Below are 53,716 nucleotides of genomic sequence, written 5' to 3'. Positions count from 1 at the left end.
CACCCGGATTGATGCCGACCATCAACACCCATTTTTCCGGCCCGACATCGTTCACGCGCATCGGAAACAGATCCGGACATTCCCAGGCGCCGAACACCGCGTTGGCCGGTCCGAACGTGCTGAGATAGGTCCAGCTCTTGAGATCCGTGGACGAATACAGGATCACCCGGTGGATGTTCGACAGAGCCGCGACCATCACCCATTTATGGCCCGGCTCGTACCAGAACACCTTGGGATCGCGAAAAGCCGTGCTCTGATCGGCGTAAGGCGCAGGCGGCGCAGCGATCACCGGATTGCCTGGATACTGCGTCCAGCTCACGCCGCCATCGTTGGACGACGCGATCGAGACGCCTTGTTGTCCGGCAATCACGTGCTTCCCATTGGCGAGCGTCTGATCCGACAGGTAGTTGTTGGCGTAGATCGCCACCAGCGGCGCCTTGTGTCCGGCGCCGAGCCCGCTGCTGTTGTGGTCGTCCTTCACCGCGCTGCCGGAGAAGATCAGATTGCTGTATTGCCCGGCCGCGTTCTTCTCCGCGGGAATGGCGACGGGCAACTCGGTCCAGTGCAGCAGATCCTTTCCGCGCGCGTGGCCCCATGACTGGTTCTCCGCCACGGTTCCGATCGGGTTATACTGGTAGAACATCTGGAAAGCACCGTCGGCGAAGATCAGGCCGTTGGGGTCGTTCATCCAGTTCTTCGCCGGGGTATAGTGGAACGCCGGACGATAGGGTTCCTTGTAGGCTTCCGCGCGTGCCGTCGCGGTCGCAAGCAGGCTCAGGGACGCGAGCAGCGCGATCCTGGTTTTGGTCGGCATGATGATGTTTACCTCCTGGCCGCACCGCAACATCTAGGTGCATCGCGTTGCGCGGCCATCCCGAAGGTGAAACATCGTGACGGGTGCAGGCAAGAGCCAAACGCGGCCGGCGCATCGCTTTTCAGCGTCGCCAGCCGGAAGGCGGCATCGGTCGTCTATCCGCGGCGAAGCGACAGATTGTCGATCAAACGCGTATTGCCGAAACGCACGGCGAGCGACAGGAGCGCGCCGTTCTCAACGACGTCGAGTTCGTGCAGCGTCTCGGGATCAGCCACGCTCAGATAATCGATGACCGGATCACCACTTTCCGCGATCACCGAGGCCATGCAACGGCGCAGCGTTTCTGCGTCTCGCTCCCCGTCCTCGTATCGGTCACGCGCCGCCTCCAGCGCGCGAAACAGCGCCGTCGCACGACTTCGTGCCTGCGGATCGAGATAGATGTTGCGGCTCGACATGGCGAGACCGTCCGCTTCGCGCATGGTCGGAACCACCACCATGCGTACCGGCAGATCGAGATCGACGATCATGCGACGCAGCACGGCGCATTGCTGCGCGTCCTTCTGGCCGAAATAGATCGTTTCAGGCTGCACAAGATTGATCAGCTTGTTCACCACCGTGGCGACGCCGGCGAAATGGCCGGGACGCACGGCGCCTTCGAGCGGCAGAGCGATCGCACCGACATCGATGCGCGTGGCGAAACCGTCCGGATAGATCTCGCCCGGTTCCGGCACGAACGCCAGCGCCACGCCGGCCTCGCGCAGCAGGCGCAGGTCGCGCTCGAGATCGCGCGGATACCGGCTCAGATCCTCGTTGGGTCCGAACTGGGTCGGATTGACGAAGATGCTGACGGCGACGGCATCGTTGTCGTCGCGTGCCCGGCCGACCAGACTCAGATGGCCGTCATGCAGAAAGCCCATGGTCGGCACGAACCCGACCGTCCCAAGCGTCGCGCGTGCTGCGCGCAGCTCGGCACGCGTGCGCGCGACGATCATCCGCCGCCCCCGTTTCCGAGCGCGCGTTCGAGTTCCGCCTGATCCATCCTGGCACTGTTGGCGGCGGTCGGAAAGGCGCCTTCGCGCACCTCCGCGGCATAGGCGGCGATCGCGTCGCGGATCATCTCGCCGATCGGCGCATAGATTTTGGCGTGCCGTGGCGGCCTGCCCGGCGAAAGCCCGAGAATGTCGTGCCAGACCTGCACCTGACCGTCGCAGCCCGCCCCTGCGCCGATGCCGATCGTGGGAATGCGCAGCCGCGCCGACACCGCTTCCGCGAGCGGCGCCGGCACCAGTTCCAGCACCACGGCGAAGGCTCCCGCCTCCTGCAGCGCCAACGCGTCTTCCAGCAGACGACGCGCTTCCGTCGCCTCCTTCGCCTGCACGCGCACGCCCACCTGATGCATCGCCTGCGGCGTGAAGCCGAGATGCCCCATCACCGGCACGCCCAGCGTGGTGAGATGGCGCACCGTCGGCGCGAGGGCCGCGCCACCCTCCAGCTTCACCGCCTGCACCCCGGCGCGTTGCATCAGCGCGCGCGCGGCACCGACGGCATCGTCCGGACTTGCGTAGGTGAGGAACGGCAGATCGCCGACCACGAGCGCGCCGGGAGCGCCGCGCACCACCGCCTCGGCATGGCGCACCATGTCCTCGATCGTGACCGGCAGGGTGCTGTCGCGTCCCAGCACCACCATGCCGAGACTGTCGCCGACCAGCAGGAAACGGACCCCCGCAGCCTCCGCCAACGCGGCGGACGGGTGATCATAGGCGGTGAGCATGACGATGCGCTCGCCTGCCTGCTTCATCGCGCCGATATCGCGCACTGTGAACCGCATCAACCGGCCCGCCCTTCCCGACAACGCACAGGGCCGGGTTCTACGCCCTGGACGCGCCGGCTCCAAGCCGGGCCACCCTCGCCTGCCAGACGCACAGCAGAGGCGTGACCAACAGCTCCATGACGAGGCCGAACAGCATGGGCGCCGGCGGGATACCGTCCTCCAGCATGCCGAACAGTCGCGCCAAACCGCCGACGAACACGATCGCCGTCAGCATGCGAAACGCCGCGCGCTGCTGCTCGATGCGCGGGATCAGGCTCCAGAACGCCAGGCCGATCCCGAGCAGGAGCCCGGACAGATAGCGCATATGGCTGTCGAGCGACGGGTTGGACCCGGCATGGGACAGCCCCACCATCCCAGGTCCCGATAGCACCCCGGCGAGCCCCGCCGCGACCGGGACAAGCCCCAGCACGGCGACGGCGATCTGCAGGGCCCGGCGCGATCTCATGCCGGCTGGTCGAGCCCCAGCATCAGCGCGATGTTCTGCACGGCCGCGCCGGACGCGCCCTTGCCCAGATTGTCCAGCCGCGCCACCAGCAGAGCCTGGCCATGCTCCTCGTTGTCGAACACCGCCAGTTCCATCGCATCGGTGTTCGCCAGAGCGTCAGCGGTCAGCGAGCCCGGATTGCCGGCCGGCAGGACGCGGATGCGGTCGCTGCCGGCATACCAGTCGGCCAGAGCCTCGCGCATGGCCGCCCCGGTCGCATCCCCGCCCAGCTGCGACAGATGCAGCGGGATCGACACCAGCATGCCCTGCGGGAAATGCCCGACCGAGGGGACGAAGATCGGGCGGACGGTCAGCCCCGCCTGGGCGCGGATCTCCGGCACATGTTTGTGCTCCAGCCCGAGCCCGTAAAGAAAGAACGGCGGTCCTCCGGCGCGCTCATGCGCCTCGATCATCGCCTTGCCGCCACCGGAATATCCGCTCACGGCGTTGATGGTGAACGGCATGTCGCCCGGCAGCAGCCCGGCCTCGATCAGAGGACGCAGTAGCGCGATCGCCCCGGTGGGATAACAGCCCGGATTGGAGACGCGACGCGCCTGGGCGATCGCATCCGGCTGGGCGCGGGTCATCTCCGGGAAGCCGTAGACCCAGTCGGGATCGGTGCGGAACGCGGTCGACGCGTCGAGCAGACGCGGCGGCGTGTCCAGCTCGACGGCGAGGGCGGCCGTCTCGCGCGCGGCATCGTCCGGCAGGCACATCACCACCAGATCGACCGCGCCCATCATCGCGCGTCGGGCCTCGGGATCCTTGCGCAGCGCGGGATCGATGGATCGGATCTCGACCGGGAGCGCGGCCAGCCGGCGCCTGATGCCGAGCCCCGTGGTGCCCGCTTCCCCGTCGATGAAGACCGTCGCTGCCGTCAAACCGCTGCTCCTGTGATGGTTGAGCCGCGGAATGTGCCCCGGAATGACCATGGGGGCAAAATCGCGGCCGATCAGCGTCCGGATACAGAAAACCCGGCGATCGAATCGACCGCCGGGCTTCCCGGAAAACAGACCAGAGCCGTTTCCCCGGATCGCTCCGGGGAAACGCGCCGCGGTTCGATCAGCGCTTGGAGAACTGGAACGAACGACGCGCCTTCGCCTTGCCGTACTTCTTGCGCTCGACCACGCGGCTGTCGCGGGTGAGGAAGCCGGCGGCCTTCAGGATCGAACGCAGGCCCGGCTCGTAATAGGTCAGCGCGCGGGAGATCCCGTGGCGCAGCGCACCGGCCTGACCGGACAGACCGCCGCCGTTCACCGTGCAATACACGTCGAACTGGTTGTAGCGGTCGGCCACCAGGAACGGCTGGGCCAGCAGCATGCGCAGCACGGGGCGCGCGAAATAGGTGCCGACCTTGCGGTTGTTGACGATGATCTCGCCCTTGCCCGGCTTGATCCACACGCGGGCGACCGCGTTCTTGCGGCGGCCGGTGGCGTAGGAACGGCCCTGGGCGTCGCGCTTCGGCTGACGGACGACGGCTTCCTCGGAAGCGACGACGACGCCGGCGCTGGTGGCCAGGTCCTTGAGGTCGGCGAGCGAGCCGGTGCGGGTATTGGTCTCGGACATGATCAGGCTCCCACGCTCTTCGCGCCGTTGAAGACGGAGTTCTTGCGGTTCAGGGCGGCGACGTCGAGCTTCTGCGGCTGCTGGCCGTCATGCGGATGCGCGGTGCCCGCATACACATACAGGTGCTTCATCTGGGCGCGCTGCAGCGGACCGCGGGTGATCATGCGCTCCACGGCCTTGGAGATCACGTGGCCCGGGTTCTTGCCCTCGAGGCGCTGCGCGATGGTACGCTGCTTGATGCCGCCGGCATAGCCGGTGTGGTAGTGGAACAGCTTCTGGCCGGCCTTGTTGCCGGTCAGACGGACCTTCTCGGCGTTGATCACGACGACGTTGTCGCCGCAATCGACGTGCGGGGTGAACTGCGGCTTGTGCTTGCCGCGCAGGCGCTGGGCGATGATGGTGGCGAGGCGGCCGAGAACGAGGCCGTCGGCATCGATCAGGATCCAGCCCTTCGTCACCTCCGCGGGCTTCAGCGAGAGGGTCGTCTTCATGGTGATTCCATTCCTATGGAGCACGTCCGGGCGAGCCCGGGCGCGACAGAGAGCGGGCTTATGATGCGACGCCCAAAACCCGTCAAGCACTTCCTTTTGATCCAGCTCTGAACACGATCTTTGCCATCGGTATCATGATACCGCGCCCCAATCATCCCCGTGCCCTATGCATTCAGTGGCGCCGGGTCATGCCCGGCCCCGCCCATGGAGCCGCGAACAGGTGTCGGACACGTCTTTCTCCTATGGCGGAACCGTCGCGATCGTGACCGGAGGCGCCGGCGGCATCGGCGCCGCTCTGGCCACCCGCCTGCTCGCATCCGGCGCAGCGGCCACGGTGCTCGTCGACCGCGACGCCGAACGGCTCGAATCGCAGCGCCGCACGCTGCATGCATCCCACCCCGAGCGCGTGCTGGCCCTACACGCCGACGTCACCGTCGAAGCCGAGATCGCCGCCGCCATCCGAACCGCGGCGGAACGGTTCGGCAAAGTCGACCTGCTGTTCAACAATGCCGGCGCCGGACTGCCCGGCCGTTTCGACACGCTCGACAACGACGATTGGCACCGCGCCTTCGCTCTCAACTTCTTCGGCCCGCTGTTCGGCATCCGGGCCGTGCTGCCGATCATGAGGGCTCAGGGGCACGGGCATATCGTCAACATCATCTCCGGCATCGCGCTGACGCCGATGGCCGAGCAATCCATGTATGCCGCCACCAAGGCCGCCCTCAATGCGCTCAGCCTCGCTCTCCGCTACGAGCTTTGGGACGACGCCATACGCGTTTCCTCGGCAACCCCGGGCACCACGGCCACCGGCATCTGGGCTGCGAACGGCATCGAAGCCCCGGACGATGCACAGACGCCCGAAGCCGCCGCCGGCGCGATCCTGGCCGGCGTGGCGCGCAACGAGCGCATCGTGTTCGGCGACGCACGCGACGCGGAAGGAGCCTCCGGCGCGTTCGATCCCGCCCGGGCCGAAGGCTATGACGATTATCTGCTCGCGGTCGCCCGGCGACGGCGCAAAGGCGAAGTCGCGTTCTAGCCACGCAGGGCGGGCTGCGCTTTCGGCCGTTCGGCGGCATGATGCGCCATGCTCGATCCCACCTCCTCCCCCGTCCACGTCATCGGCGCCTCCGGCCGCTCGGGACAGGCTCTGTCGCGCCGACTGATCGAGGCCGGGATCGCGGTGGTGCCCGTGGTGCGCAACACCGAACGCTGGATCGCCACCGGCCTGGCGCCGACACCCCGCATCGCCGATCTGAGCGACCCCGCCGCCCTCCGCGCTGCTCTCGCGGGCGCGAAACGGATCGTATCGACCGCCCATGCCCGCCATGCCGGCGCCGTGCTCGCCGCGGCGCCGGTCGATGCACGATTCGTGTTTCTCGGCAGCACCCGTAAATTCACCCGCTGGCCGGATCACCACGGCAACGGCGTGCTGGCCGGCGAGGACGCGTTCCTCCGCTCCGGCTGCAGCGGCGTGATGCTGCATCCGACCATGATCTACGGCGCCGAGGGCGAGGATAACGTCCAGCGTCTGGCCGCGCTGCTGCGACGCCTGCCCCTGGTGCCGCTGCCAGGAGGCGGCCGCGCGCTGGTGCAGCCGATCCACCAATCCGATCTGACCCGGGCGATCCTGGCCGCGCTCGACACGGACTGGGACGGGCCGAGCACGCTGGTCGCGTGCGGACCGGAGGCGATGCCCTATCGGGTTTTCGTGCGGGAAGTGACGCGGGCGGCCGGCCTGCGGGAGCGGCCGGTGCTGCCTTTGCCGGCATGGCTGCTCGGCGCCGTCGCCCGTCCGGCGGGCCTGCTGCCCGGCCTGCCCAGGATCGGTCCGGACGAGATCCGGCGCCTCCTGGAAGACAAGGCGTTCGACGCGTCGCCGTTGCGGGAGCGGCTCGGCATCACGCCGATGCCGCTCCGCGACGGCCTTCGCCTGACCTTCGGCGCGCCCACAAGATAGGCAAGCGCCGAAGAAACAGGCCGATCGCTCTTTACTCGGTCGGGACCGAAGCGATCGTCTTCAGGATCTGCGACGCGATCTGGTACGGGCAGCCCTGCGAGTTGGGACGACGGTCCTCCAGATAGCCGCGATAACCGTTCTTCACGAAGGAATGCGGCACGCGGATCGACGCGCCGCGATCAGCCACGCCGTAGGAGAACTGGTGGATCGACTGGGTCTCGTGGTGCCCGGTCAGACGCAGATGGTTGTCCGGACCGTAGACCGCGATGTGATCGTCGCGATTGGCCTCGAACGCCGCCATCAGCTTCTCGAAATACGCCTTGCCGCCCACTTCGCGCATGTAGGTGGTGGAGAAGTTGGCGTGCATGCCCGAGCCGTTCCAGTCGGTCTGGCCCAGCGGCTTGCAGTGATACTCGATGTCGATGCCGTATTTCTCAGTCAGGCGCTGCAACAGATAGCGCGCCACCCACATCTCGTCGGCCGCCTTACGCGAGCCCTTGCCGAAGATCTGGAACTCCCACTGGCCCTTCGCCACCTCGGCGTTGATGCCCTCATGGTTGATGCCGGCATCGAGACAGAGATCGAGATGCTCTTCCACGATCTTGCGGGCGATATCGCCCACGTTGGAATAGCCGACGCCAGTGTAGTACGGGCCTTGGGGCGCCGGGTAGCCCTTCTCCGGGAAGCCGAGCGGGCGGCCATCCTTGTAGAAAAAGTATTCCTGCTCGAAGCCGAACCAGGCGCCGGGATCGTCCAGAATGGTGGCGCGACTGTTGGACGGGTGCGGCGTCTCGCCGTCCGGCATCATCACTTCGCACATCACCAGCACGCCGTTCTTGCGGGTGCTGTCCGGGAACACGGAAACCGGCTTCAACACGCAGTCGGAAGAGCGGCCCTCGGCCTGTTTTGTCGACGAGCCGTCGAAGCCCCAGAGCGGCAACTGTTCCAGCAGCGGAAAACTGTCGAAATCCTTGATCTGCGTCTTGCCACGCAGGTTCGGCACCGGCGTGTAGCCATCGAGCCAGAGATACTCGAGCTTGTACTTGGTCATACCTTCCTCTCTGCAGAGCCGGGCGCGAAACACCTCCGCGGCGCCGAACGACGGCAACGGATGCCGTTCGTATAACCGGCCCGCATGCAATTTTCGAGCCACCCGAAACGAATTTGCGACGGCGCGATGAAACCCTCCGCCGTTGCATGTGCCCGGCGCACGGCTGCCTTCCGATGCCTCCCGCGCATGGCTGGAGATTTCTGCACGGGGTGGTCGCGTCGCGCCGCTTTTCCCAAGCTCTGTCCGTGCAAAGGGAGAAACGTCGCGATGAACGACACTGCGCATCTCATGGCCATCATTGAGGACAAGATGGCGCAGGCGAAAACCAGCCTGCAGAACAACGACCCGGAACGGGCGGACGATCTGATGGCCCAGGTGCGGATCTATTCCGCATCCCTCGGGCTCCGGGACGCTCCGACGGCCTCGTCGGGACACCCCGTCGCCGGAGCAAGCCCGTTCGGACCGCATTGACGACTACGGCCCGCCGGACCCCATGAGGTTCGGCGGGCCGTCTCCGTGCGCCCCCACATGCGCCGGACGCCGCATCCGGCGACGAAGGCGGGCACATGGCACCGCATCTGCAGGACACCATCGCGCCGATGCGCGACCATACGGATAACGGGAACCACGTGATGATCATCTCCGCACCCTCCGATTATCGCGAAGCGGCGCGCCGGGCCCTCCCCCGGTTCCTGTTCGACTATATTGACGGCGGCGCGGTGACCGAAGCGACCATGCGCGCCAATGTCACGGCCTTGCAGGAGATCAATTTCCGCCAGCGCGTGCTGACCGGCGTCGGCACGCCCGACCTGTCCGCGAGCGTGCTCGGCGAGACATGGTCTCTGCCGATGATCCTCGGACCGGTCGGCGCCACCGGCATGTACAGCCGACGCGGCGAGGTGGCCGCGGCGCGCGCGGCGACGAAGGCCGGCATTCCCTACACCCTCTCCACGGTGTCGGTCTGCTCGATCGACGAAGTCGCCAAGGGCGCACGCGGCGAACTCTGGTCGCAGCTCTACGTGCTGAAAGACCGCGGCTACATGCGCGACGCGCTGGAACGCTCCTGGCGCGCCGGCATGAAGACCCTGGTGTTCACCGTCGACATGCCCCTGCCCGGCTCCCGCTATCGCGATCGCCGTTCCGGCATGTCCGGGCCGTTCAGCCAGGTCCGGCAATATCTCCAGGCCGTGCGCCATCCGCGCTGGGCGCTGACGGTGGGGCTGCTCGGCCGGCCGCTCTCCTTCGGCAACATCGAAGCCTATACCGGCCGCCACATGAGCATGACCGACTACATGGGCTTTCTCGGCTCCAACTTCGATCCGTCGATCCGGTGGAGCGACCTGCAATGGATCCGGGAAAGCTGGAAAGGCCGCCTGATCATCAAAGGCCTGCTCGACCCGGAAGACGCACGTGACGCGGTGCGCATGGGCGCGGACGGGATCGTGGTCTCCAATCATGGCGGCCGCCAGCTCGACGGGGCGATCCCGACCGCCAGGGCCCTGCCCTCGATCGTCGATGCGGTGGGCGACAGGCTGACCGTTCTGGCCGATTCCGGCGTTCGCTCCGGTCTGGACGTCGCCCGCATGCTGGCGCTGGGCGCGCAGAGCGTCGTTCTCGGACGCGCCTATATCTACGCCCTCGCCGCCGGTGGACAGAACGGCGTCGCAAACCTGCTGAGACTGCTGGCGGCCGATCTCAAGGTCACGATGGCGCTGATCGGCGCCAATTCCATCGCCGAGATCACCGGCGACAAACTGGATCGCGCCGCGCGCGATCTCATCCCGGCCGGGTCGAACGAGACCAGGCCGCTCCGGGTCGCCTGAACGACACGCAGGCGGCGGCAACCCCGTCGCCTGCGCACGCCAGCCGGTCTAGGCTCGCGTCGAACGAGTAAGGAGCCGGCTGCGATGGCCATCGTCCGACAGGTGATCACGGCGCTGAACCGCGACGGCACCGACATGCTGGGCACACGCAACGTCGCCATCAAGCTGGTGGACGAAAGCATCGTTTCCGGCTCGCTGCTGACGGTGGAAAGCAATCATTTCTGCATCCTGAAATCCCGCGGCGCCGTGCTTCAGGTCTACGAGACCGGACAATACCCGCTGACGACTCCCGACAAGCCGATCGTCGGCTCGCTGGTGCAGGGCTTCTTCGGCGGCGCCTCGCCCTGGGTCTACGAGGTGATCTACGTCAACCGCTCCAAACTGCTGGTGCGTTCCAGCGGCGTCGCCACCAGCGCCGAGATGGCCGAGGTCTCGTATCAGGCAGATTACTACATCCACATCGACACGCGCGAAGCGGCGCTCGACCTGATCACCCACATGCCGTTCACCGGCCGCGTGATCGACACCAACGAGATCGCCGACTACGCCGGGCCCGCGATCGAGCAGGCGATCAACCAAGTGATCCAGGTCACCAAGCTAGAACACATCAACGAGCGTATCCACGAGCTGCGCGAGTCGGTGAAGGCGCACCTGACCGAGTTCCTGCAGGTGTTCGGCATCCTGTTGAACGATCTGAAGATCCTGATCCTGCCACGCGACCAGCGCATGCGCGAACTGATCGCGCTCCAGGCGATCGGCCTCTCGCCGCTCGAGGCGGTGCGGCATTATCTCGCCTTGCGCATGGCCGACCGGGGCCTGCTCAGCGCGCCTAATGCCGCGATCGGCGCGCCGTTCCAGATCGGCGCCGGCGCGCAGTTCGATGGGCTCGGCGCCGCATCGCCGCCATCGCCGGAAACCATGCCCGTGTCGGACACGCCAAACCGGGCGTCCCCGACCTTCCCGTCCGGAGGATGGGGCTCGCCCGCGTGAACCCGGCGCTCGGCGACGCCCTCTCCACCTTGCGCGAGCGGATCAACCGGTTCGAACTCGACTGGCGCCGCACCAGGATGCCGCCGCCGACCCGCGCCCAGCCGCTGCCGGACCCGGAAGCCGCGAGAATCGCGCGAACGCTGGAGGAATGTGGCCGCAGGCTCGACCGGATCGGCGGCCAGTTGCGCTCCCGGCCCAACAACGCGTCGGGAAACGATGCCCTGCAAACCCATCTGGATTTCCTGGTCGCCCTGACCGAGCAGGAATCCGGCCTGGCTGCGGCGGATGATCTGCTGATCAGCATCCGGCACCTGGAAGCACTGATCGCTCCTTCGCAAGAGTAAGGAGTCTTCTTTTTCTAAAGAAAAAGAAGCAAAAAGACTTTCATCCGTTTGTTTCGGAGAAAACGAGACTATCTATATCTAAACAATCAAAAGTTCTTTGGTTCTTTCTTTTAAGAAAGAACAATCCGTCATCTACCTCGATCGCCTCAGCCCTTCCGGCGACGCTCGTTGAACGAGGGTCCGACCGGACAGTGCCCGACCTTGACCGGTTGCAGATCGACGAAGTTCGACTGCCAGCACTCGTCGAAAACCGAACAATAACAGCCCCGAAAACTGATCTGATCGATCGAGCCGATAAAGCGGTCGGTCAAACCATGATCGCCATCCTGACGGTGGACGGTCATGAGTTCGAGCGCCTCACCCGGACGAAACACCGTGCGGCTGATGAAGGAGCGATAATAAACCGGATAACCCTGCTTCCGGCGTTCCACAGGGTCGACAGGAAGTCCGCAGCATCGCTCCAGCAACGCGTCGAGGTCGGGCATCACCTGACCGCGATACAGAACCTCGATCCGCTCCAGCTTGGCGGGGCCGACCCCGGTATTCTCCATCTGGTAGACCGGATGCTGCGTGTCCCCCTGGTAGGAGACCGCCAGAAACGGCCAGGAATTGGCCGCCACCAGATCGCGCTCGATCCGGCCATGCTCGACGGCCACGTAGAGCGACACAGCGGAGATGAAGATCGCCGACAACGCCAGGATCAGATCGAGCCAGCGATGGCCGGTATGGCGGGGATGGGCGTGATTCTCGTCGCCGGAAAACAGGATCGGCAACCGGATCATCCCCGCCGTCCCTGCCCGAGGCCGAGCCCCCGGGCTTTCGATGAGAAGATTTGCTGGGGCGAACGACGGGGCTCGAACCCGCGACATCCAAGACCACAACCTGGCGCTCTACCAGCTGAGCTACGTCCGCCACACAGCGGAGCGGGGTGTAGGGGAGACACGGGGGCGCGTCAATCGCCCCCGCGTCATTTGGGTGTCACGATACGGCGTCGCCCGGGCGGAAATGCCGGCGCAGCCGATCCAGGGCTTCCAGAAGGACGGCATCCTGCTTGCAGAAAGCGAAACGAACCAGATGGCGCGGCGGCGGTGCGGCATCGCCATAGAAGGCCGACACGGGAATCGCCGCCACCCCCGCATGCTCGGTGATGTGGCGGCAGAAGGCGGCATCGTCACCCTCGAATCCGAGCGCGGTGATGTCGGCCACAACGAAATACGACCCAAGCGACGGCAGAACGGAAAAGCCGATTTCCTCCAGGCCGCGCGACAGCAGATCACGCTTGCGCTGCAGATCGGCGGCGAGCCCGGTGAAATAGGCTTCGTCCTTGTCCAGACCCTGGGCCACGGCGCGCTGCAGGTTGGGCGCGGTGGCGAAGGTCATGTTCTGGTGCGCCTTGGCCACGGCCCCGGCCAGCGCCGGGGCGGCGGTGACATAGCCGACCTTCCAGCCGGTCAGCGAAAAACTCTTGCCGGCGCTGCCGATGCGGATGCAGCGCTCGCGCATGCCCGGCAGCGTCATCAGCGGCACGTGCCGCGCCCCATCGAAAATCAGATGCTCATAGACCTCGTCGCATACGGCATAGGTGTCATGCTGCTTCAGCAGCTCGGCGATGAAAGTCAGCTCGTCCCGGTCGAACACCCGTGCGGCCGGGTTCATCGGCGAGTTCAACAGCAGGAGCTTGGTCTTCGGCCCGAACGCCGCCGCCAGCGCGTCCCGGTCCAGACGCCATTCCGGCGGCACTAGACGCACCAGGCACGGAACGCCGCCCAGCAGACGCACCATCGGCAGGTAGCAATCGTAGAGCGGTTCGATCAGCACCACCTCGTCGCCGGGCTCGATCAGCGCGGTCAGGGACGCCGCCAGCGCCTCCGTGGCGCCGGACGTGACCACCACCTCCCGGTCCGGATCGATTTCCAGTCCGTGGAAACGGGCATTGGAGCGGGAAACGGCGGCACGCAGCTCCGGCAGCCCGGTCAGCGGCGCATACTGGTTGCGGTTGTCCAGCAATGCGTCCGCCGCGGCCCGAACGATATCCGCCGGCCCCTCGGTGTCGGGAAACCCCTGCCCCAGATTGATCGCGCCGTGGCGCTGCGCCAAGGCGGACATGAGGGTGAAGATCGTCGTGGGCGCATCCGCCACGAGATGGTTCAGGCTCTTCATCGGTCGGCGGACCTCTCCGGAAAGCTGGCTCGGTGAGTGAGCGAAATGGACGGGCAGAATTGCGACGATGCGGCCGCCGTGCGAACGTCCGGGGGTCAGGATAAGGACAAAGCGGGCTGCGATGAAGAAGATCGAGGCCGTCATCAAGCCGTTCAAGCTCGATGAGGTGAAGGAAGCGCTGCACGAGATCGGGCTTCAAGGGATCACCGTCACCGAGGCCAAGGGCTTCGGGCGCCAGAAGGGCCATACGGAGCTCTATCGCGGCGCGGAGTACGTGGTCGACTTCCTGCCCAAGGTGAAGGTCGAGGTCGTGTGCGACGACCGTCTGGTCGAGCGCGCGGTGGAGGCCATCGTCGACGCCGCCCGTACCGGACGGATCGGCGACGGCAAGATCTTCGTGTCCAACCTGGAGGAGGTCGTCCGGATCCGCACCGGCGAACGCGGCGAAGACGCGATCTGATCGATCGCTCGCCGAGACCGTTTTTCTCCCCGAACCGTTCCAAACTCGTGGCCGGCGAACGGCCGCGCCAACATGAGGTAAGTCGCAGATGGCCAAGAAATCCGCCCCGCCCGCCCCCGTCGCAGCCGCGCCGGCATCGGACGCGCCGCAGTCGAGCCAGGCCAGCATCGCCAAGGTGATGGAACTGCTGGGCGAGCATTCGGTCGAATACGTCGACCTGCGCTTCACCGATCCGCGCGGCAAGTGGCACCACACCACGCAGCACGTCTCGACCATGGACGAGGACGTGTTCCGGGACGGCATCATGTTCGACGGCTCCTCCATCGCCGGCTGGAAGGCGATCAACGAGAGCGACATGATCCTGATGCCGGACGCGGACAGCGCGGTGATGGACCCGTTCTCGGCCAAGCCGCAGCTGATCCTGTTCTGCGACATCGTCGAGCCGTCCACCGGCCAGTTCTACAACCGCGACCCGCGCGCCACCGCCAAGCTGGCCGAAGCCTATCTGAAGTCGACCGGCATCGGCGACACCGCCTTCTTCGGTCCCGAAGCCGAGTTCTTCGTGTTCGACAGCGTGAAGTTCGGCAGCGGCCCGAACCATGCCTCCTACCAGCTCGACAGCATCGAAGGCCCCGGCGCCTCGCTGAAGGACTACCCGGAAGGCAATATGGGCCATCGCCCGACGGTGAAGGGCGGCTATTTCCCGGTGGCGCCGGTCGACAGCGAGCACGATTTGCGCGCCGAGATGCTCTCCACCATGGGCGAAATGGGCCTGCCGATCGAGAAGCACCATCACGAGGTGGCGCAGTCGCAGCACGAGCTCGGCACCAAGTTCACCACCCTGGTGAAGGCGGCCGACTTCATGCAGATTTACAAATACTGCGTGCACAACGTGGCGCATTCTTACGGCAAGACCGCCACCTTCATGCCGAAGCCGATCTACGGCGATAACGGTTCAGGCATGCACGTGCACCAGTCGATCTGGAAGGACGGCAAGCCGACCATGGCCGGCAACGGCTACGCCGATCTGAGCGACACCGCGCTCTACTACATCGGCGGCATCATCAAGCACGCCAAGGCGCTGAACGCCTTCACCAACCCGTCCACCAACTCCTACAAGCGCCTGATCCCGGGCTTCGAGGCCCCCGTGCTGCTGGCCTACTCGGCCCGCAACCGCTCGGCGTCCTGTCGCATCCCTTATGCGACCAGCCCGAAGGCCAAGCGCGTCGAGGTGCGCTTCCCCGATCCGACCGCCAACCCGTATCTCGCCTTCTCGGCGATGCTGATGGCCGGCCTGGACGGCATCCGCAACAAGATCCACCCGGGCGAAGCCATGGACAAGGATCTCTACGACCTGCCGCCGGACGAGCTGAAGGAAATCCCGACCGTGTGCGGCTCGCTGCGCGAAGCGCTGGAAGCGGTGGAAGCCGATCACGAGTTCCTGCTCGCCGGCAACGTCTTCACCCGCGACCAGATCAAGAGCTACTGCGACATCAAGTGGCAGGAAGTGTACCGCTTCGAACACACGCCGCACCCGGTCGAGTTCGAGATGTACTACTCGGTCTGAGCGACAACCAAAGCCGGGAGCAGCGATGCTCCCGGTTCGCGATCCTCTTCCGGAACGGCGCCCCGATCACGGTCGGGGCGCCGTTTCCATGTTCGAAAACTACTGGATCGTGAAGCCGCCATCGACGACGAGGTTCTCGCCGTTGATCATGCCGGCCGCACCGCTCGCCAGATACAGCGCGGCCGTCGCGATCTCGTCCGGTCGCGCGAAACGACGCGTCGGAATCCGCGCGCGCATCGCATCGCCGACCTCCCCGGCCCAGGCCAGCCGCCCCAGTTCGGTTTCCACCACGGTCGGGCTGATGCAGTTCACGGTGATCCCGGACGGACCCCATTCCAGCGCCAGAACCTTGGTCATCGCCACGATCGCCGCCTTGCTCGCGCAATAGGCGACATGCTGGTCCAACGCCACCACCGCCGCCTGCGAGGCGAGGTTGACGATCCGCCCACCTCCCTGCGCCAGCATGCGTCGGCCCACGACCTGAGCGAGGGTGAACGACGCCGTCAGATTGATGTCGATGGTCGCCTGCCAGTCCTGGGCGGTGACCGCCTCGGCAGGCGCCAGACGTACGATGCCGGCACTGTTCACCAGCACGTCGATCCGGCCGTCGACCGAACCGACCGCCGCCTCAACCGCCGCGGGGTCGGTGACGTCGACCACGATGCCGACATGCCCCGAACCCGGCAACGTCCCGGCCACATCGACCACGGCGGGCGCGCGGTCGAGCAGAACCACGCGCGCGCCCTGTTCGGCGAACAACGTCGCGGTCGCGAGCCCGATCCCGGCCGCGGCGCCGGTGATGAGCAAGACGCGCCCCGTCATGTCGAAGGCGCGCTCGATGGAAGTGGCACTCATGGGAAAATCGCCGTCATGGAAAGGCTCCTGTGACGCGAGGACGCACGAAACGCCCCCGCCGTTGGATGAACGCGATCGCTGTTCCGCGTCGTGTCCGGCTTGGAGACCGATCAGAACGGGCGGATCGCCGGGGAGCCTCTGTGCACTGCCGGAGATCTGGTCGTGGCGATGCGCCAGCTCGCCCTGACAGGGCGGGGACGATCGCCACCACGGCGAAGGCAACGCTCATGCCGTCGCTCCGCCGCCCGCGATCATCACCCGCACGCCGGCATCGCGCAGCGCCGCCAGATCCTCCTCCGAGATCCCGTCATCCGTGACCACGGTGGAGATGCGCTCGACCGGACAGGTCAGATGCCGCGCCCTGATGCCCAGCTTGCGGCTGTCCGCGACGACGATCACCTCGTCGGTGCGCTCCAGCATCATTCGCGTGGTGCGCACGATCAGCGGATGCGATTCCAGCACCCCCTCCGGGCACAGACCCTGAGCTCCCAGAAACAAACGGGACGCATGGAAATCCGGCGCACGATCCTCGCGATCGAACAGAATGCCCGGCTCGCGGTGCAGCGTACCGCCCGTCACCACCATCTGACACACGCCGCTGGTGCCGATCGTGGCGGCCAGCGGCATCGAATTGGTGTGCAGGGTGACGGGACGGTTCGAAAGCAGAAGCCCGAGCTGGTAGCAGGTCGAGCCGCTGGCGACGATCACCATGTCGCCATCCTGCACCAGCCCTGCGGCGCATCGCGCGATCGCCGCCTTGGCGTCCACGGCCAGATCGCTGTTCTCGCCGAACGGCAGCGCGTAGGTGCGCGCCGCATAGCCGAGCTGCGCGATACCACCGAACACTTTCCGTGCCTCGCCAGCCTCGTGAAGCTTGTCGAGATCGCGGCGGATCGTCGCCGGAGACACATTGAGAACGTCGATCAGCTCCCGGACGCTCGCGAACGGCTTGTCCGCGAGGACGCTGAGAATCTGCTTTCGCCGACCTTTTTCGGTCATTTTTCGTGTTCCGATTGTTCGGACTTAACCACCCATGACGAGCTTCCCTCTTTTCATGATCAGAGTCCATCACAATTTTTTATGACGGCATGCGCAACACCCATGCGGATCATCTGCTAAAGCCTGTTGTGCAATACGGAAGACTTCGCAATCACGGTACGATTCAAACGCGCCTTCGACCGCGACAGGAGCGTGAACGATGCTCGACTGCGCCGAAACTGATGACCGATTGTCGTCAAACGTCCGAAAGCCGGATCGCACACCTGTCTCGGGCGGAGCCTATCGCTCTCCCGACAACTCCCGCCGGCTGCGGTCGAGCTCCTCCGAATAACGCCGCAGCGCGTGCTGCTCGGTGAGTTCGCCGATCACCTGCCGGCGCTTGGGATCGTCCACCACCACCAGCGCATCGGCCTCGCCCTTCTCGAACAGGGACACGGCCTCCCGCACCGTCATCTGCGGCATCAGCAGGCTGTCGCGCAGATGCAGCAGATCGGCGAGCTTCTCGGCCGGGCGCTCGGAATCATGCAACTCCGGCACCATCACCAGCCCGGCATAGGCCTCGCTCTGATCGACCACAATCACGCGATGCGCGGAGCCGAGTGGAAAATCGCGCCGCACGGCGGCGATCGGCGTATCGACGCGGATGGTCCGCACCTCGCGCCGCATCATGCGTCCCACGGTCAGATTGCGCATCCAGCCCACATCCACCGCGCTGCGAATGCTCTCGCCGCGCAGATGGAACCGCCAGGTGGCGAAGGAATAGCCGAAGATCCGGCGCACGGTCAGCGACGACACCACGGACGCGGCCAGAACGGCGCTCGTCAAAGGCAGGCTGCCCGTCGATTCCAGCGCCAGGAACACCATGGTCAACGGACCGCCGACGATCGCCACCGCCATGGCGCTCATGCCCACCAGCGCACACACGGAGGGCGACAGCGCGTTCGGGCTCAACAGCCACAGAAGGTCGCCGCACAGCGTTCCCGTCAGCACGCCCAGGAACAGGGAGGCGAAGAACAGGCCGCCGCGAAAACCGGACCCGATCGACACGGCGGAAGCCAGCGCCTTCAGCACCAGCATCATCGCCACCTGTTCCAGCCCGAACTGCATGTCGAGCCCGAGCCGCATCGCCATGTGACCGGACGACATCACCGACGGGGTGATCAGCGCCATCGCGCCGACGATCAGACCGCCAACCGCAGGACGCAGCCAAACCGGCAGGCCCGACTTGCGGAACAACGCCTCGATCGTCGTCACCGAATGCATCACCGCGATGCCGACCAGAGCCGCCACCACGCCCAGCCCCAGGATCGGCACATAGTCCAGACCGCCGATGCCGGGCGGCAGATCGATCGACAAGGACGGCGCCGCTCCGCCCAGAACATGCGACACCAGCACCGCGCAGATCGAAGCAAGCGTCACCGGCGCCAGATTCACCAGCGAATAGGTGCCGATCACCAGCTCGAACGCATAGAACGCACCGGCGATGGGCGCGTCGAACGCCGCCCCGATCGCGCCGGCCGCACCACAGCCAACCAGCACGCGCATGTCCTGCCGGCGCAGCCGGAAGGCGCGGCCGAGCTTGGACGCCAGCGCGGATCCGATCTGGGTGTAGCCGGCCTCGAGCCCGATCGACGCCCCGACGCCGTTGGACAGAACTGTCTGCACCACCACCACGACGCTGTCGCGGAACGACATGCGTCCGCCATACAAGGCATTGGCCTCGATCGGGTCGATCGGCCGGCCGGGCCTGATCCTGGCGGCGAAAAGGCCGAACAGGCCAAGAACCAGCCCTCCGAGGCTCGGAACGAGCAAGGCCCGCCAGGGCACGATGCGCGACACGCCGGACATGTGGCCGTCATTGTCGAGAGCAAACAGAACGCGGTGCATCACCAGCGTGATGCTGTTGATGCCCACCACCAGCAATCCGGCGGCGACACCCGTAAGCGCGGCCAGAACCGCAAGCCATATCTCGTCCGCACGCACCAGCGCACGCAGTGAGATCGGTGCATGCAGCACCCATCCGCGCAACAAGGAGCCGTGTTCCCGGGCGCGGGTGAACCAGGCGCTCGCGTTCAGCCACCCGGACGCACGATCGCGCCCGAACGTGGCGCCGGTTGCCTGCTGGGATGCGGCGATCTGCGGACCCGGCTCTGCCAAGCGATCAACCCCGATCGGCGCCGCGTCCGCCCGGCGCCCTTCCGATCGTTCTGGCCAAACACCGCGAGGAGCGCAACCGAACAATTGCCCGGTCTCCCCTGCATCGCCTGCGTGTCACCGCTCGATCATCCTCGCGCCAATCGCCGCCCAGACAACCCGCTGCATGTGGCAGGACGATGGCCATTCGAGACCGCGATGGCGCCCAATATCTGGTGCCGTCGACAACCAGCTCTGTACGACCAGCCGCACTTAGATCGTATCGACGCGAACCTGCATCGGCGCCGGTCCCGGATCGGGCGGCACAGGGATCGGCGCCGGAGGCTCCTGGATCGGGACCGGCTCCTCCGGCGGATCGTCGGCCGGCGGTGTGCGCGGCGGCGGCGGCGCACCGCCTCCCGAGGCGAACGCGAAGGAGCGGCGACGCGCACTGCCGCCATCCGCCAGATCGGCCAGCCGGAAACCGCCCGAGCGATGAAAACCAGTTCTCATGCCTCGATCTCCTTTCCTCACCGTAGAACCGACAACCGTCGGCATGGCTCCCGGTTGCCTGACGCGCGATGCGCACGAGCCTCGGCGTGCTATGGCCCTTTCTAGCTGACGAGGGATGAATCGATGGTGAATGCCGGCCGAACGATGCGTCACGTGACTCACGACCCGTCCGGAGGCGGGCCCGAAGCGATGGGGTTCGCCGACGCACCGATGCCCGTGCCCGGCCCCGGGGAACTTCTGATCGCGGTGGAGGCCGCCGGCGTGAACCGGCCGGACGTGATGCAGCGCGCGGGCAAGTATCCGCCGCCGCCTGGAGCCAGCCCGATCCTCGGGCTCGAAGTCGCCGGTCGCGTCGTGGCGCTCGGCCCACCGGGCGACATTCCGAACCGGTTCGCGATCGGCGACCGGGTCTGCGCGCTGGTGAACGGCGGCGGCTACGCCACCTTCTGCGTGGCGCCCGTCGGGCAATGCCTGCCCTGCCCCGCCAACCTGGACTGGATCCACAGCGCCGCCCTGCCGGAAACCTGCTTCACCGTCTGGTCCAACCTGTTCCGCACCGGTGGGCTCAAGGCCGGTGAAACCGTGCTGATCCACGGCGCTACCAGCGGCATCGGCTCGATCGCGATCCAGCTTGCCAGGCAGTTCGGCGCCCGCGTCTTCGCCACCTGCGGCGATGCCCGCAAGGCCGAGATCGCCCGCGCCCTCGGGGCCGACGCCGTCATCAACTACCGCGAAGAGGATTTCGCCGAGCGGGTCGCCGCACTCACCGACAAGCGCGGCGTCGACGTGGTGCTCGACATCGTCGGTGCCGCCTATCTCGACCGAAACCTGCGCTCCCTCGCCGATCTCGGCCGTCTGGTGCTGGTCTCGGTGCAAAGCGGCGCCGTCGCCTCCGAGGTCAACCTGGCGCGCATCATGACCAAACGCCTCACCCTCACCGGCACCACGCTCCGCCCGCGCAGCGCCGCCTTCAAGGCCGAGATCGCCGCCGCGCTGGCCGAACACGTCTGGCCGCTGATCGAAGCCGGCCAGGTGAAGCCGCTGATGGAGCGCATCCTGCCGTTCGATCAGGTGCGCGAAGCCCACGAACTGATGGAAAGCGGCAGCCATGCCGGCAAGATCGTGCTCGATCTCGCCCAGGAGGAGCACACGGCATGAAGCTCAATGTCATCGAACGCGGCCCCGAATCGACCGATGCCGCCGACCGCGACGCCCCGCCCGTGGTGCTCGTGCACGGGCTGTTCGGCCGCGCCCGCAACATGGGCTTCTTCCAGAAACGCCTCGCACAGCGACGCCGCGTGCTGGCGGTGGACGTGCGCAGCCACGGCGACAGCCCGCACGGGCTGATGCACTACCCCGAAATGGCCGCCGATCTGGCGGAAACGCTGGAATCGCTCGGCGCCACCCCCGCCGTGGTGGCCGGGCATTCCATGGGCGGCAAGGTCAGCATGGTGCTGGCCCTCACCCGGCCCGAACTGGTTTCCCGCCTGCTGGTGGCCGACATGCCACCCGCCCCGACCGGCCACGGCAACTCGCAGCTCGCCCGCAAGCTGCTGCACATGCCGATGCCGGACACGCTGAACCGCGCCGGCGCCGACCAGCTCCTCGCCGACATCTCCCCCAGCATGGATGTGCGCAACCTGCTGATCCAGAACCTCCGCCTGGGCGACCATCCCGGCTGGAGCATCGGCCTGCGCGAGATCGTCGATTCGATGCCGTTCATCGAAGGCTGGCCGGAAGCCATGTCGGCACTGCGCTACGACGGCCCCAGCCTGTTCGTCGCCGGCGAGAACTCGCCCTATCTCCAGCTCAAGCACCTCAAGACGATGGACAAGCTGTTTCCACCCCACAAGCTGATTGTGGTGGAAGGCGCCGGCCACTGGCTCCACGCCGAGAAACCGGCCGAATTCCTCCAGATCGTCAGCGAATTCATCGGGCTGGAGGGGTAACCCCCCTCCGGTTCAGGCCGAAACGGTCGGGCTGCGTCCGGCCGGTTTCGCCTCGTCCGCGGCGCGCCACAGATACCAGGCGCCCACCGACCGGAACGGCCGCCAGGATTCGGTGGCCGCCAGCAGCGCCTTCGGCTTCGGCTGCACCTCCAACCCCTTGATGCGGCGAAACCCCTCGCGCACGCCGTAATCGTCGATCGGCATGATGTCCGGCCGCCCCAGCGTGAAGATCAGCAGCATCTCCACGGTCCAGGCGCCGATCCCACGCAGGGGCACCAGTCGCGAAACCAGCTCGGCATCCGTCAGGCGCTGCGCCGCCCGTCGCGTCGGCACGATCCCGCTCGCGGCCGCTTCGCACACCCCCCTGATCGCCACCGTCTTGCTGCCGGAAAACCCGCAAGCCCGGAACGCGGCATCGTCCAGAGCCGCCAGCGCCTCTGGCCCGGGAAACGCACCGGGGAAATGCGCCAGCATCCGGTTCAGCATCGCTTCCGCCGCACGCGCATGCAGCTGCTGCCCCGCGATCGCCCGCACCAGCGCCTCGAACGGCTCGCGATCGTGACGCACCCGTAGCGTGCACCGGCCGACACGCCGGATCAGCGCCGCCATCTCGTGATCGACCCCGATCAGATGCGAACGCGCAGCGCGCTCGTCCTTGATCGGACGGCCCGGCGGCGAAGAGATCGGCAGCGGAGGGATCGGCACAACGGATGACGGCTCGTCCATGCACCACTCCTGGCAGTGGCGGAGCCGCGCCGCAACTGGCAGGATACGCTCTCTTGCAGGCCGTGCCCGGCGATCGCGTGGAGTTCTGTTTCAAGCCGATGGCCGACCGGAGCGTTTCCCTGCACGCCATGACGCGCGTTCCGATCGCCCGCCGTCCCGGACGCGGCGAGATCGCGTTCGAACCCGCCCCGGCGATCCGGGCCGCCACTGCACGCACCGGGCCGGTACGCCGCCCGGTCGAGCGCCCGGAGCGCGCCGTGCTGCCCCCCGCAGGGCTCCCCCTGCTCCGCCGCACCCGCCTCAACCGCACGCGTCTGGAACGCATGCTCGGCGGCTCGGCCATCGTGCATGCGCTCGTGATCGTCGGGCTCGCCGTCCTGTTCGCAAGTCAGGCACGCCTCAAGCCACCGCCCGAACAGGCGGCGGTGGAGATGGTCTACGGCAGCAGCGGCATGGCGGGCCAGAACGACAGCCCCGATCAGGGCGGCGGCGGCAAGCCGCAGCTTCAGGCCACAAAGACCCCGCCTGAAAAACAGGAACCACAGGTCGACACCCAGCTGCCGGACGTACCGCCGCCAGTGCCGCTGCCGGACCTCCCGGAGATACAACTGCCGCCTCCGCCGCCGAAACCGGCCGAGCAGCACACGTCGCGCATCCCGTTGCGCACGGCACCGCAAAAGCGCACGCGCTCCAACCCCTTCGCCAACCCGATGGACCTCTCGTTCCAGCAGGAAGGACAACCGCGCGCACGCACCGGACGCCCTAGCGGATCGGGTTCGGCGATCGACATGTCGCTCGGCCCGCTGGTGAAGAACGGCCATATCAACACCCCCTTCGCCGCCATCGGCGTGAAGGGCGTCAGCAGCGATTACGGCAACGAACTCGATAGCTGGATACGCCGCCATCTCTATTATCCGCCCGACGCGGCCGCCCGCGGCGAAAGCGGACCTGCGCACGTGCATGTGCAGATCGATCGCTCCGGCCGGGTCAAAAGCGTGCAGCTCGTGGATTCGTCCGGCTCGTTCGCCCTCGACGGCGCCACGACCGGCATGTTCCGCGGCCGGACCCTGCCGCCGGTGCCGCCCGACATGCAAGGCGACCATTTCGATATCGACCTGACGGTGAACTACATCCTCGAACACTGACGGCCGGAAACGGGTTCGCAGGTCGGCCCCCGGCCTGTCATGACCTCCCTCTCGTTCCGGCGCCGTCGGACCATGGAACCGTCAGCCGGAGCGCCTCACCCGAAACGGCCGCCCCTCTGAATCACCTCGATCTCGTAGCCGTCCGGGTCCTTCACGAAGAAGAAGCGGGCGATCAGATTGCCGCCAGGACTGAAATCCACCAGCTTGCGCGGCGACCAGCCCTTCTCCTCGAAGCGGCGATGCTCGGCATCGACATCCTCGACCACGAAGGCGGCATGGCCGTAGCCGTTGCCGGTTTCGTAGGGCTCCGTGCGACCTTTGTTGACGGTCAGTTCGAGCTCGAACGTGTTTTCCCCGTTCGACAGATAGATCAGGGTGAAATCCTCGAAATCGAGCCTGTCCGCGATCTCGAGCCCGAAAGCGTCGCGATAGAACGCGACCGAACGGCGCTCATCCAGAACGCGCACCATGCTGTGGACGAATTTCGCCATACCGGTCTCCTTTGACACAGGCCCGATGTCGCGAGCCGAAATCCCGAACAGTATCCGACGGGCAGGCCGGCCCATCGACCGGCCTCGTGCCCGAGACGCATGAAACGGCGTCCGCGAGTCAGGTCGCAGGCGTCGCGTCCTTCCGCGCGAAGCGGCGGAGAACACGCCCGTCGATCACCGCCAGACCCAACCCGATCAGCGCGATCGCCGGCGCATCACGACGCTGTACGGGCTCGTTCAGGAACAACAGACCCAGCAGCAACGCCGTCACAGGCACCAGGAAGGTGACCAGCGCGGCACGCGTCGCGCCGGACGAGGCCAGCAGCCGGAAGAACAGCATATAGGCCAGGGACGTGCTCAGCACTGCGATGCCGATCAGCCCGCCCCAGCCGGTGACGCCGATCGGCGGCAACAACCAGAACCGGTCCACGCCGATCGCCAGCGGCGCCATCAGCAGGGCGGCGCCGCTCGCCTGCCCCGCCGCCATCTGCAACGGCGACAGCCCGCGCAGACGACGCGCGGACACGGCCCCGATCGCATACGACAAGGTCGCCAGCAGACAGGCGAACTCGGCGAGAATCGCCAGGTTGTCGGCATGCGGATCGAACAGCGCACCGATCCCGGGTCCGATCAGCACCGCCACGCCGGCGAAACCCAGCAGCACCCCGGCCAGCGTACGTTTCGTCAAACGCTCGTCGCGGATCACATGCGCGATCACAGCCGTCATGATCGGCGTCGGCGCATTCAGGAGCGCCGCCAGACCGCTCGGAATCGTCCGCTCGCTCCAGGCGAACAAACAGAACGGCAGAGCGCAGTTCAGCAGACCCAGCGCCAGGAACCAGAGCACCAGACGCCCCGCGCGACGCCAATTGAACCCAAGCGTCTGCCCCACCAGCACGAACGGCAGCAGGGTCAGCGCGGAAAGACCCATCCGCGCGAACACGAGCGTGAAGGGCGGCACCAGCGGTGCCAGGATCTTGTAGAAGAAGAACGATCCCGCCCAGAGAACGGACAACCCGAACAGGATCGCCCAGTCGCGCGCCGGCAGCGGCGCCTGCGGATCGTTGAGGCGGGCGGTCTGGGTGTTCATGGCGTGGGTCTCCGAGCGGCGCAGGGTGTCAAACCGGCGGGGGAATGGCAAACTCGCTCCCACACGGCGGAGACCGCGCGATGCAGACCGTTCAGCAGAGACGAGCCGCCCTTCGGGACCGTTCCGGACGCGATTTCGAGGCCTTCTCCAACGCCGCCGATGCCGTCGCCCGTATCCGCGCGCTCTATGCGGAAGCCACGGATCTGCTGCGCGACGCGTTCCGGCGCGCCGATTCCAGACAACCCGCCGACGCGGTCTATCCCTACCTAGCGATGGAGCTGGACGACGCTCCGCCGCTCCAGGACGACCGCTTCCCGTTCGGCGTCCTGCTGGAGCCCGGCTTCTACGGCACGACGCTGACGCGCCCGGACCTGTTCGAGAGCTACCTCACCGAACAGATCGGCCTGCTGCTGCGCCATTACGGCGGCACGGTGCTGGTCGGGCGCTCGTTCCGGCCGATCCCTCTGCCCTATGTGATCGAGAACAGCGTCACGGACGTGTCCGACGCCGCCCTGCGCGGGCTTGGCCAGCGTTTCTCCCTGCCGGACCTCGCCGCCACCGACGACCGCATCGCCAATTGCAGCATCATCCCCGATGCCGACACGCCGCGTCCGCTGTCCTTGTTCACGGCCGAGCGCGTCGATTACGCCCTGGCACGTCTGCATCACTACACGGGCACGCAGGCCGGCCATTTCCAGCGCTTCGTCCTGCTCACGAACTATCAGCGCTATGTCGACGAATTCCGTGAATTCGGTCTGGCGCAGCTCCGGAACGGCGACGAATACGAACGCTTCGTCGAGCCGGGCGACATCGAACATCGCCGCGACGCGCCCGGCGCGGAAGGCGACGGCAAATTGCCGCAGATGCCGGCCTATCATCTGGTGCGCCCAGACGGCGACGGCATCACGCTGATCAATATCGGCGTCGGCCCCTCCAACGCGAAGACCATCACCGACCATGTCGCGGTGCTGCGGCCGCATTGCTGGCTGATGGTCGGCCATTGCGCCGGGCTACGACGCACACAGCGCCTCGGCGACTACGTGCTGGCGCATGGCTATGTCCGCGCCGATCACGTCCTCGACGACGACCTGCCGCCCTGGGTGCCGGTGCCGGCGATCGCCGAAGTGCAGGTCGCCCTCCAGGACGCCACCACACGCATCACCGGCCTGTCCGGCGCCGAGCTGAAAACCCGCCTGCGCACGGGCACGGTGATGACCACCGACAACCGCAACTGGGAACTGCGCTACGGCGCGCTGTTCACCCAGATCAACATGAGCCGCTCGATCGCCGTGGATATGGAAAGCGCCACCATCGCCGCCAACGGCTTCCGCTTCCGCGTCCCCTACGGCACGCTGCTCTGCGTCAGCGACAAGCCACTACACGGCGAACTCAAGCTGCGCGGCATGGCCAACCATTTCTATCGCGAGCGCATCAGCCAACACCTGAAAGTCGGCATCGAGACCATGCGCTCCCTACGCGAAGGCGGCGTCATGCGCCTCCACTCCCGCAAGCTGCGCGGCTTCGACGAGCCGCCGTTTCGTTGAAGACGAGGGTCTTCTTTTTCTGAAGAAAAAAAGCAAAAAGACGTCTATCCGTTTGGCTCCGTCTCCAAACGGATAGACGTTCTTTGGTTCTTTCTTTCAAAAAAGAACATCTTCCTCTTTTGAAGCTGACTCAGACGACCTGCGGCATCACCTGCGACAAAGCCCCGCCCAGCCGCACCGGCTGCACGTCGCGCGCCAGCCCGGTGCGATCGTCCGTCGCGATCACCAGCCCGCACAACGTCGCCTCGCCATCGGCCGGCGCCAGTCGCTCGCCCGGCATCTTGCGCACGAACTTGGCGATCGCAGGTTCCTTGCCCATGCCGATCACGCTGTCATAGTCGCCGCACATGCCGGCATCGGCTTGGAAGGCGGTGCCGCCGGGCAGGATGCGATGATCGGCCGTCGGCGTATGCGTATGCGTGCCCACCACGAGCGACAGCTTGCCGTCGAAATGATGCGCGATCGCCTGCTTCTCGCTGGTCGCCTCGGCATGGAAATCCAGCACCGCCGCCTGAACCGTCACCCCCATGCGATGACGCGACAGAAGCTCGCCCACCGCCCGGAACGGATCGTCCAGCGCATCCATGAACAGGCGCCCCATGGCGTTGATCACCAGGATCTTGCGCCCGTCCGCCAGCGCCACCACCACGCTGCCGTTGCCTGGCGTTCCCGGCGGAAAGTTCAGCGGCCGGATAATCTTTGGCGCCTGCGCGATATGCCCGATCAGTTCGCGACGGTCCCAGGCATGGTTGCCGAGCGTCAGCACGTCGCAGCCGGAAGCGAACAGCGCATCCGCCATCGCCGGCGCCAGACCGAAGCCATGGCTCGCATTCTCGGCGTTGGCGATCACCAGATCGAGCGACAACCGGCTACGCAGCTCCGGCAGACGCGCTTCCACCGCGTCGCGGCCCGAGCGCCCGACGATGTCGCCCAGAAACAGAATCCTCAACCGCGGCGCTCCTTCGCGAACAAAACACGCGTCTCGGTGACGAGCGCGTCCAGGGACATGTCGAACGGTTCGACCGGCACGCTCTCGACGCGCTGCGCCTCGAAGCCGAACCCGATCCGCCGCGCCTGCGGCAGCGCCGCCAGGGTGCGGTCGTAATAGCCGCCGCCATAGCCCAGCCGGTTCAATGCCAGATCCCAGCACAGCAACGGCACGAACACGACGTCCGGCACCAGCAGTTTCCCCTCCGGATGAAGCGTGCCGAACCGGCCTGGCACCATGCGGCAACCCGGCGTCCAGGCGCGGAACACCAGGGCCGATCCGGGCGCCGTCGTCTCCGGCAGGCAGATTAAATTACCGCGTGCATGATAATCGGCCCAGACGAAGGCCAGATCGGGTTCCCCCGGCAAGGCCGACAGCCCGGCCACGACGGCGCCCGGCGCCACGTCCAGCGACAGCAGTCGCTCGCCCAGCGCCCGGAGATCGCCCATCGGCCGCGAGCCGCGCAGAAGCGACCGAAGCGCGCGCTTACGCTCGGCGGGATCGGTCAGCATGGAAATCAGCATGGAAAGAAGATGTGCGGAGCCGCCATGGCCGTTGGACTTGTCGACCTCCCAGAACCCGCAAGTGCAGGTGGCAACCGGATAACGCGACCACGGCCGCGACAGAGCCAGTCACCGAGGAAGTGCTTATCGGCTCAGGGGTTGAAACGCCTGACGCACCGGGCAGCCCCGCCTCGTCAATCTAGTCACGCTCCAGGGCCATCGCAATGGCCTCCGCCCGTTCCGCCAGATGGCCGACCAGCTGCTCGCGCTCCAGATTCTGCGCCCGGGCCAGTTCGCCCTCCGCCAGAGCGTCGGTGGTGCCGGATGGCAGGCGCTCGGCAGCGAGGTCGTGCAGCTCGTCCGCCATCAGCAGCGCGGCCAGGGCCAGAAGACGCGCCTCGCCGCTCTGCCCGCCGATCGCCTTGATGCGCTCGATCCGTCGCTCGACCTGCGACGCCATGGATTGCAGATGCTGCTCCTGCCCGTCCTCGCAGCCGACGGCGTAGGCATATCCGTTGATCTTCACCGTGACCTGGGCCATCGGATCAGTCCTCCGCCGGCTGATGGTCGAGTTCGGCGCGCAGCTGACCGATCAGCGCGTCGATGCGTCCGGCGACCGCGTGCAGCGTCTCGTCGCGTGCGCGCACCTGTTCCGCTTCTTCCTCCAGCCGGTTCGCGTCGGATTCCGCCCGGCGCTGCTCTTCCGCCTGCACCAGCAGGTCCGCCTCGTGCTGCGCCGCGCGGGCGGTCAGCTCGGCGACGCGCAGCGCGTCCTGCTTGCGTCCGGCGGCGGCGGCGATGCGCGCCAGCGCCTGCTCCAGCCGGCCGATCGCACCCTCGCCGTTCCCGGCGGCGGGGCGCTCGGCCAAGACGCCGTGCCGGTCCCATCTGTGATCCTGTTCGGACACGCTTCCTCGCTCACATCCCGCTTGAACTGTTCGCCCGCAGCGCCTTGAACGTCAAGCATGCAGACGCCCGCCGCTCCGCCTTCGCCCGATCCCGTGCCGACCCTGGTGGTGCACGGAGCGCCCGATCTGCGTCTTGCCCTCGACGCCGCCGCCAAAGCGGATTTGCGGCACCTCCGCATCCTGTCCGCCCCCGACGCCGCCTGCTTTCTCGGCCCGGCCTGGTGGCGCGCGCTCATGGCTTGGGGCGATACCGGAGCCCGACGCCTCGGCCTTCGCCTCGACGACATCCTCGATTGCGGCGACGCCGCCGGGCGGGCGCTGGAAGCCCTTCGTCTCGGCCAGCGCATCCTGGTGCTGGAGCCCTCGCCCCAATGGCTGGCGGTGAAGGACAGGGCCGATCCGCTCGGCGCGACGCTGCTGGCCGAACGCCCGGCCGCCCTCGATCTCGGCGCGCCGGGCGCGGAACGCCGCCTCGGCGCCTTTTTCCGCCCTCATGACACGCGGCCGGCAGCGGGCTAGAGCATCATCCGGCCGAACGGATTCGTTCGGCAGAGAGGCTCGTCAAAACGGTCGAGGAGTACGCGCGATGCGATCCGGGAGGATCGGACGCCGCTCTCGTCGAAACACCGTTCTCCATCCGGGATTGTTCGCCATGTCTTCCGACCGGTGCCGCCTGTATCTGGTCACCCCGCCCAGCCTCGTCGCGCAGGATTTCGTCGACCCGCTTTCGGCGGCGCTGGATGCCGGCGATGTCGGCGCCGTGCAGCTCCGGCTCAAGGATGCGGAGGACGACGCGGTGCTGCGCGCGATCGACGTGCTGCGCCCGGTGGTCCAGGCCCGCGACGTCGCCTTCATCCTGAACGACCGCCCGGACCTCGCCATCCGCTCCGGCTGCGACGGCGCGCATGTCGGCTCGGACGACATGGACGTGGCCAAGGCGCGGGCGATGCTGGGCGATCTCCAGCTCGGCGTGAGCTGCTACGATAGCCGGGACGCCGCCATGATCGCGGGCGAGAACGGCGCGGACTATGTCGCCTACGGCGCGTTCTTCCCCTCGCCCAGCAAGGACACCGAGATCCGCGCCGATCCGGACCTGCTGCGCTGGTGGAGCGAGATGATGGAGCTGCCCGTGGTGGCGATCGGCGGCATCACCCCGGAGAACTGCGGGACGCTGGTCCAGGCCGGCGCCGATTTCCTGGCGGTGATCAGCGCGGTCTGGAACCATCCGGACGGGCCGGCGGCAGGCGTGCGGGCCATGAACCGGGCGATCGACGCGGCCGCCTAGCGCAACCGCGTCGGACGGGGCGACGCCTCAGCGCGTCGCGATGCGGCCTGCCGTCTGCGGCGGAACAGCCGGTGCCGGGTTCAGCATGCCCTGGGTGATATACAGCACGCCGTTACTTTGCGGCATGCTGGACAGCCAGATCCGGTTCGTCGCACCGCTCGGATCGGACAGGATCAGCTGGTTGGTCGAGGGCTCCACGGACACGCCGAGAACGTCGCCATACAGCGTCTTCAGGCCGATCGGCCCGCGCTGCTTCGCGATCAGCTGTCGCAACTTCGCGTCGGTATAGGCGCCCGGAACGATCGTGTAGGACAGCGTCCGCTGCAGGTTCGGCAGGCGGCTCTGGTCCAACACCTGCGGATCGCGCGCCTTGAGCTGTTCCAGCGGCGCGTTGGGGATCGCGAACACGGTGAACGGCCCCGGACGCTGCAGGATGGCGATCAGCCCGGTCGCTTCGAGACCCTTGGCGTAATCCGCAAGCTGCAGCGACGATCTCACGCTGTCGTCCAGGGGACGGTCGCGGAAGAAGGCGGTATCCTTGAAGGTGAGTTCGTCCGTGCTGTTGCGGACATAGATCGGGTCCTGCCGCGCCTGGCTTTCGCAGCCAGACAGCAGCGGCGCCGTGCAGAACAGCGGCAGGAGAGCGAGGGAGCGGGCGGAACGCCGGCTGAACAACTGGTCACGGCGCATGCGATGATCTCTCCCTGCCGGTCCCCGTTCGCGACGATACCGCGCCGTAACGGAGCCCCTGCCCTCCTAACAAACAGCGTCCCGGCCAGGCAAGCCGGCCGGATCGCCCGGTCGGCTCAGCAGCCGTCGCCGCGCAGCGTCCAGCCGGCCACGACGCCGTTGTTCACCTCGAAGGTGGTGGCGCAGCTGCTCTGGTAATAGCTCGGCGGGAATCCGCCGCCCCAGCCGCCGCCCCAACCCGGGCCCCAGCCGCCACCCCAACCGCCGCCCCAGCCTCCCCAGCCGCCGCCCCAGCCCCAGCCGCCCCAGCCCGGCGTGCCCGGCGAGTAGGAGGTCTGGTTCTGGATATAGGCCATGAAGGTGTGGCCGCTGGCGGTGAAGGTGCGGGTCGGCACGCCGTAGGTGCGCAGCAGATCGGTTTCCGACCGCCCGATCATCGAATCGAGCGCGCGACGCTGTTCGGCGCTCGGAACGGCGCAGCCCGCGACGCCGAGCACGGGCAGAAGCAGAAGAACGGAACGAAACGATTTCGGACTCATGAGCGCCTACCGGCCAGAGAAACGGGACAATCAGGTCCCTTAACGTCCGAAACGCGGAAGAAGATGTCGAGATGCGGAAACGTTACGGTTCGTTCGGATTGCCGATTTACCACAGCACCGCGCCGATCCGCTTCGCCCCGGTCGCCAGCATCACCAGCCGGTCGAAGCCGAGCGCGATCCCGGCGCAGGGCGGCAGATCGGACAGCGCCTGGAGGAACCGCTCGTCCGGCGCCCAGTCCAGCGCCGGGTCGATCGCGATGCGGCGGGCGCGATCGGCCTCGAACCGGGCCCGCTGCTCCACAACATCCGTCAGCTCGTCGAACCCGTTCGCCAGTTCGATTCCCGAGGCATAGAGCTCGAAGCGCAGCGCCGCGCGCCGGTCGGCCGGATCGCATCGCGCCAGGGCCGCCTGCGCGCGCGGCCAATGGGTCAGGAAGGTCGGACGTTCCCGCCCGATCCGGGGTTCGACCCGTTCCAGCAGCAGCCGGAAGAACAGATCCTCCCAGTCCTCCCCCGCGCGCAAGGCGACGCCGGCCTGCCCGGCCAGGGCCGGCGCATCTCCCGCCGTGCCGAGAAGGTCGGCGCCGACATGGCGCCGGAACGCCTCCTGCATGCTGAGCCGCTCGAAGGGTTCGTCGATCCGCAACGCGCCGGCCAGCCCCTCGATCACAGGCGGCAGCAGACGGCGCACCAGATCCTCAGTCTCGTCCATCAGCGAGCCCATATCGGCGCCGGGGCGATACCATTCCAGCATGGTGAATTCCGGCGCATGCAGGGCGCTGTTCTCGCCGTTGCGCCAGACCCGCGCGAGCTGGAACACCGGCAGCCCGGTCGCCGCCACGACGCGCTTCATCGCGAATTCCGGGCTGGTATGGAGCCAGCGCGTTTCGGTGCTGCCGTCCGGGTGTTCCAGCACGGAGCGGAACGGGCGCAGATGCACCTCCTCGCCCGGCGCCGGCACCAGATACGGCGTTTCCGCCTCCATGTAGCCGCGTGCCTCGAAGAAGGCGCGCACCCCGCGCAGCATCAGCCCGCGCCGGCGCAGGAACGGCAGGCGGTCGGGCAGAGACGGCAGGGCGCCGCCCGGAGGCTCGGTATCCATAGACCGGTTCTCCTCGGTTCATGTTGCAGCGAACGGGTCGCTCGCAGTACAGCGCGCCGATGACCGCGCCAATCCGTTCCGTCGACGCGCTGATCGCAGCCGATCTGGCGCGCGAACCCGACCGCGCGGCGCTGGAGGCGGTGGAGGCGCGCTATGCCACGCTGATCCCGCCCGCCTTTCGCGCCCTGATCGAGCATCCGGACGATCCGATCGGGCGTCAGGTGGTGCCGCACGCGGACGAGACGCAGCATGCCCCGCACGAGCTGGCCGATCCGATCGGCGACGCGGCCCATTCCCCGGTGCCCGGTATCGTCCGTCGCTACCACGACCGCGCGCTGCTCAAGCCGCTGCTGATCTGTCCGCTGTATTGCCGGTTCTGCTTCCGACGCGAGCATGTCGGTCCGGAGGGCGGGGTGCTGGACGACGCCGCGCTGGAGCGCGCGCTCGGCTGGCTGGGCGACACGCCGGAGATCACCGAGGTGATCCTGACCGGCGGCGATCCGCTGATGCTGTCGGCGCGCCGGCTGCGGCATATCGTGCGAGCCCTGGAGGCGATGCCGCACGTCACCACCATCCGCCTGCACAGCCGCGTTCCGGTGGCCGCCCCCGAGCGGATCACGGCGGAGGTCGCGGATGCGCTGGAGACCGAGAAGGCGATGTGGCTGGTGCTGCACGCCAACCATGAGCGGGAGTTCACCCCGGCGGCGCGCGGCGCTCTGCGTCTGCTGCAGGGCCGGGCGATCCCGGTTCTGGGCCAGTCCGTGCTGCTGCGCGGCGTGAACGACGATCCGGACTCGCTGGAAGCGCTGCTGCGCGCGATGGTGCGGCACAGGATCAAGCCGTACTATCTGCACCAGCTCGATCCGGCTCCCGGCACCGCACGGTTCGCCGTGCCGATCGCGGAGGGACAGGCCCTGCTGCGCAGGTTGCGGGGACGCGTCACCGGGCTCGCCTGGCCGACCTACGTGCTCGACATCGAGGGCGGCCACGGCAAGGTGCCGATCGGCCCGTCCTATCTGCCGCCGGACGGACGAACGGTCTCGGACCCCGGCGGCGCGCTGCACGATCTGCCGACGCACGCGATCCGACCGGACCCGCACAGTGACACCGGGCCCGAAACCTTGCCCGGAGGCGGGCATTGGCGCTAGAAGCCCGCTCCTCATCCTTTTCCGACCATTTTCAAGCAAGGCTCGACGATGAAGCAGCAGGCCAACCTGATCCGAGCCGGCCAGGTGATCGAGCATGACGGCCGTCGCTGGACGGTGCTCAAGCAGCAGATCATCACGCCGGGCAAGGGCGGCGCCTTCATCCAGGTCGAGATGCGCGACCTGAAGACGGGCAACAAGACCAACGAGCGCTGGCGCACGGCCGACACCGTCGAGCGCCTGATGACCGAGGACAGGGAGTTCACCTACTCCTACACCGACGGCGACAATCTCGTTCTGATGGATCCCGAGACCTTCGAGCAGACCATGATCCCGGCCGACATTCTCGGCGACGGCGTGGCCTTCCTGCAGGACAACATGACGGTCAACGTGAAGCTGGTGGAAGGCGATCCGGTCGCCATGGATCTGCCGCCGCATGTCGTGCTGGAGATCGTCGAGGCCGATCCGGTGGTGAAGGGCCAGACCGCGTCCTCCTCCTACAAGCCGGCCAAGCTGTCCAACGGCGTGAAGACCATGGTGCCGCCCTTCATCGAGGTGGGCGAGCGCGTCGTGGTGCGCACGGACGACTCGTCCTACGTCGAACGCGCGAAGGGCTGATCGGGGGTTTCTCCCGGCGCTGATCTTATTGGAGACGGTCTGAACGATGGCGATGCGGCTTTCCCCGGTGATGACCGTCATGCACAACGCGGCGCAGAAGGCCGCGCGTCGCCTGCTGCGCGACTTCAACGAGGTCGAGCAGCTCCAGGTCAGCATCAAGGGTCCGGGCGATTTCGTGTCCCAGGCCGATCTTCGCGCCGAGACCACGCTGCGCGAGGAACTCGGCCGCGCCCGCCCGGGCTACGCCTTTCTGATGGAAGAAAGCGGCGCGTCGGGCGGCGACAACTGGACCTGGCGCTGGGTGGTCGATCCGCTCGACGGCACCACCAATTTCCTTCACGGCATCCCGCACTGGGCCATCAGCGTCGGCCTGCAACGCCGCCTGCCGGACGGCAGCGCAGAGCTGGCCGCGGCCATGGTCTACAACCCGGCCGGAAACGAGATGTTCTGGGCCGAGAAGGGCGTCGGCGCCTATCTGAACGAGCGGCGCCTGCGCGTGTCTGCCCGACGCGAGATGATCGACTGCGTGTTCGCGACCGGCATTCCGTTCGCCGCCACCCATAACAGCCGCAAGCTTCCCTTCGCCCGCACCCTGGCGGCGATCATGCCGCAGGTCTCCGGCGTCCGCCGCTTCGGTTCCGCGGCGCTCGATCTCTGCTGGACCGCTGCCGGACGCTATGACGGGTTCTGGGAGCTGGGGCTGAAGCCGTGGGACTGCGCCGCCGGTCTGCTGATCGTGCGCGAAGCCGGCGGTTACGCCACCGATCCGCACAATGCGCCGCAGGAAGCGATGGACATGGATTGCCATGTGGTCGCCGCCAATCCGCATATGCACGCCCGTCTGCGCGAACTGGTTCTGGGCGGCATGTCCGCCGGGACCACCGCCGCGAACTGATCCCGCTCCCCCGCGAGGCCGGCCTCCCGGGCCTCCGGGCAAACCCCGGGTGGTGCTGTTGACCGGGCGCGCGGCTCGTTTACGGTTCCCGCCCGATGTCCATACCCGTTCTTCCCGTTCTGGCTGCCGCGACCGTTCTGCTCGCTGCCCCCATCGCCGCGGCCACGGTCGCCGCTGCACAGGTCACCACGAGCCAGAGCGCGCTCGATGCGCTCGGCAGCGGCGAGCATAAGAGCGCCCCGCACCGCGCTGCCCCGCATGGCAGAGGCCACGCATCGCACGAATCCGCACGCGGCACTCACGCGCAGAAGCGCCCGGCCGCCGCCCCGGTTCCCGCCAACGCCCCGGCCGCCACCATTCCCGCCGCCCCGCCCGCCCCGCCGGTCTTCGCCGCTCCGGTGTTGAACGTGCCGCTGCATCCGCCCGCTCCGCCGCCGCCGGTTCCCGTGGTGCAGACCGCGACGGGCGTCGCGACTCCGCTGCCCGACGGCGTGCGGATCACCTTCGGCGCCGCGGCGAGCGATCTGAACCCGGCCACCATGCAGGCGCTGCACGATTTCGCGGCCAGGCTGAAAGCGGATCCTGAAGCGCGCGCGATCCTCGATGCCGCCGCCGCTGGCAGTCCGGACGATCCGTCCACACCGCGACGCCTCGCTTTGTCCCGCGGCCTCGCCGCACGGGCCGTGCTGATCAATGACGGCATCGCCTCCACCCGGATCTATGTCCGGATGGATCCGAACGCCGCCGCCGGGAACGACCGGGTCGATCTGCACGCGCAGAGCAACCCGGATGGCGGCGCCCAGACGACGCCTGCTCCAGCCGCTGCCGCTGCCCCCGTTCCAACCCCCGCCCCCGCCGCAGGATCGCCCAAACCATGACCCGCCCGACCACCTATGTGATCCGGATGCTCGTGTTCCTGCTGGTGGTCGCGGCAGCCGTCGCCTTTCTGTTCCCGACCCTGGTGCTGGCCTTCCGCAACAATCCGGTGCTGGACGGTCTGATCCTGGCGGTGTTGGCGCTGGGCATCGGCTGGAACCTGCTGATGGTGATCCGGCTTTCGCCGGAAGTGCGCTGGATCGAGACGCTGCGTCAGCCGCGCGCCGGTCTGGCGCCGCCGGCTCCGCCGCGCCTTCTGGCGCCGATGGCCTCCATGCTGGCGACCCGCAACCGGGCCGACCGTCTGGTGCTCTCCACGCCCGCCACGCGCTCCCTGCTCGACAGCCTGTCGTCGCGCCTCGACGAAAGCCGGGAATTGTCGCGCTACATGACCGGGCTGCTGATCTTCCTGGGTCTGCTCGGCACGTTCTGGGGGCTGCTGCACACGGTTCATTCCATCGGCGGCATCATCGCCGGCATGAGCGTCGGCTCCGCTGATGTCGGGCAGATGTTCGACCAGCTCAAATCCGGTCTGGCGCAGCCGCTTGCCGGCATGGGCACGGCGTTCTCCGCTTCCATGTTCGGTCTGGCCGGTTCGCTGGTGCTGGGCTTTCTCGATCTCACCGCCGGCCAGGCGCAGAACCGTTTCTTCAACGAGCTGGAGGAATGGCTCGCCGGCATTACGCGCTTCTCCTCCGGCTATACCGGCGGCGACGGCGAGGCGCCGATCCCGGCCTATGTGCAGGCCCTGCTCGAGCAGACCGCGGAGAATCTCGACGGGCTGCAAAGCGTGCTCGCCCGCGCCGAGGACGGGCGCCAGAGCCACAACCAGACCATGGCCGTTCTCGCGGACCGGCTCGGCACCCTGACCGAGCTTCTGCGCGCCAACCAGCAACTTATGCTGCGGGTGGCCGAAACACAGTCGGTGATGACGCCGGTTCTGCGCAAACTGGCCGATCCGGCCGGCGCGGACGCCGCCGGCGGACAGGAGCTACGGTCGATCGAGCGCCTGCTGCAACGTCTGCTGGCGGAAGCCGAGCAGGGCCGGGCCCAGTCCACGGCGGAGCTGCGCAACGAACTCCGCGTGCTGACGCGTACGGTCGCCGCCTCCGCGCCGGGTGCGGCGCAGGGACAGCACCCGCCATCGTTCGGGCCGCGGGGCTGATCCGATGGCGCGCCGGCGCGGAGCACGCGGCAACGGTCTCGATGCATGGCCGGGCTATGTGGACGCCCTGTCCACCCTGCTCATGGTCATCATCTTCGTGCTGCTGGTTTTCGTGCTGGCGCAGGCCTTTCTGTCCGCCGCGCTCACGGGCCGCCAGACCGCGCTCGACAAGCTGACGCGCGAAATGACCCAGCTCACCCAGCTCCTGTCGATGGAGAAGGGCAAGGTGCAGACGCTTCAGGTCTCGGTCGCGACACTGAACGCGCAGCACGACAAGGATCTGGCCGCGCACAACCAGGACAGCGCCGCTGCCGCCGCCCTGCAACAACAGCTCGGCGCCCAGACCAAGCTCAGCACGGACGCGCAGAACCAGGTCACGCTTCTGAACCAGCAGCTCGCGGAACTGCAGAAGCAGCTCGCCGCGATCGCCGCGGCCCTCGATATCTCCCGCAAGGACGTGGCCGATCGCGACGCCAAGATCACCGATCTGGGCAACAAGCTGAACCTCGCTCTGGCCGACAAGGTGGAGGAGCTGAAGCGCTATCGCTCCGAATTCTTCGGCCGCCTTTCCGCCGTTCTGGCGCACAAGCCCGGTATCCGCGTAGTCGGCGACCGGTTCGTGTTCCAGAGCGAGGTGCTGTTCCCGGTCGGCAGCGCCGAGCTGTCGCCGGCCGGGCGCGACCAGATCAAGACGCTGGCCAAGACGCTGAAGCAGATCGGCGCGGAGATCCCCGCCGATATTCCCTGGATTCTCCGCGTCGACGGTCATGCCGACAAGCAGCCGATCACCGGCAGCCAGTTCCCGACCAACTGGGAGTTGTCCGCCGCACGCGCCATCACCGTGGTGAAGCTGCTGATCGCCGAAGGCATCAAGCCGCAGCACCTCGCCGCCACCGCGTTCTCGCAATACCAGCCGATTGACACCGGCACCTCCGCCGACGCGATGGCCCATAACCGACGGATCGAACTGCGCCTCACCGACCGCTAGGCCGCCGCCATGGCCGTTCCCGTGCTGCGAACCGAACGACTGATCCTGCGTCCGCCCGAGCGGGCCGATCTGGACGGCTGGGCCGCCTTTTCCGCCGATCCCGGTGCCATGCGCTTCCTTGGCGGCCCCATCGGCCGTGCGTAAGCGTGGCGGAGTCTGGCCTACATTGCCGGGTGCTGGAGCTTGCAAGGCTTCGGGCTGTTTTCGATTGTCTTGCGCGGCACGGGAGAGTGGATCGGTCGCGCCGGTCCGAATCACCCCGAAGGCTGGCCCGCGCCCGAAATCGGCTACGGCATTCTCCCCGCCCATCAGGGGCGCGGCTATGCAACGGAAGCCGTGCTCGCCGCCGCAGCGTTCGCCTTCGACACGCTGCACTGGCCGGCGATCGCCCACGTCGTCGACCCGGAGAACACGGCCTCCATTGCCGTGGCCCGCTCGATCGGCTCCCGCGTGATCGGCACCACCACCCTGCCGCCGCCGCTCCAGAACAAATGCGTGGACCTCTGGGGCCAGGACGTCTCCGACTGGCGTGCCGGCCCGGGCCGAAACGCCGCGCCGGACTGAACCGCCGGCTGCCCGGCGTCATCCCGCCGGGGACGATCGTTCGCGCGCCTTGAGGATCATGTCCCGAACGGCCGCGAGCACGTCGTCCGACAGCGTCGGCGCCGCCTTATTCACCGCCCGGGATACGGCGATCGCGCCGATCTGCGACGCCACGGTGGCGATGGCCAGGGATCGCCGGGCCGATGGCGGCCCGTCCGGCTCCAGTGTCGCCTCGATCACCGCCACCTCCTCCTCGAAGGCGTCGGCAAAACTCCTGCTGACCGCCGGTCCCTGTCGCCCGGCCTCGCTCGCCGACGCCGTCATCGGGCATCCGGTCCCAAGCCGATCGCGCATCGACGCGGACAGAAGCACCGCCACATAGTCCTCGAAACCCGGATCGCGGTCGGCTGCCCACGCTCTTATGCCGTCGAGGGCGGCGGCGAAACCGCTCGAAAACGCTTCCGCCGCCAGCGCGTCCTTGGACGGAAAATGCGCGTAGAGCGCGCCATGGGTCAGCCCGGCCTCCCGGGCGACCTCGGCCACGCCGACGCCATCGATCCCCTTCTCCCGAAACAAACGACTCGCGGATTGCAGCAGCGCGGTTCGGTTCCGGGCGGACGCTTCCTTGGACACACGCATTTCGCTCTCCATCACCACCATCAGATTTTAGTTGCAATCGCCATCAATGTCTATTTGGTTGTGACTGCAATCAATGACGGAATGCAAAGCGTGAACGACCGGCTCGAACGATCCGACGATGGTCATGACGGGTCTGCGCGCCTCACTCCGTCGCTGATTCCGAACGGGGTTTCCCACGGTTCGGCCGCGGCACGCCTGCAAGCTGACGCCATCGGCACAGGGCCGATCTCCCCGTGACGGGCGCGCGCCCGATCGCTGCTCCAACAGGAAAGTCTCCATCATGCGCTACAAGCTGTTCGGCCGGCATACCGGTCTTCGCGTCGCCGAGCTGGTGCTCGGCACAGGGAATTTCGGAACACGATGGGGCTACGGCGCCGAGCCGCCGGAAGCGCGTCGTATCCTCGACGCCTATGCCGAGGCCGGCGGCAATTTTCTCGACACCGCAGACAGCTACCAGTTCGGACAGTCGGAAGAGATCCTCGGCGAACTGCTCGCCGGCCGACGCAACGACTTCGTGCTGGCCTCCAAGTTCACGCGCAGCGCCACGCCGCAAGGCGGCCTGCTCATCACAGGCAACAGCCGCCAGGCGATGGTCGCCTCCGTCGAGGCCAGCCTGAAGCGGCTGAAGACCGACCGGATCGATCTCTACTGGGTGCACTACGCCGACGGGGTGACGCCGATCGAGGAGATCGTCCGCGGGTTCGACGATCTCGTGCGCGCGGGCAAGATCCTCTACGCGGGCCTGTCCGACTTCCCGGCCTGGCGTGTGTCGCGGGCCGCGACCATTGCCGAGTTGCGGGGGAGCATCCCCATCGCCGGACTTCAGGTCGAACACAGCCTCGTCGAGCGCACCACCGAATATGAGCTGCTGCCGATGGCCCAGGCACTCGGTCTGGGCACCGTCGGATGGTCTCCGCTCGGCGGCGGCATGCTCACGGGCAAATACAGGAACGGCGAAAAGGGGCGCGCGGAGGGCTTCGGCGGCAAGGTGTTCCAGGCCGAGAACACGGATCAACGCCGCGCCATTCTGGATGCCGTGATCGCCATCGCGGGCGAGACCGGCGTGACGCCGGGCGAGATCGCGATCGCCTGGGTCGCGGCCAAGGGCGTTCTGCCCATCATCGGACCGCGAACGCTGGAGCAACTCGCGTCCAACCTGACCGCGACCACCGTCAGGCTCTTGCCGGAGCAGATCGGGCGTCTCGACACGGTGAGCGCACCGCCGCCGATCTTCCCCCACACCCTGCTGGACGATCCGGACAACCGTGCGCGGATCTTCGGCGGACGGCTCGACCGGTTCGACCCGCCGGCCGTCGCGGTCGCCTGACGCAAGCCCGCAACGCCGCCATCGCTTTCGCGACCGCCGGCCCCGTGCTTCAGTCCGGCAACGGAATGAGAACGGGACGGCAGCTTCCATGCGGATCGGGTGTTTCGGTCATCATTGGCCAGCGCTGCTGGTTCTGCTACCGTGCGGGGCCATCGCGGCGCCATCCGCTGGAACGGGCGCCGCGTCGCCGATCACGGTACGGACCGAGATCTTCGCGCGGCCGCCCTATTCCGGGGCGACCTACTATATCTACGAGCAGGATCACCGCACGATCTGCACGAAGCTCGCCGTCTGCAACAAGTTCGACGAATGCGACACGCGCTACATCAAAGGTGCGTTCAAGGATGATGACGACGCGCAAGACGCCCCATCCTCCAGCACTGCGCCGGTGGTCATCCCGGCACGGTCGCTCACCCGGCATGTCTGCCTGACCCGCTTCGGTCTGCTCGGCGGCGCTCGTCCGGCACCCTGACGCGCCGGAGGGAAGCGCCCTGGCGGCAGGCGGAGGCAAAGGAAAGGGGGGGGTGGACCCGATCGCGGAGGGAAGCCGCTGGCGTTCGGGTGCGCCAATCGTCAGGCTTCTGCCCGCCTCGATCAGGTCGGCTCGCCGCGCGCCTTTCGCTGCAGGGCGTGCAGACGGGCCACGCCGTCCCTGAAGGCCGGCGCCAGCAGCAGCACATGCTGCCAGGCTTCCACGGCCCGGTCGTAACGCCCGGTCTTCTCCGCGACCGCGGCCAGCCCGGCCCAGGATTCGAGATCGGCCGGATCGCGCGACAGGGCGCCGCCCAGATCCTGAACGGCGGAATCGGCGTCGCCCATTGCCCCCTCGATCGAGGCCCGCTCGCGCCACAGGATCGCGCGGTCGGGCTCCAGGGCGATGGCGTCGGACGCATCGGCCAAGGCATCCTGACCGTGGTTCTTGTCGAGTTCGCGCTGGGCGCGGCGAATCAGCAGGCGCGAGGTCGGCGACAGCGCCGCCATGCGCGCATCTGCCAGCTTGGCCTGCACGATGTCGGCCTGATCCGCATCAGGCGCATGCAGCAAGGACGCTTCCAGCGCCTCGATCTTGCGATCGGGTGCCGAGGCGGCGGGGGCGGGCGCGACGGGGGTCGTCAGGCTCTGCGGTGCGGCGGCACCGGTCAGCAGCAGAAGAACGCAAGCACGGAGCCGCACGCTCCGAACGCACCCTGCCTGCCAGGCCGAAGCGAGGCAGGAAGCGGCGTCGAAACGCGACAGCGCCGGATCAGCCGAAAACGGCGATCAGCCCTGGCGGGCCTTCATGCGCGGGTTCTTCTTGTTGATGACGTACACCTTGCCGTGACGACGAACGACGCGGCAATCCTTGTCGCGCACCTTCGCCGACTTCAGGCTGTTTCTGATCTTCATGGTCCGACCTTCGTGAGCGGCTCCCAGCGCCGCGAGGAACCGCGCGAATAAGGGGCCGACCGCTTCCTGTCAATGTTTCGGCGCGTTCGGACCGGCCGCATCGGCCTGTCTCGGCGCGGCGCCATGCGGAAAGAGCACGCGCTGCACATAGAGGACTTCATGCGGATAGGAGATCCAGACCTTGCGGGCCCGGAAGAAATCCGCGCCCAGCAGCCCCTGGACATCGATGTCGGCCACTTCGAGGAAGGCCGGCGAGAAATGCTCCGGGCCGATATCGAGCGATTCGAACCGATGACGATGCGACGTCAGGCGGTTGCCGTCGATGCCATGCGCGATATCGGCGTGGTCGTGCGCCATGGTCTGCCGGTTCGCGCCGCCGTCGTTTCCGGCATCGCTGTCGATGATGGTGCGATAGGCACCGCTATCGAGCTCGACCGGCTCCTTGTGACCGTCGATCGTGATGTCGAACCAGATACCGGTGTCGTTCCGGAGCGTGAACGGCAGCCTGTAGTAGTCGCCGCTGGACCAGGGCCGCAGATTGCCGGAGCAGTGCGATTCCCTGAACAAACTCACCAAGTGGTTCGGCAGATCGAACTCCACGTCGTAATTCGCCAGGAAATCACCGCCGAACAGTCCGACCACCGGCAGCCCGGCCACCGTCTTGGACTGACCACCGGGTACCGAATCCAGTTCGAGATTATGTGCGACGGCCGTGCCGAGCGACAATTTGTCGACCGTCACGATCTGCGAGAACACCGAGCCGCCGATTCCATCCAGCAGACGCGTGCGCTCCCGGTCGTGCGGCAGACCGAGCCGTTCCGCATCCGCCTCGAAGATCAGGGAAAGACGGGCCCCTGTGTCGACGACGAAGGCCGACTTCACGCCGTTGATCGCCACCGCCACGACGGGCGAACCGTGATCGTTGAGGACAGGCAACTCAGCGACGGTGGCCATCTCGCAAACCTGTCCGGGCTGCATGTCGTCCGCGCATCCCGCCAGACCGGCGGCCAGGAAAACCAGAGGCATAAAGCGTAGAAGCATAATCGTTACTCAAGCGACGCGATCGCGAGCTTGGCAGCGTTCCGCCCTGCTGGAAAGCGAAAGGATCGTCCGGCCGACAGGGCGCCGGAGTGTCGCCCGTCATCGTCTCCGGAACGATCGCGGGGGCGGCGTTCAGCCGGGCGGCAGATGCGTGGCGTGGTTCAACGGACCGGCGCCGGCGCCGAAGCCGGGCGCGGTCTCGATCGCACGCCGGACATAGTCCCTGCCCCGCGCCACGGCGTCCGGCAGCGCCATCCCCTGCGCCAGGCCGGTGGCGATAGCGCTGGCGAGCGTGCATCCTGTGCCGTGTGTGTGCCGGCTGGGGATGCGCGGAGCGGAGAACAGCGTGATGCCGTCCTCGGTCGCCAGCATGTCGGTCACGAGATCGCCGGGCAGGTGGCCGCCCTTGAGCAGCACGGCCGGCACGCCGAGCGTCAGCAGCATATCGGCCGCATGACGCATGTCGTCCTCGGTCTCGATCTCGCGCCCGCACAGGACGGAGGCTTCCGGCAGGTTGGGGGTCAGCAGGGACGCCAGGGGCAGCAGCGCGCGCTTGAGCGTCGCCACAGCATGGGTCGCCAGTAGAGACTGGCCGCCCTTGGCGACCATCACCGGATCGAGCACCAGCGGCGTTTCCCTGTGACGGCCGAGACCGTCGGCCACGGCCTCGATCAAGGCCGGATCGCCCAGCATGCCGATCTTGAAGCTGTCCGCGCCGAGATCGGACAGCACGCAGTCGATCTGGGTGCGCACGAATTCCGGCGGGATCGGCAAGATGTCCTGCACGCCGAGCGTGTTCTGGGCAGTGAGCGCTGTGATCGCCGTCATGGCGAAGCCGCCCAGGACGGTGACGGCCTTGATATCGGCCTGGATGCCGGCGCCGCCGCCCGAATCGCTGCCGGCGACGATCAGCACCCTGCCTTTCATGCGGGCACGGCCACGCGTCGGATCGCGTCGCAGACGCCGTCGACGACGCGGGCGACGAGGGCGTCGTCCTCGGCTTCGGCCATGACGCGGACCAGCGGCTCGGTGCCGCTTTCACGCAGCAGCAGGCGGCCGCCTGCGCCGAGTTCGGCCTCGGCCCAGAGCCTGGCCTCGATCACGGCGGGATCCTTCAGCGGCGACGGGCCGGAGAAGCGCACGTTCTTGAGCAGCTGGGGGAAGGGTTTGAACACGGTCAGCACCTCGCTGGCCGGGCGTCCCTGCTCCACCAGTACCGCCAGAACCTGCAAGGCTGCGAGGAGGCCGTCACCGGTTGTTGCAAAATCTGAAAGGACCATGTGGCCGGACTGCTCGCCGCCCAGGTTCATGCCGAGCTCGCGCATCCGCTCCACCACGTAGCGGTCGCCGACGGCGGTGCGTTCGAGACGGATGTCGTGGCCGGCGAGGAAGCGTTCCAGCCCCATGTTGGACATGACGGTGGCGACCACGCCGTCGTTCTGCAGGCGGCCGGAGGCTTTCCAGGAGCGGGCGATCAAGGCGAGGATCTGGTCGCCGTCGACCGGCTGGCCGAGTTCGTCGCAGACCAGCAGGCGGTCGGCGTCGCCGTCGAGGGCGATGCCGAGATCGGCGCGGTGTTCCAGCACGGCGGCGCTGAGCGCGCGCGGATGGGTCGAGCCGCATTGATGGTTGATGTTCAGACCGTTCGGGTTGCAGCCGAGACGGACCACTTCCGCGCCCAGCTCCCACAAGGCGGTGGGGGCGACGCGGTAGGCGGCGCCGTTGGCGCAATCGACCACGATGCGCAGCCCGTCGAGGCGGCGGCCGCGTGGGAAGGTCGCCTTGGCGCTCTCGACATAGCGGCCGGCGGCGTCGTTCAGGCGCGAGGCGCGGCCGATCATGTCGGGGGAAGCGAGACGGCGGGACAGGTCGGAGCCCATCAGCGCCTCGATCTCGGCTTCGGTCTCGTCGCTGAGCTTGAAGCCGTCCGGGCCGAACAGCTTGATGCCGTTATCCTCGAACGGGTTGTGCGAGGCGGAGATCATCACGCCGAGATCGGCGCGGAGCGAGCGCGTGAGCTGGGCGATCGCGGGGGTCGGCATCGGGCCGACCAGGGTGACGTCGATGCCGGCGGACAGGAAGCCGGACACCAGGGCGCATTCGATCATGTAGCCGGACAGGCGCGTATCCTTGCCCAGCACCACGCGGTTGCGGTGCGCGCCGCGCCGGAAGCGGAGGCCGGCGGCCTGGCCCAGGCGCTGGGCGATCTCCACCGTCATCGGCTCGCTGTTGGCGGTGCCTCTGATGCCGTCGGTGCCGAACAGCTTCCTTGTCTTGCCCATTCGCGCTCCCCGTTTCTCGTTCTGGCTGCGCCTGCTCTAGCTCAGCCGTGGATGGCTCGCCAGAGACGCAGCGCCTGGACGGTGCCGGGGACGTCGTGGACGCGCAGCACCAGGTCGGGAATCGCCAATGCCGGCAGGATGGCGGCGAGCGAGCCCGGGTCGCGCCGAGCCGGATCGGGCTCGCCGCCGATCTCGCCCACGAAGCGCTTGCGCGATGCGCCCAGAACGATGCGACAGCCGAGATTCAGCAGGATCGGCAGGCGCCGGAGCAGTTCGACGTTCTGTTCGGCGGTCTTGGCGAAACCGATGCCGGGATCGAGCAGGATGCGGTCCGGCCGCACCCCGCCGGCCACGGCGCTGGCCATGGCGGCGGCGAGTTCGCGCGCGACGTCGACGGCGACGTCGTCGTAGCGCGCGAGCGCGTTCATGGTCTGCGGCGTGCCGCGGCTGTGCATCAGCACGACCGGGCAGCCGGCCTCGGCGACGGCGTCGACGGCGTCGGGATCGTGGCGGAGGGCGGAAACGTCGTTGACGAGGGTGGCACCGGCCCGGAGGGCGGCGCGCATGGTCGCGGCGTTGCGTGTGTCGACCGAGACCAGCAGGTCTTCCCTGCGGAGCGCCTCGATCACCGGCAGGACGCGGTCCTGTTCCTCCGTCGCGGAGACGGCGGCAGCGCCCGGGCGCGTGCTTTCGCCGCCCACGTCGATGATGGTGGCGCCGGCGCGGGCCATGGCCAGCGCGGCGTCGATCGCCGCGTCCGGCCCGTCGAGACAGCCGCCATCGCTGAAGCTGTCCGGGGTGACGTTGAGGATGCCCATCACCAGTGTTCCGCGTGGCAGGCCGGCCGCGGGAAGCGGCCCTGTGACGCGTCCCAACGCCGAATCGCAAGATCCAGGGATCTCGTTAATCGGGACGATGCGCGCGCCCCCGGTATCGCAGAGGCGACACAGCGTAAAGGCGGCCGGACCACCGGCAAGCGGCAACGCAAGGCCGGCGGCGCACGCATCGTTCGCGGCGGCGCCATACAGAAGTCCAAGCGGTTCGATCGGGAATGTCACGGCCTGCTCCGGTTGCATCAATCGAAAGACGCCGCGGATATGCCGTCACTCGGCGTTCAACACGAGGTCGGTATTCACACGGTTTACCTGGCGTTCAGGTCCGGGAAGCAGAATGACGGGCGGTCAGGAGCATCGAACATGGGTTACGGCGTCAGCTTGATGAAACTTGGCGGGGATGATGTCACCGACATTCCGAGAAACGCGATCATCGCCCTCCTGCAGCGGCACGGCTACGGGATTCCCGAACTCGGCGATGGAACAACCGAGCTTTCGCAACCAATCGACGAGGAAGTCGCGAGCTGGGGTCACAGCGCCGGACCAGACACCGAACTGGCCAGTCGTCCGCCTTCCACCAAATATGCGTTCTCAGCGGAGTTTGTCATTCTCAGCATCAAGGATGGACGCGTGACCGAGTTCGGCATGCACCGACCGCAGTCGACGAGCCGGTGCCGGGCCTTGCTGTTCGACCTGGTGCAGAATCTCGGCCTGGTGATGTTCTGGGACTGGGGCGGGATCTGCGGGCGCAAGGACATCCTTCAAAACCTGCCGGCGTTCTTGCAGCCGCGGTTCCCGCCGGACGAGTGGACGATTATCCGAACCCCCGAGGATTGCATCTGAGGGAGCGACGCGCAGCCCGGAAACAAAAAAGGCCCCGCTTTCGCGGAGCCCGTTTCGTGTCAGCCCGGCTGCGGGGCAGGTTCGAGGCCGCCGGGGGGCAGCGGGTCCGGCCTGCGTGTGCTGGGGACGGAGGCGCGGCGGTTCTCCGGCATCGGCTCGTCGACGACCTTGCGGACGATCGGCTCGCCGCGCATCACCTGACGCACCTCGGCCGCGTCGAGCGTCTCGTATTCGAGCAGGGCGGCGGCGATGGCGTGCAGCTCGTCGATGTGCTCGGTGAGGATGGTCTTGGCGCGCTGATAGGCGGTGTCGATCAGCTCGCGGATCTCGCCCTCGATCTCGCGCGCGGTCTGGCCCGACACGTTCTTGTTCTGCGTCACCGAGTGACCCAGGAACACCTCCTGGCTGTTGTCGCCATAGGCGATCAGGCCGAGCTTCTCGCTCATGCCCCATTCGGTGACCATGGCGCGAGCGAGCTGGGTCATCATCTTGATGTCGGACGATGCGCCGCTGGTGACGCGGTCGGCACCCAGGATGATCTCCTCCGCGGCACGACCGCCCGCGGCGCGCACCAGGGTCGCCTTCATCTCGTCGCGGCTCTGCGACAGGCGGTCGGCTTCCGGCAGCACGAAGGCGACGCCGAGCGCGCGGCCGCGCGGGATGATGGTGACCTTGTGCAGCGGGTCGTTGCCCGGCTCGTAGAGGCCGCACAGCACATGTCCGGTCTCGTGATAGGCGGTCAGGCGCTTCTCGGCGTCGCTCATCACCAGCGAGCGTCGCTCGGCGCCCATCATCACCTTGTCCTTGGCGTTCTCGAACTCGAGCATCGCCACCGTGCGCTTGCCGAGACGCGCCGCCAGCAGCGCCGCCTCGTTCACGAGGTTGGACAGGTCGGCGCCGGAGAAGCCCGGGGTGCCGCGCGCGATGATCTTCGGATCGACGTCGGACGCGATCGGCACCTTGCGCATGTGGACGCGCAGGATCTTCTCGCGTCCGGCCACGTCCGGGTTCGGCACCACCACCTGACGGTCGAAGCGGCCCGGACGCAGCAGCGCCGGATCGAGCACGTCCGGACGGTTGGTCGCGGCGATCAGGATCACGCCCTCGCTGCTCTCGAACCCGTCCATCTCCACCAGCATCTGGTTGAGGGTCTGTTCGCGCTCGTCGTTGCCGCCGCCGAGGCCTGCGCCGCGATGACGGCCGACCGCATCGATCTCGTCGATGAAGATGATGCAGGGGGCGCTCTTCTTGCCCTGCTCGAACATGTCGCGCACGCGGGACGCGCCGACGCCCACGAACATCTCCACGAAATCGGAACCGGAGATGGTGAAGAACGGCACGTTGGCCTCGCCGGCGATGGCGCGCGCCAGGAGGGTCTTGCCGGTGCCGGGCGGGCCCACCAGCAGCACGCCCTTGGGGATCTTGCCGCCGAGGCGCTGGAATTTCTGCGGGTCCTTCAGGAACTGGACGATCTCTTCCAGCTCGGCCTTGGCCTCGTCGATGCCGGCCACGTCCTCGAACGTCACCCGCCCCTGCTTTTCGGTCAGCAGCTTGGCGCGCGACTTGCCGAAGCCCATGGCGCGGCCGCCGCCGGACTGCATCTGGCGCATCAGGAAGATCCACACGCCGACGAACAGCAGCAGCGGGCCGAAATTCAGCAGCGCGCGCAGCAGCGGGTTCATTTCCCCGTCCAGCGGCTTGGCCGTGATCTGCACGCCCTTGCTGGTGAGGCGCGACACCAGATCCGGATCGTCCGGGGTGAAGGTCTCGAACGCCGTGCCGTCGGTGAGAACACCGGACACGTTGTGGTTCTGGATCGTCACCGCCCGGACGCGCCCGTCGTTCACGTCGCCGATGAAATCGGAATAGGCGAGCTGGGGTGTCCCGTGCTGCCCGCTGCCCGGCTGGAACATGCTGACCAGCAGCACCACAAGCAGAGCGATGATGACCCAGAAGGCCAGGTTGCGGCCGAAATTGTTCATCTTGCCTTACAGTTCATGCTCGACGTCCCGATCCCTGCAACGCGCCGACACCGATCGGGCCGATCCCGAAACGCGAAGGGCGATCATAACCGGTCGGGCCGGCAATGCCATTCCACACTCCAAAGCTAGATTGGGACGGGATCGCCCGCCCGGTAGGGCCCGGGACGCAGGATCGCACCGAAGCGGCTAAAGAATGGTGAACGGCGTCGATTCGCTGGCCGGCATGAGCGGCCGGAATCGGAACGAGAGGGTGGCGAGGCGCGGATCGGCGCGCCAGCCGAGATGCGGCACCGCGCGCAAGCCGCCGTCGACGCAGCGCAGAGCGGGCAGCGCGTGCAGCACCGCCGACGGCAGACGGTGCCCGCGCCGGAAGGCGGCGGCATCGTCGCCGAGCGCGGCGACGAACAGGGCTTCCGCGCCGAGTGAGTCGGCGAAAAGGGTGTCGTCGTCGCGCTCGGCGATGAGCGGGGCATCCTGGCCGGATGCGGCAGCGGGCGTGGATTCGGGTGGCGGGAGCGTTCCGTGGAGAACGAAACGGCCGTCCCAGCGTATGCCGGGCGCGGCGCGCAGCGGTCCGGACAGGGTGGCGGCTTCGCGCACCAGCAGCCAGCCTTCGCCCCAGCGCCCTGCCGGCAGCAGGCGCGTTCCGGCCAGCGTGGCGGCGCGGGGCACGCGCGACAGGCGCTCCACCGCATCCGATGCCGGACGATGCGGCCGTCCGCCGACGGTGCGGATCAGCGTGGCCAGCGCGTCCGGCGGCAGCAGATCGGGCGGCAGCACGGCGAATCCCTCCGGGCGGAGCGACACCGTGGCGGCGAAACGCGCGGCGTCTTCGGCACGGGCCCTGCCCCGCTCCTGCCCGGCCGCGTCGGCGTGGCGCAGCAATTCGCTGCGCAGCGTGTCCGCGATGGCGAGTTCCTCGCGGATGCGGGTGCGTTCGGCGCGGCGGTCGCGGTTGGACGGGTCCTCGACCCAGCCGACTCCCCTCGCCCGCAGCGTGTCGCGCAGCCGGGCGGGATCGACCCGCAGAAGCGGACGGAGCAGGCGCACCTCGTCGGTTTCCAACAGCGGCGACATGCCGGCGAGGCCGCTGGCGGCGCTGCCGGCGCGACGGCGCATGAGCACGGTCTCGGCCTGATCGGCGCGATGATGGCCGAGCAGCAGATCCACCGCCCCCGCTTCACGGCAGGCGCGGAGCAGGATGCCGTAGCGGGCGTCGCGGGCGCGCTCTGCGAGTCCCGGGCCGCGTTCGAGTACGTCGAGATGCAGCAGCCGGGCCGGGATGGCGTTCCGTTGCAGGGTGTCGAGGGTTTGCGCGGCTTCCCGGGCCGATTCCGGGCGCAGGCCGTGATCCACCACCAGGGCCAGAACCGGCAGACGGCGTGCGCCGGCCCAGGCGGCGGCGAGCAGGGCGAGACACAGGCTGTCGGCGCCGCCGGACACGGCGATCGCGACCGGGGCTGCCGCTCCGGGCGCCGGCCAGGGGCCGAGCCGCTCGATCCAGCCGGCGAACTCGGCCGGATCGACCGGAGCCGGCGACGCGGCCGGCGTCACCGGCCGGAACGGACCGGGTTGCGCCGTGTCGCCACTTGGCTAGTGGCAGGCGGCGCGGCTGTGCAGCGAGGCATAGGCGGCCTTGGCGCGCGGGGCCGGTTGCGGGAACTCGGCGTGCATCTTGGCCAGGGCCTGACAGGCGGCGCCCTTGTCGCCGAGGGCGAGCATGGAGGCGCTGACGCCGAGCAGCGCGTCCGGCGCGCGTCCGGAGCGCGGGGCACGGTTATAGGCGTCGTAATAGGCGACGGCGGCCTGCTGGTATTGATGCTGGCCGGCGAGCGACTGGCCGAGCAGGAACTGGGCGTCGATCTGACGCGGGCCGCGCGGGCCGGACAGCACCTCGTTGGCGTCGGCCTGGGCGGCGGCGTAGTCGCGACGGCCGAGGGCGGCATTGCCTGCGGCGAGCGAGGCTTCGGGGGTGCGTCGTGCGGCTGGAGCTGGGGCGGCTGCGGCGGCTGCCGGTGCGGATGCTGCCGCGCCGGCCGCGGCACCTGCGGCGGCCGCGCCGGCGGCGCCGGCTCCGCCGCCGTTCTGCATGTTGAAGCTCAGATCGCTGATCTGCTTGCTGAGGGTGGCGTTCTGCTGCTGCACCTGGTTGTTGAGCTGGTCGAGCTGACCGCGCATGTCGCGGACCTGTTGTTCCAGGGTCTGCACGCGTTCCAGAAGCTGGGCGGACAGGCCGTTGGAGTCGCCGCCGACGGGTGCCTGACCGCCGATCGGCGGGGCGGAGGGCTGCACGGAGCCGCCGCTGCCGGGGCCCATCTGCTCGACCTCGTGACGCAGTTCGAGGATTTGGTTCTGCAGCGAGATCGCCTCGCGGCTGTCCATCTGCGCGTGCGCCGGGGTAGCGAGCATCGCGGTCGCGGCGACGCCGGCCAGGGACAGAATCCGGAAACGGGAGAAAGGCACGGCGCGCATCGAAAAACCTCGACGGGAAACGGAAAGACCGGGCGGACGGTAGATCAGAACGCCGCATACGAAAACGCCCCGGACCGTGGTCCGGGGCGCTTCGACATGAACGATCGGAAACGGTTCAGCGAACCGAGGTGATCGCGTTGCGGTTCTGGGCCCAGGCCTGCTCGTCGTCGCCGGTGGCGGTCGGGCGGTCCTTGCCATAGGAGATGGTGGTGATGCGGTCGGCGGCGACGCCCTTGGCGACCAGATAGTCGCGCGCGGCGTTGGCGCGGCGGTTGCCCAGCGCGATGTTGTATTCGTCGGTGCCGCGATCGTCGCAGTTACCGGCGACCTGCACGGTCACCTGCGGATAGCGGGCGAGCCACGCCGCCTGACGGTCGAGGGTGGCCTGAGCCTCCGGCGACAGGGTGTTCTGCGCCAGGGCGAAGTAGACGCGATCGCCGACATTGGCGACCAGATCGGCTTCGCTGCCCGGCACGGCGGCGCCGGTCGGGGCGGAGGTCGCGCCGAGGCCGGACGCGGTGCCGGTGTTGGCGGACTTGTCGTCGGAGCAAGCGGCAACCGCCGCCACGAGGGCGAGCGCGCCGAGGATCTTGAACTTCATGATTATCGTTCCTGGGGGTTACGAAACGAGCGGCTAGTCCGGCCTACGGCCCGACCGGATACGACGGTCGCGATCGGCGTGGACCGCACCACACGGCCCCACCGCGATACCGCTTCGTTTCGCTTCCGGTCAAGAAGCCAACGCCCTTTGCGAGAGGGCGTTTCGTGCGCTGCGAGATTTCTTGTCTGCGCGTTGCAGAAACGCCCATTCGCGCGGTCCCTGTTCAGCCCTTGAGGGGCGACCAGGCCGGGGCCTGCGCGCCGCCCGGGGTGCGGATGGTGCGTTCGTTGAAGCCGGCGATGTCGATCTGGTCGAGCGAGGAGGAGAAGCCCGCGCCGCCGGCGCCCGCGGCGCTCTGGCGGCAATAGGCGAGCACGCGTCCGTTCGGGCAGAAGGTGGGGCTTTCCACGGTGAAGCCCTTGGTTAGGATTCGCTCGCCGGTGCCGTCCGGGGCCATGACGCCGATGGAGAATCCGCCCGAGCCGATGCGCGTGAAGGCGATCAGGTCGCCGCGCGGGCTCCAGACCGGGGAGCCGTACTGGCCGCTGCCGTAGGAGATGCGACGCGCGTCGCCGCCGCCTGCGCCCATGATGTAGAGCTGCGGGCTGCCGCCGCGATCGGAATTGAACACGATCTGCGAGCCGTCCGGGCTGTAGCACGGGCTGGTGTCGATCGCGCCGGAGTTGGTGAGCCGGCGCGTGGCGCGGGAGCCGAGATCGACCACGTAGATGTCGGAGCCGCCGCCGCGCGTGGCGGACATGATCACGCGCGATCCGTCGGGGGAGAAGCGCGGCGCGAAGGAGATTCCGGCGAACTCGCCCAGCACTTCCTGACGTCCGGAGCCGAGGTCGAACAGGTAAACGCGCGGCCGGTTCTCGGCGTAGCTCATGAACGCGATTTCGTCGCGGGTCGGATGGAAGCGCGGCGTCTTCACCAGCCACTGGCCGGAGGTGAGCATGCGGCTGTTGGCGCCGTCCTGATCCATGATCGCGAGGCGGGTGATGGCGTGCGAGCGCGGTCCGTTGAGGGACACGAAGGCGATGCGCGTGTCGAAATAGCCTTTGTCGCCCAGCATGCGCTCG

61 protein-coding genes, 1 tRNA gene and 1 other RNA gene (2 of these 63 only partly in view) are annotated in these 53,716 nt (G+C 67.7%); 25 read left to right on the top strand and 38 right to left on the bottom strand.

The features are described from left to right. The 7 genes from ACZ5BM_RS00800 to rplM all read right to left on the bottom strand — a co-directional run. A protein-coding gene (locus ACZ5BM_RS00800) for a glycoside hydrolase family 32 protein (RefSeq protein WP_498909421.1) crosses the window boundary here: on the bottom strand, nt 1-814 show its 5' end (the start). 1,292 nt of this gene lie to the left of the window's left edge; the window shows 814 of its 2,106 coding nt (coding positions 1-814); the start codon lies at nt 812-814; its stop codon lies beyond the left edge, outside the window. Nucleotides 815-969: 155 nt separating this feature from the next. Beyond that, nucleotides 970-1,806, bottom strand: a complete 837-nt coding sequence (gene panC / locus ACZ5BM_RS00795; RefSeq protein ID WP_498909420.1) for a 4-phosphopantoate--beta-alanine ligase — start codon at nt 1,804-1,806, stop codon at nt 970-972. Then, nucleotides 1,803-2,642 (bottom strand): 3-methyl-2-oxobutanoate hydroxymethyltransferase, encoded by an 840-nt coding sequence (gene panB, locus ACZ5BM_RS00790; RefSeq protein WP_498911428.1) that lies wholly within the window; start codon nt 2,640-2,642, stop codon nt 1,803-1,805. Before panB ends, panC begins: the two co-directional genes overlap by 4 nt. A gap of 40 nt (nt 2,643-2,682) precedes the next feature. Further along, nucleotides 2,683-3,090 (bottom strand): DUF4345 domain-containing protein, encoded by a 408-nt coding sequence (locus tag ACZ5BM_RS00785; protein ID WP_498909419.1) that lies wholly within the window; start codon nt 3,088-3,090, stop codon nt 2,683-2,685. After that, nucleotides 3,087-4,010 (bottom strand): N-acetyl-gamma-glutamyl-phosphate reductase, encoded by a 924-nt coding sequence (gene argC / locus ACZ5BM_RS00780; protein ID WP_498909417.1) that lies wholly within the window; start codon nt 4,008-4,010, stop codon nt 3,087-3,089. Before argC ends, ACZ5BM_RS00785 begins: the two co-directional genes overlap by 4 nt. Before the next feature lie 181 nt (nt 4,011-4,191). Beyond that, complete coding sequence (gene rpsI / locus ACZ5BM_RS00775) at nt 4,192-4,695, bottom strand: 30S ribosomal protein S9 (protein ID WP_498909416.1); 504 nt, start codon at nt 4,693-4,695, stop codon at nt 4,192-4,194. A 2-nt stretch (nt 4,696-4,697) separates the two neighbouring features. Continuing rightward, nucleotides 4,698-5,186 (bottom strand): large ribosomal subunit protein uL13, encoded by a 489-nt coding sequence (gene rplM, locus ACZ5BM_RS00770; RefSeq protein ID WP_498909415.1) that lies wholly within the window; start codon nt 5,184-5,186, stop codon nt 4,698-4,700. Nucleotides 5,187-5,406: 220 nt separating this feature from the next. Between rplM and ACZ5BM_RS00765 the strand changes: the two genes are divergently transcribed. Then, nucleotides 5,407-6,222 carry an SDR family NAD(P)-dependent oxidoreductase gene (locus tag ACZ5BM_RS00765; protein ID WP_498909414.1) on the top strand — a complete coding sequence of 272 codons (816 nt, stop codon included), beginning with the start codon at nt 5,407-5,409 and terminating at the stop codon, nt 6,220-6,222. Nucleotides 6,223-6,270: 48 nt separating this feature from the next. Next, the gene (locus tag ACZ5BM_RS00760) at nt 6,271-7,143 is read left to right on the top strand and encodes an SDR family oxidoreductase (protein WP_498909413.1); all 873 of its coding nucleotides are present in this window, start codon (nt 6,271-6,273) and stop codon (nt 7,141-7,143) included. A 31-nt stretch (nt 7,144-7,174) separates the two neighbouring features. Here the strand turns inward: ACZ5BM_RS00760 and ACZ5BM_RS00755 are convergent, their stop codons facing one another. Beyond that, on the bottom strand, nt 7,175-8,194 hold the full coding sequence (locus ACZ5BM_RS00755) for a glutamine synthetase beta-grasp domain-containing protein (protein WP_498909412.1): 1,020 nt from the start codon (nt 8,192-8,194) through the stop codon (nt 7,175-7,177). A gap of 267 nt (nt 8,195-8,461) precedes the next feature. Between ACZ5BM_RS00755 and ACZ5BM_RS00750 the strand changes: the two genes are divergently transcribed. The 4 genes from ACZ5BM_RS00750 (at nt 8,462) to ACZ5BM_RS00735 (ending at nt 11,351) form a co-directional block, all read left to right on the top strand. Continuing rightward, nucleotides 8,462-8,665: a hypothetical protein gene (locus ACZ5BM_RS00750; RefSeq protein WP_498909411.1), complete on the top strand. Its 204-nt coding sequence runs from the start codon at nt 8,462-8,464 to the stop codon at nt 8,663-8,665. A 95-nt stretch (nt 8,666-8,760) separates the two neighbouring features. Further along, nucleotides 8,761-10,017, top strand: coding sequence for an FMN-dependent L-lactate dehydrogenase LldD (lldD, locus tag ACZ5BM_RS00745; RefSeq protein WP_498909410.1), 1,257 nt, complete (start codon nt 8,761-8,763; stop codon nt 10,015-10,017). Nucleotides 10,018-10,101: 84 nt separating this feature from the next. After that, on the top strand, nt 10,102-11,007 hold the full coding sequence (locus tag ACZ5BM_RS00740; RefSeq protein ID WP_498909409.1) for an SPFH domain-containing protein: 906 nt from the start codon (nt 10,102-10,104) through the stop codon (nt 11,005-11,007). Beyond that, the gene (locus ACZ5BM_RS00735) at nt 11,004-11,351 is read left to right on the top strand and encodes a hypothetical protein (RefSeq protein WP_498909408.1); all 348 of its coding nucleotides are present in this window, start codon (nt 11,004-11,006) and stop codon (nt 11,349-11,351) included. Before ACZ5BM_RS00740 ends, ACZ5BM_RS00735 begins: the two co-directional genes overlap by 4 nt. Before the next feature lie 146 nt (nt 11,352-11,497). Here ACZ5BM_RS00735 and ACZ5BM_RS00730 read toward each other — a convergent pair whose 3' ends face one another. From ACZ5BM_RS00730 to ACZ5BM_RS00720, 3 genes are all read right to left on the bottom strand, one after another. Next, a complete protein-coding gene (locus tag ACZ5BM_RS00730) occupies nt 11,498-12,133 on the bottom strand; it encodes a hypothetical protein (protein WP_498909407.1) in 636 nt (211 codons plus the stop codon). 54 nt (nt 12,134-12,187) lie between these two features. After that, a tRNA-His gene (locus ACZ5BM_RS00725) sits at nt 12,188-12,263 on the bottom strand. Nucleotides 12,264-12,329: 66 nt separating this feature from the next. Next, nucleotides 12,330-13,511, bottom strand: a complete 1,182-nt coding sequence (locus ACZ5BM_RS00720; protein WP_498909406.1) for a pyridoxal phosphate-dependent aminotransferase — start codon at nt 13,509-13,511, stop codon at nt 12,330-12,332. A gap of 121 nt (nt 13,512-13,632) precedes the next feature. Between ACZ5BM_RS00720 and ACZ5BM_RS00715 the strand changes: the two genes are divergently transcribed. Both ACZ5BM_RS00715 and glnA read left to right on the top strand, forming a co-directional pair. Continuing rightward, complete coding sequence (locus ACZ5BM_RS00715) at nt 13,633-13,971, top strand: P-II family nitrogen regulator (protein ID WP_498909405.1); 339 nt, start codon at nt 13,633-13,635, stop codon at nt 13,969-13,971. An 88-nt stretch (nt 13,972-14,059) separates the two neighbouring features. After that, nucleotides 14,060-15,538 carry a glutamine synthetase family protein gene (gene glnA / locus ACZ5BM_RS00710; RefSeq protein ID WP_498909404.1) on the top strand — a complete coding sequence of 493 codons (1,479 nt, stop codon included), beginning with the start codon at nt 14,060-14,062 and terminating at the stop codon, nt 15,536-15,538. A 99-nt stretch (nt 15,539-15,637) separates the two neighbouring features. Here glnA and ACZ5BM_RS00705 read toward each other — a convergent pair whose 3' ends face one another. The 4 genes from ACZ5BM_RS00705 to ACZ5BM_RS00690 all read right to left on the bottom strand — a co-directional run bounded on the left by ACZ5BM_RS00705 (nt 15,638) and on the right by ACZ5BM_RS00690 (nt 20,038). Then, the gene (locus ACZ5BM_RS00705; protein WP_498909403.1) at nt 15,638-16,393 is read right to left on the bottom strand and encodes an SDR family oxidoreductase; all 756 of its coding nucleotides are present in this window, start codon (nt 16,391-16,393) and stop codon (nt 15,638-15,640) included. A 225-nt stretch (nt 16,394-16,618) separates the two neighbouring features. Next, on the bottom strand, nt 16,619-17,392 hold the full coding sequence (locus ACZ5BM_RS00700; protein ID WP_498909402.1) for a DeoR/GlpR family DNA-binding transcription regulator: 774 nt from the start codon (nt 17,390-17,392) through the stop codon (nt 16,619-16,621). Between the two features lie 279 nt (nt 17,393-17,671). Next, nucleotides 17,672-19,420, bottom strand: coding sequence for a chloride channel protein (locus tag ACZ5BM_RS00695; protein ID WP_498911426.1), 1,749 nt, complete (start codon nt 19,418-19,420; stop codon nt 17,672-17,674). 378 nt (nt 19,421-19,798) lie between these two features. After that, nucleotides 19,799-20,038: a hypothetical protein gene (locus ACZ5BM_RS00690; protein WP_498909401.1), complete on the bottom strand. Its 240-nt coding sequence runs from the start codon at nt 20,036-20,038 to the stop codon at nt 19,799-19,801. Between the two features lie 144 nt (nt 20,039-20,182). Here ACZ5BM_RS00690 and ACZ5BM_RS00685 point away from each other — a divergent pair, with 144 nt between their 5' ends. Both ACZ5BM_RS00685 and ACZ5BM_RS00680 read left to right on the top strand, forming a co-directional pair. Next, nucleotides 20,183-21,196, top strand: a complete 1,014-nt coding sequence (locus ACZ5BM_RS00685) for an NAD(P)H-quinone oxidoreductase (RefSeq protein ID WP_498911424.1) — start codon at nt 20,183-20,185, stop codon at nt 21,194-21,196. Continuing rightward, on the top strand, nt 21,193-21,987 hold the full coding sequence (locus ACZ5BM_RS00680) for an alpha/beta fold hydrolase (RefSeq protein ID WP_498909400.1): 795 nt from the start codon (nt 21,193-21,195) through the stop codon (nt 21,985-21,987). Before ACZ5BM_RS00685 ends, ACZ5BM_RS00680 begins: the two co-directional genes overlap by 4 nt. 12 nt (nt 21,988-21,999) lie before the next feature. Here ACZ5BM_RS00680 and ACZ5BM_RS00675 read toward each other — a convergent pair whose 3' ends face one another. Next, a complete protein-coding gene (locus tag ACZ5BM_RS00675) occupies nt 22,000-22,713 on the bottom strand; it encodes a DNA-3-methyladenine glycosylase family protein (protein ID WP_498909399.1) in 714 nt (237 codons plus the stop codon). Between the two features lie 62 nt (nt 22,714-22,775). Here ACZ5BM_RS00675 and ACZ5BM_RS00670 point away from each other — a divergent pair, with 62 nt between their 5' ends. Next, complete coding sequence (locus ACZ5BM_RS00670) at nt 22,776-23,858, top strand: energy transducer TonB (protein ID WP_498911422.1); 1,083 nt, start codon at nt 22,776-22,778, stop codon at nt 23,856-23,858. A 95-nt stretch (nt 23,859-23,953) separates the two neighbouring features. On the opposite strand, the gene ACZ5BM_RS00665 is transcribed toward ACZ5BM_RS00670, so the two are convergent. Further along, entirely contained in the window at nt 23,954-24,349 is a 396-nt protein-coding gene (locus tag ACZ5BM_RS00665; protein WP_498909398.1) for a VOC family protein, read from the bottom strand. A gap of 118 nt (nt 24,350-24,467) precedes the next feature. Continuing rightward, nucleotides 24,468-25,439 carry a DMT family transporter gene (locus tag ACZ5BM_RS00660; RefSeq protein WP_498909397.1) on the bottom strand — a complete coding sequence of 324 codons (972 nt, stop codon included), beginning with the start codon at nt 25,437-25,439 and terminating at the stop codon, nt 24,468-24,470. Between the two features lie 80 nt (nt 25,440-25,519). Between ACZ5BM_RS00660 and ACZ5BM_RS00655 the strand changes: the two genes are divergently transcribed. Continuing rightward, nucleotides 25,520-26,983, top strand: coding sequence for an AMP nucleosidase (locus ACZ5BM_RS00655; protein ID WP_498909396.1), 1,464 nt, complete (start codon nt 25,520-25,522; stop codon nt 26,981-26,983). 130 nt (nt 26,984-27,113) lie between these two features. Here ACZ5BM_RS00655 and ACZ5BM_RS00650 read toward each other — a convergent pair whose 3' ends face one another. The 5 genes from ACZ5BM_RS00650 to ACZ5BM_RS00630 all read right to left on the bottom strand — a co-directional run bounded on the left by ACZ5BM_RS00650 (nt 27,114) and on the right by ACZ5BM_RS00630 (nt 29,382). After that, entirely contained in the window at nt 27,114-27,932 is an 819-nt protein-coding gene (locus tag ACZ5BM_RS00650; RefSeq protein ID WP_498909394.1) for a TIGR00282 family metallophosphoesterase, read from the bottom strand. Continuing rightward, the gene (locus ACZ5BM_RS00645; RefSeq protein ID WP_498909392.1) at nt 27,929-28,495 is read right to left on the bottom strand and encodes a 5-formyltetrahydrofolate cyclo-ligase; all 567 of its coding nucleotides are present in this window, start codon (nt 28,493-28,495) and stop codon (nt 27,929-27,931) included. Before ACZ5BM_RS00645 ends, ACZ5BM_RS00650 begins: the two co-directional genes overlap by 4 nt. A 12-nt stretch (nt 28,496-28,507) precedes the next feature. Further along, nucleotides 28,508-28,664: non-coding RNA, 6S RNA (gene ssrS / locus ACZ5BM_RS00640), on the bottom strand. Nucleotides 28,665-28,673: 9 nt separating this feature from the next. After that, entirely contained in the window at nt 28,674-29,015 is a 342-nt protein-coding gene (locus ACZ5BM_RS00635) for a cell division protein ZapA (protein WP_498909391.1), read from the bottom strand. Nucleotides 29,016-29,019: 4 nt separating this feature from the next. Then, nucleotides 29,020-29,382, bottom strand: a complete 363-nt coding sequence (locus ACZ5BM_RS00630; protein WP_498909390.1) for a hypothetical protein — start codon at nt 29,380-29,382, stop codon at nt 29,020-29,022. A gap of 57 nt (nt 29,383-29,439) precedes the next feature. Here ACZ5BM_RS00630 and ACZ5BM_RS00625 point away from each other — a divergent pair, with 57 nt between their 5' ends. Beyond that, on the top strand, nt 29,440-29,901 hold the full coding sequence (locus ACZ5BM_RS00625; RefSeq protein WP_498909389.1) for a hypothetical protein: 462 nt from the start codon (nt 29,440-29,442) through the stop codon (nt 29,899-29,901). A gap of 133 nt (nt 29,902-30,034) precedes the next feature. Next, a complete protein-coding gene (thiE, locus tag ACZ5BM_RS00620) occupies nt 30,035-30,667 on the top strand; it encodes a thiamine phosphate synthase (protein WP_498909388.1) in 633 nt (210 codons plus the stop codon). A 27-nt stretch (nt 30,668-30,694) separates the two neighbouring features. On the opposite strand, the gene ACZ5BM_RS00615 is transcribed toward thiE, so the two are convergent. The 3 genes from ACZ5BM_RS00615 to epmA all read right to left on the bottom strand — a co-directional run bounded on the left by ACZ5BM_RS00615 (nt 30,695) and on the right by epmA (nt 32,998). Then, nucleotides 30,695-31,357 carry a fasciclin domain-containing protein gene (locus ACZ5BM_RS00615; protein ID WP_498909387.1) on the bottom strand — a complete coding sequence of 221 codons (663 nt, stop codon included), beginning with the start codon at nt 31,355-31,357 and terminating at the stop codon, nt 30,695-30,697. Between the two features lie 116 nt (nt 31,358-31,473). Further along, nucleotides 31,474-31,896, bottom strand: a complete 423-nt coding sequence (locus ACZ5BM_RS00610; RefSeq protein WP_498909386.1) for a hypothetical protein — start codon at nt 31,894-31,896, stop codon at nt 31,474-31,476. Nucleotides 31,897-32,002: 106 nt separating this feature from the next. Further along, nucleotides 32,003-32,998: an EF-P lysine aminoacylase GenX gene (gene epmA, locus ACZ5BM_RS00605; protein ID WP_498909385.1), complete on the bottom strand. Its 996-nt coding sequence runs from the start codon at nt 32,996-32,998 to the stop codon at nt 32,003-32,005. 59 nt (nt 32,999-33,057) lie between these two features. Here epmA and ACZ5BM_RS00600 point away from each other — a divergent pair, with 59 nt between their 5' ends. The 8 genes from ACZ5BM_RS00600 (at nt 33,058) to ACZ5BM_RS00565 (ending at nt 39,249) form a co-directional block, all read left to right on the top strand. Continuing rightward, the gene (locus ACZ5BM_RS00600) at nt 33,058-34,146 is read left to right on the top strand and encodes a lysine-2,3-aminomutase-like protein (RefSeq protein WP_498909384.1); all 1,089 of its coding nucleotides are present in this window, start codon (nt 33,058-33,060) and stop codon (nt 34,144-34,146) included. A 48-nt stretch (nt 34,147-34,194) separates the two neighbouring features. Next, nucleotides 34,195-34,761 (top strand): elongation factor P, encoded by a 567-nt coding sequence (gene efp / locus ACZ5BM_RS00595; RefSeq protein ID WP_498909383.1) that lies wholly within the window; start codon nt 34,195-34,197, stop codon nt 34,759-34,761. Between the two features lie 52 nt (nt 34,762-34,813). Then, nucleotides 34,814-35,656 carry an inositol monophosphatase family protein gene (locus ACZ5BM_RS00590; RefSeq protein ID WP_498909381.1) on the top strand — a complete coding sequence of 281 codons (843 nt, stop codon included), beginning with the start codon at nt 34,814-34,816 and terminating at the stop codon, nt 35,654-35,656. A gap of 95 nt (nt 35,657-35,751) precedes the next feature. Then, the gene (locus tag ACZ5BM_RS00585) at nt 35,752-36,534 is read left to right on the top strand and encodes a hypothetical protein (RefSeq protein WP_498909380.1); all 783 of its coding nucleotides are present in this window, start codon (nt 35,752-35,754) and stop codon (nt 36,532-36,534) included. Continuing rightward, nucleotides 36,531-37,697 carry a flagellar motor protein MotA gene (locus ACZ5BM_RS00580; RefSeq protein WP_498909379.1) on the top strand — a complete coding sequence of 389 codons (1,167 nt, stop codon included), beginning with the start codon at nt 36,531-36,533 and terminating at the stop codon, nt 37,695-37,697. The genes ACZ5BM_RS00585 and ACZ5BM_RS00580 overlap by 4 nt, the downstream gene beginning before the upstream one ends. A gap of 4 nt (nt 37,698-37,701) precedes the next feature. Beyond that, a complete protein-coding gene (locus tag ACZ5BM_RS00575) occupies nt 37,702-38,685 on the top strand; it encodes a peptidoglycan-binding protein (RefSeq protein WP_498909378.1) in 984 nt (327 codons plus the stop codon). A 9-nt stretch (nt 38,686-38,694) separates the two neighbouring features. Beyond that, nucleotides 38,695-38,829, top strand: coding sequence for a GNAT family N-acetyltransferase (locus ACZ5BM_RS00570; RefSeq protein WP_498909377.1), 135 nt, complete (start codon nt 38,695-38,697; stop codon nt 38,827-38,829). 12 nt (nt 38,830-38,841) lie between these two features. Continuing rightward, nucleotides 38,842-39,249 carry a GNAT family N-acetyltransferase gene (locus ACZ5BM_RS00565; protein ID WP_498911705.1) on the top strand — a complete coding sequence of 136 codons (408 nt, stop codon included), beginning with the start codon at nt 38,842-38,844 and terminating at the stop codon, nt 39,247-39,249. 18 nt (nt 39,250-39,267) lie between these two features. Here ACZ5BM_RS00565 and ACZ5BM_RS00560 read toward each other — a convergent pair whose 3' ends face one another. Beyond that, entirely contained in the window at nt 39,268-39,867 is a 600-nt protein-coding gene (locus ACZ5BM_RS00560) for a TetR/AcrR family transcriptional regulator (RefSeq protein WP_498909376.1), read from the bottom strand. Nucleotides 39,868-40,147: 280 nt separating this feature from the next. Here ACZ5BM_RS00560 and ACZ5BM_RS00555 point away from each other — a divergent pair, with 280 nt between their 5' ends. Together ACZ5BM_RS00555 and ACZ5BM_RS00550 are read left to right on the top strand one after the other, a co-directional pair. Next, on the top strand, nt 40,148-41,194 hold the full coding sequence (locus tag ACZ5BM_RS00555; protein WP_498909375.1) for an aldo/keto reductase: 1,047 nt from the start codon (nt 40,148-40,150) through the stop codon (nt 41,192-41,194). 88 nt (nt 41,195-41,282) lie between these two features. Continuing rightward, entirely contained in the window at nt 41,283-41,666 is a 384-nt protein-coding gene (locus ACZ5BM_RS00550; RefSeq protein WP_498909374.1) for a hypothetical protein, read from the top strand. Between the two features lie 122 nt (nt 41,667-41,788). Here ACZ5BM_RS00550 and ACZ5BM_RS00545 read toward each other — a convergent pair whose 3' ends face one another. From ACZ5BM_RS00545 to folP, 6 genes are all read right to left on the bottom strand, one after another. Further along, nucleotides 41,789-42,367, bottom strand: coding sequence for a tetratricopeptide repeat protein (locus tag ACZ5BM_RS00545; RefSeq protein ID WP_498909373.1), 579 nt, complete (start codon nt 42,365-42,367; stop codon nt 41,789-41,791). Between the two features lie 87 nt (nt 42,368-42,454). Next, entirely contained in the window at nt 42,455-42,580 is a 126-nt protein-coding gene (gene ykgO, locus ACZ5BM_RS00540; RefSeq protein ID WP_012223099.1) for a type B 50S ribosomal protein L36, read from the bottom strand. Nucleotides 42,581-42,649: 69 nt separating this feature from the next. After that, nucleotides 42,650-43,534 carry an aspartyl protease family protein gene (locus ACZ5BM_RS00535; protein WP_498909372.1) on the bottom strand — a complete coding sequence of 295 codons (885 nt, stop codon included), beginning with the start codon at nt 43,532-43,534 and terminating at the stop codon, nt 42,650-42,652. A 219-nt stretch (nt 43,535-43,753) separates the two neighbouring features. Next, nucleotides 43,754-44,548: a bifunctional hydroxymethylpyrimidine kinase/phosphomethylpyrimidine kinase gene (gene thiD / locus ACZ5BM_RS00530; protein ID WP_498909370.1), complete on the bottom strand. Its 795-nt coding sequence runs from the start codon at nt 44,546-44,548 to the stop codon at nt 43,754-43,756. Next, complete coding sequence (gene glmM, locus ACZ5BM_RS00525; RefSeq protein ID WP_498909369.1) at nt 44,545-45,903, bottom strand: phosphoglucosamine mutase; 1,359 nt, start codon at nt 45,901-45,903, stop codon at nt 44,545-44,547. The genes thiD and glmM overlap by 4 nt, the downstream gene beginning before the upstream one ends. A 41-nt stretch (nt 45,904-45,944) precedes the next feature. Further along, nucleotides 45,945-46,721: a dihydropteroate synthase gene (folP, locus tag ACZ5BM_RS00520; RefSeq protein WP_498909367.1), complete on the bottom strand. Its 777-nt coding sequence runs from the start codon at nt 46,719-46,721 to the stop codon at nt 45,945-45,947. A gap of 378 nt (nt 46,722-47,099) precedes the next feature. On the opposite strand from folP, the gene ACZ5BM_RS00515 reads away from it, so the two are divergent. Next, the gene (locus ACZ5BM_RS00515) at nt 47,100-47,579 is read left to right on the top strand and encodes a hypothetical protein (protein ID WP_498909365.1); all 480 of its coding nucleotides are present in this window, start codon (nt 47,100-47,102) and stop codon (nt 47,577-47,579) included. A 59-nt stretch (nt 47,580-47,638) separates the two neighbouring features. Here the strand turns inward: ACZ5BM_RS00515 and ftsH are convergent, their stop codons facing one another. The 5 genes from ftsH to tolB form a co-directional block, all read right to left on the bottom strand. Next, nucleotides 47,639-49,561, bottom strand: coding sequence for an ATP-dependent metallopeptidase FtsH/Yme1/Tma family protein (gene ftsH / locus ACZ5BM_RS00510; protein ID WP_498909364.1), 1,923 nt, complete (start codon nt 49,559-49,561; stop codon nt 47,639-47,641). Nucleotides 49,562-49,747: 186 nt separating this feature from the next. Continuing rightward, complete coding sequence (tilS, locus tag ACZ5BM_RS00505) at nt 49,748-51,115, bottom strand: tRNA lysidine(34) synthetase (protein ID WP_498909363.1); 1,368 nt, start codon at nt 51,113-51,115, stop codon at nt 49,748-49,750. Between the two features lie 39 nt (nt 51,116-51,154). Next, the gene (locus ACZ5BM_RS00500) at nt 51,155-52,033 is read right to left on the bottom strand and encodes a tol-pal system YbgF family protein (protein ID WP_498909362.1); all 879 of its coding nucleotides are present in this window, start codon (nt 52,031-52,033) and stop codon (nt 51,155-51,157) included. Nucleotides 52,034-52,148: 115 nt separating this feature from the next. Further along, the gene (gene pal / locus ACZ5BM_RS00495; protein ID WP_498909361.1) at nt 52,149-52,634 is read right to left on the bottom strand and encodes a peptidoglycan-associated lipoprotein; all 486 of its coding nucleotides are present in this window, start codon (nt 52,632-52,634) and stop codon (nt 52,149-52,151) included. A 223-nt stretch (nt 52,635-52,857) separates the two neighbouring features. Further along, nucleotides 52,858-53,716: the 3' portion of a Tol-Pal system protein TolB gene (gene tolB, locus ACZ5BM_RS00490; protein WP_498909360.1), read on the bottom strand. 506 nt of this gene lie beyond the right edge of the window; only the last 859 of its 1,365 coding nucleotides appear in the window; its start codon lies beyond the right edge, outside the window; it ends in the stop codon at nt 52,858-52,860.

The sequence above is a fragment of the Lichenicola sp. GTC18331 genome (assembly GCF_055386855.1).
The sequence above is the reverse complement of the archived record's forward strand: the minus strand, read 5'-3'. Positions and strand labels throughout refer to the sequence as shown.

Bases quoted from the DNA above. Each gene is read 5' to 3' on its own strand.
- panC (WP_498909420.1), bottom strand. From the start codon at position 1,806: ATGATCGTCGCGCGCACGCGTGCCGAGCTGCGCGCAGCACGCGCGACG.
- panB (WP_498911428.1), bottom strand. From the start codon at position 2,642: ATGCGGTTCACAGTGCGCGATATCGGCGCGATGAAGCAGGCAGGCGAG.
- ACZ5BM_RS00785 (WP_498909419.1), bottom strand. From the start codon at position 3,090: ATGAGATCGCGCCGGGCCCTGCAGATCGCCGTCGCCGTGCTGGGGCTT.
- rpsI (WP_498909416.1), bottom strand. From the start codon at position 4,695: ATGTCCGAGACCAATACCCGCACCGGCTCGCTCGCCGACCTCAAGGAC.
- rplM (WP_498909415.1), bottom strand. From the start codon at position 5,186: ATGAAGACGACCCTCTCGCTGAAGCCCGCGGAGGTGACGAAGGGCTGG.
- ACZ5BM_RS00760 (WP_498909413.1), top strand. From the start codon at position 6,271: ATGCTCGATCCCACCTCCTCCCCCGTCCACGTCATCGGCGCCTCCGGC.
- ACZ5BM_RS00755 (WP_498909412.1), bottom strand. From the start codon at position 8,194: ATGACCAAGTACAAGCTCGAGTATCTCTGGCTCGATGGCTACACGCCG.
- ACZ5BM_RS00750 (WP_498909411.1), top strand. From the start codon at position 8,462: ATGAACGACACTGCGCATCTCATGGCCATCATTGAGGACAAGATGGCG.
- lldD (WP_498909410.1), top strand. From the start codon at position 8,761: ATGGCACCGCATCTGCAGGACACCATCGCGCCGATGCGCGACCATACG.
- ACZ5BM_RS00740 (WP_498909409.1), top strand. From the start codon at position 10,102: ATGGCCATCGTCCGACAGGTGATCACGGCGCTGAACCGCGACGGCACC.
- ACZ5BM_RS00730 (WP_498909407.1), bottom strand. From the start codon at position 12,133: ATGATCCGGTTGCCGATCCTGTTTTCCGGCGACGAGAATCACGCCCAT.
- ACZ5BM_RS00720 (WP_498909406.1), bottom strand. From the start codon at position 13,511: ATGAAGAGCCTGAACCATCTCGTGGCGGATGCGCCCACGACGATCTTC.
- ACZ5BM_RS00715 (WP_498909405.1), top strand. From the start codon at position 13,633: ATGAAGAAGATCGAGGCCGTCATCAAGCCGTTCAAGCTCGATGAGGTG.
- glnA (WP_498909404.1), top strand. From the start codon at position 14,060: ATGGCCAAGAAATCCGCCCCGCCCGCCCCCGTCGCAGCCGCGCCGGCA.
- ACZ5BM_RS00705 (WP_498909403.1), bottom strand. From the start codon at position 16,393: ATGAGTGCCACTTCCATCGAGCGCGCCTTCGACATGACGGGGCGCGTC.
- ACZ5BM_RS00700 (WP_498909402.1), bottom strand. From the start codon at position 17,392: ATGACCGAAAAAGGTCGGCGAAAGCAGATTCTCAGCGTCCTCGCGGAC.
- ACZ5BM_RS00690 (WP_498909401.1), bottom strand. From the start codon at position 20,038: ATGAGAACTGGTTTTCATCGCTCGGGCGGTTTCCGGCTGGCCGATCTG.
- ACZ5BM_RS00685 (WP_498911424.1), top strand. From the start codon at position 20,183: ATGCGTCACGTGACTCACGACCCGTCCGGAGGCGGGCCCGAAGCGATG.
- ACZ5BM_RS00680 (WP_498909400.1), top strand. From the start codon at position 21,193: ATGAAGCTCAATGTCATCGAACGCGGCCCCGAATCGACCGATGCCGCC.
- ACZ5BM_RS00675 (WP_498909399.1), bottom strand. From the start codon at position 22,713: ATGGACGAGCCGTCATCCGTTGTGCCGATCCCTCCGCTGCCGATCTCT.
- ACZ5BM_RS00665 (WP_498909398.1), bottom strand. From the start codon at position 24,349: ATGGCGAAATTCGTCCACAGCATGGTGCGCGTTCTGGATGAGCGCCGT.
- ACZ5BM_RS00660 (WP_498909397.1), bottom strand. From the start codon at position 25,439: ATGAACACCCAGACCGCCCGCCTCAACGATCCGCAGGCGCCGCTGCCG.
- ACZ5BM_RS00655 (WP_498909396.1), top strand. From the start codon at position 25,520: ATGCAGACCGTTCAGCAGAGACGAGCCGCCCTTCGGGACCGTTCCGGA.
- ACZ5BM_RS00645 (WP_498909392.1), bottom strand. From the start codon at position 28,495: ATGCTGATTTCCATGCTGACCGATCCCGCCGAGCGTAAGCGCGCGCTT.
- ACZ5BM_RS00635 (WP_498909391.1), bottom strand. From the start codon at position 29,015: ATGGCCCAGGTCACGGTGAAGATCAACGGATATGCCTACGCCGTCGGC.
- ACZ5BM_RS00625 (WP_498909389.1), top strand. From the start codon at position 29,440: ATGCAGACGCCCGCCGCTCCGCCTTCGCCCGATCCCGTGCCGACCCTG.
- thiE (WP_498909388.1), top strand. From the start codon at position 30,035: ATGTCTTCCGACCGGTGCCGCCTGTATCTGGTCACCCCGCCCAGCCTC.
- ACZ5BM_RS00615 (WP_498909387.1), bottom strand. From the start codon at position 31,357: ATGCGCCGTGACCAGTTGTTCAGCCGGCGTTCCGCCCGCTCCCTCGCT.
- ACZ5BM_RS00610 (WP_498909386.1), bottom strand. From the start codon at position 31,896: ATGAGTCCGAAATCGTTTCGTTCCGTTCTTCTGCTTCTGCCCGTGCTC.
- epmA (WP_498909385.1), bottom strand. From the start codon at position 32,998: ATGGATACCGAGCCTCCGGGCGGCGCCCTGCCGTCTCTGCCCGACCGC.
- ACZ5BM_RS00600 (WP_498909384.1), top strand. From the start codon at position 33,058: ATGACCGCGCCAATCCGTTCCGTCGACGCGCTGATCGCAGCCGATCTG.
- efp (WP_498909383.1), top strand. From the start codon at position 34,195: ATGAAGCAGCAGGCCAACCTGATCCGAGCCGGCCAGGTGATCGAGCAT.
- ACZ5BM_RS00590 (WP_498909381.1), top strand. From the start codon at position 34,814: ATGCGGCTTTCCCCGGTGATGACCGTCATGCACAACGCGGCGCAGAAG.
- ACZ5BM_RS00585 (WP_498909380.1), top strand. From the start codon at position 35,752: ATGTCCATACCCGTTCTTCCCGTTCTGGCTGCCGCGACCGTTCTGCTC.
- ACZ5BM_RS00580 (WP_498909379.1), top strand. From the start codon at position 36,531: ATGACCCGCCCGACCACCTATGTGATCCGGATGCTCGTGTTCCTGCTG.
- ACZ5BM_RS00575 (WP_498909378.1), top strand. From the start codon at position 37,702: ATGGCGCGCCGGCGCGGAGCACGCGGCAACGGTCTCGATGCATGGCCG.
- ACZ5BM_RS00570 (WP_498909377.1), top strand. From the start codon at position 38,695: ATGGCCGTTCCCGTGCTGCGAACCGAACGACTGATCCTGCGTCCGCCC.
- ACZ5BM_RS00560 (WP_498909376.1), bottom strand. From the start codon at position 39,867: ATGCGTGTGTCCAAGGAAGCGTCCGCCCGGAACCGAACCGCGCTGCTG.
- ACZ5BM_RS00555 (WP_498909375.1), top strand. From the start codon at position 40,148: ATGCGCTACAAGCTGTTCGGCCGGCATACCGGTCTTCGCGTCGCCGAG.
- ACZ5BM_RS00550 (WP_498909374.1), top strand. From the start codon at position 41,283: ATGCGGATCGGGTGTTTCGGTCATCATTGGCCAGCGCTGCTGGTTCTG.
- ykgO (WP_012223099.1), bottom strand. From the start codon at position 42,580: ATGAAGATCAGAAACAGCCTGAAGTCGGCGAAGGTGCGCGACAAGGAT.
- ACZ5BM_RS00535 (WP_498909372.1), bottom strand. From the start codon at position 43,534: ATGGCCACCGTCGCTGAGTTGCCTGTCCTCAACGATCACGGTTCGCCC.
- thiD (WP_498909370.1), bottom strand. From the start codon at position 44,548: ATGAAAGGCAGGGTGCTGATCGTCGCCGGCAGCGATTCGGGCGGCGGC.
- glmM (WP_498909369.1), bottom strand. From the start codon at position 45,903: ATGGGCAAGACAAGGAAGCTGTTCGGCACCGACGGCATCAGAGGCACC.
- folP (WP_498909367.1), bottom strand. From the start codon at position 46,721: ATGGGCATCCTCAACGTCACCCCGGACAGCTTCAGCGATGGCGGCTGT.
- ACZ5BM_RS00515 (WP_498909365.1), top strand. From the start codon at position 47,100: ATGGGTTACGGCGTCAGCTTGATGAAACTTGGCGGGGATGATGTCACC.
- ftsH (WP_498909364.1), bottom strand. From the start codon at position 49,561: ATGAACAATTTCGGCCGCAACCTGGCCTTCTGGGTCATCATCGCTCTG.
- ACZ5BM_RS00500 (WP_498909362.1), bottom strand. From the start codon at position 52,033: ATGCGCGCCGTGCCTTTCTCCCGTTTCCGGATTCTGTCCCTGGCCGGC.
- pal (WP_498909361.1), bottom strand. From the start codon at position 52,634: ATGAAGTTCAAGATCCTCGGCGCGCTCGCCCTCGTGGCGGCGGTTGCC.